The 57671-nt window shown below is 41.3% G+C and carries 54 protein-coding genes (2 of these 54 only partly in view); 27 read left to right on the forward strand and 27 right to left on the reverse strand.

Going from position 1 to position 57671, the window contains the following annotated elements:
- A protein-coding gene (locus KTO63_RS20560) for an FKBP-type peptidyl-prolyl cis-trans isomerase (RefSeq protein WP_217793834.1) crosses the window boundary here: on the reverse strand, nt 1-12 show its 5' portion. It extends 444 nt beyond the left edge of the window; 12 of the gene's 456 nt are visible here — the first part of the coding sequence; its start codon is at nt 10-12; the stop codon falls past the left edge of the window.
- 395 nt (nt 13-407) lie between these two features.
- On the opposite strand from KTO63_RS20560, the gene KTO63_RS20565 reads away from it, so the two are divergent.
- A complete protein-coding gene (locus tag KTO63_RS20565) occupies nt 408-1604 on the forward strand; it encodes an exo-beta-N-acetylmuramidase NamZ family protein (protein WP_217793835.1) in 1197 nt (398 codons plus the stop codon).
- Nucleotides 1605-1754: 150 nt separating this feature from the next.
- On the forward strand, nt 1755-2672 hold the full coding sequence (gene fmt / locus KTO63_RS20570; protein WP_232373261.1) for a methionyl-tRNA formyltransferase: 918 nt from the start codon (nt 1755-1757) through the stop codon (nt 2670-2672).
- Nucleotides 2673-2827: 155 nt separating this feature from the next.
- Here fmt and KTO63_RS20575 read toward each other — a convergent pair whose 3' ends face one another.
- A complete protein-coding gene (locus KTO63_RS20575; RefSeq protein ID WP_232373262.1) occupies nt 2828-3172 on the reverse strand; it encodes an SET domain-containing protein-lysine N-methyltransferase in 345 nt (114 codons plus the stop codon).
- 176 nt (nt 3173-3348) lie between these two features.
- On the opposite strand from KTO63_RS20575, the gene mgtE reads away from it, so the two are divergent.
- Nucleotides 3349-4740: a magnesium transporter gene (gene mgtE / locus KTO63_RS20580; RefSeq protein WP_217793837.1), complete on the forward strand. Its 1392-nt coding sequence runs from the start codon at nt 3349-3351 to the stop codon at nt 4738-4740.
- Nucleotides 4741-4980: 240 nt separating this feature from the next.
- On the opposite strand, the gene KTO63_RS20585 is transcribed toward mgtE, so the two are convergent.
- Nucleotides 4981-5226: a hypothetical protein gene (locus KTO63_RS20585; RefSeq protein WP_217793838.1), complete on the reverse strand. Its 246-nt coding sequence runs from the start codon at nt 5224-5226 to the stop codon at nt 4981-4983.
- 108 nt (nt 5227-5334) lie between these two features.
- Here KTO63_RS20585 and KTO63_RS20590 point away from each other — a divergent pair, with 108 nt between their 5' ends.
- Nucleotides 5335-5901 (forward strand): RNA polymerase sigma factor, encoded by a 567-nt coding sequence (locus KTO63_RS20590; protein ID WP_217793839.1) that lies wholly within the window; start codon nt 5335-5337, stop codon nt 5899-5901.
- A 2-nt stretch (nt 5902-5903) separates the two neighbouring features.
- A complete protein-coding gene (locus tag KTO63_RS20595) occupies nt 5904-6992 on the forward strand; it encodes a S1C family serine protease (RefSeq protein ID WP_217793840.1) in 1089 nt (362 codons plus the stop codon).
- A 166-nt stretch (nt 6993-7158) separates the two neighbouring features.
- On the opposite strand, the gene KTO63_RS20600 is transcribed toward KTO63_RS20595, so the two are convergent.
- Nucleotides 7159-8064 (reverse strand): nucleotidyltransferase family protein, encoded by a 906-nt coding sequence (locus KTO63_RS20600; protein WP_217793841.1) that lies wholly within the window; start codon nt 8062-8064, stop codon nt 7159-7161.
- A 45-nt stretch (nt 8065-8109) separates the two neighbouring features.
- Between KTO63_RS20600 and KTO63_RS20605 the strand changes: the two genes are divergently transcribed.
- Nucleotides 8110-9033, forward strand: a complete 924-nt coding sequence (locus tag KTO63_RS20605) for a 1-aminocyclopropane-1-carboxylate deaminase/D-cysteine desulfhydrase (protein WP_217793842.1) — start codon at nt 8110-8112, stop codon at nt 9031-9033.
- An 83-nt stretch (nt 9034-9116) separates the two neighbouring features.
- On the forward strand, nt 9117-9992 hold the full coding sequence (locus KTO63_RS20610; protein WP_217793843.1) for a hypothetical protein: 876 nt from the start codon (nt 9117-9119) through the stop codon (nt 9990-9992).
- 96 nt (nt 9993-10088) lie between these two features.
- Here KTO63_RS20610 and lipB read toward each other — a convergent pair whose 3' ends face one another.
- On the reverse strand, nt 10089-10793 hold the full coding sequence (gene lipB / locus KTO63_RS20615; RefSeq protein ID WP_217793844.1) for a lipoyl(octanoyl) transferase LipB: 705 nt from the start codon (nt 10791-10793) through the stop codon (nt 10089-10091).
- 198 nt (nt 10794-10991) lie between these two features.
- Between lipB and KTO63_RS20620 the strand changes: the two genes are divergently transcribed.
- Nucleotides 10992-12053, forward strand: coding sequence for an RluA family pseudouridine synthase (locus KTO63_RS20620; RefSeq protein WP_217793845.1), 1062 nt, complete (start codon nt 10992-10994; stop codon nt 12051-12053).
- Between the two features lie 110 nt (nt 12054-12163).
- Here the strand turns inward: KTO63_RS20620 and pyrF are convergent, their stop codons facing one another.
- From pyrF to KTO63_RS20645, 5 genes are all read right to left on the reverse strand, one after another.
- Nucleotides 12164-12979, reverse strand: a complete 816-nt coding sequence (gene pyrF / locus KTO63_RS20625; protein ID WP_217793846.1) for an orotidine-5'-phosphate decarboxylase — start codon at nt 12977-12979, stop codon at nt 12164-12166.
- A gap of 12 nt (nt 12980-12991) precedes the next feature.
- Nucleotides 12992-13777: an SDR family oxidoreductase gene (locus KTO63_RS20630; RefSeq protein ID WP_217793847.1), complete on the reverse strand. Its 786-nt coding sequence runs from the start codon at nt 13775-13777 to the stop codon at nt 12992-12994.
- A gap of 118 nt (nt 13778-13895) precedes the next feature.
- Nucleotides 13896-14729 (reverse strand): glycerophosphodiester phosphodiesterase, encoded by an 834-nt coding sequence (locus tag KTO63_RS20635; protein ID WP_232373263.1) that lies wholly within the window; start codon nt 14727-14729, stop codon nt 13896-13898.
- 180 nt (nt 14730-14909) lie between these two features.
- Entirely contained in the window at nt 14910-15551 is a 642-nt protein-coding gene (locus tag KTO63_RS20640; RefSeq protein ID WP_217793849.1) for an FMN-binding negative transcriptional regulator, read from the reverse strand.
- Nucleotides 15552-15744: 193 nt separating this feature from the next.
- Nucleotides 15745-16848 (reverse strand): Mrp/NBP35 family ATP-binding protein, encoded by a 1104-nt coding sequence (locus KTO63_RS20645; RefSeq protein ID WP_217793850.1) that lies wholly within the window; start codon nt 16846-16848, stop codon nt 15745-15747.
- A gap of 99 nt (nt 16849-16947) precedes the next feature.
- On the opposite strand from KTO63_RS20645, the gene KTO63_RS20650 reads away from it, so the two are divergent.
- Both KTO63_RS20650 and KTO63_RS20655 read left to right on the forward strand, forming a co-directional pair.
- Nucleotides 16948-17589, forward strand: a complete 642-nt coding sequence (locus tag KTO63_RS20650) for a carboxypeptidase-like regulatory domain-containing protein (RefSeq protein ID WP_217793851.1) — start codon at nt 16948-16950, stop codon at nt 17587-17589.
- A 187-nt stretch (nt 17590-17776) separates the two neighbouring features.
- Entirely contained in the window at nt 17777-18436 is a 660-nt protein-coding gene (locus KTO63_RS20655; RefSeq protein WP_217793852.1) for a YdcF family protein, read from the forward strand.
- Nucleotides 18437-18544: 108 nt separating this feature from the next.
- Here KTO63_RS20655 and KTO63_RS20660 read toward each other — a convergent pair whose 3' ends face one another.
- Nucleotides 18545-19780: an isocitrate dehydrogenase (NADP(+)) gene (locus KTO63_RS20660; protein ID WP_217793853.1), complete on the reverse strand. Its 1236-nt coding sequence runs from the start codon at nt 19778-19780 to the stop codon at nt 18545-18547.
- A 390-nt stretch (nt 19781-20170) separates the two neighbouring features.
- On the opposite strand from KTO63_RS20660, the gene KTO63_RS20665 reads away from it, so the two are divergent.
- Nucleotides 20171-20749, forward strand: a complete 579-nt coding sequence (locus KTO63_RS20665) for a Crp/Fnr family transcriptional regulator (protein WP_217793854.1) — start codon at nt 20171-20173, stop codon at nt 20747-20749.
- Between the two features lie 7 nt (nt 20750-20756).
- Entirely contained in the window at nt 20757-21362 is a 606-nt protein-coding gene (locus KTO63_RS20670; RefSeq protein WP_217793855.1) for a Crp/Fnr family transcriptional regulator, read from the forward strand.
- Between the two features lie 100 nt (nt 21363-21462).
- Here KTO63_RS20670 and KTO63_RS20675 read toward each other — a convergent pair whose 3' ends face one another.
- Both KTO63_RS20675 and KTO63_RS20680 read right to left on the reverse strand, forming a co-directional pair.
- Complete coding sequence (locus KTO63_RS20675; RefSeq protein WP_217793856.1) at nt 21463-23346, reverse strand: Nramp family divalent metal transporter; 1884 nt, start codon at nt 23344-23346, stop codon at nt 21463-21465.
- Nucleotides 23336-23998, reverse strand: coding sequence for a metal-dependent transcriptional regulator (locus KTO63_RS20680; protein WP_217793857.1), 663 nt, complete (start codon nt 23996-23998; stop codon nt 23336-23338). Before KTO63_RS20680 ends, KTO63_RS20675 begins: the two co-directional genes overlap by 11 nt.
- Before the next feature lie 319 nt (nt 23999-24317).
- Here KTO63_RS20680 and KTO63_RS20685 point away from each other — a divergent pair, with 319 nt between their 5' ends.
- Nucleotides 24318-25280 carry a hypothetical protein gene (locus KTO63_RS20685; protein ID WP_217793858.1) on the forward strand — a complete coding sequence of 321 codons (963 nt, stop codon included), beginning with the start codon at nt 24318-24320 and terminating at the stop codon, nt 25278-25280.
- A gap of 195 nt (nt 25281-25475) precedes the next feature.
- Nucleotides 25476-27131, forward strand: coding sequence for an alpha-glucan family phosphorylase (gene glgP, locus KTO63_RS20690; RefSeq protein WP_217793859.1), 1656 nt, complete (start codon nt 25476-25478; stop codon nt 27129-27131).
- Nucleotides 27132-27301: 170 nt separating this feature from the next.
- Here the strand turns inward: glgP and KTO63_RS20695 are convergent, their stop codons facing one another.
- Together KTO63_RS20695 and KTO63_RS20700 are read right to left on the reverse strand one after the other, a co-directional pair.
- The gene (locus KTO63_RS20695; RefSeq protein WP_217793860.1) at nt 27302-27736 is read right to left on the reverse strand and encodes an FKBP-type peptidyl-prolyl cis-trans isomerase; all 435 of its coding nucleotides are present in this window, start codon (nt 27734-27736) and stop codon (nt 27302-27304) included.
- A 137-nt stretch (nt 27737-27873) separates the two neighbouring features.
- Nucleotides 27874-28653 (reverse strand): FKBP-type peptidyl-prolyl cis-trans isomerase, encoded by a 780-nt coding sequence (locus KTO63_RS20700; protein ID WP_317195788.1) that lies wholly within the window; start codon nt 28651-28653, stop codon nt 27874-27876.
- A 257-nt stretch (nt 28654-28910) separates the two neighbouring features.
- Between KTO63_RS20700 and KTO63_RS20705 the strand changes: the two genes are divergently transcribed.
- Together KTO63_RS20705 and KTO63_RS20710 are read left to right on the forward strand one after the other, a co-directional pair.
- The gene (locus tag KTO63_RS20705; RefSeq protein WP_217793861.1) at nt 28911-29648 is read left to right on the forward strand and encodes a DUF4197 domain-containing protein; all 738 of its coding nucleotides are present in this window, start codon (nt 28911-28913) and stop codon (nt 29646-29648) included.
- Between the two features lie 182 nt (nt 29649-29830).
- Nucleotides 29831-30913: a sensor histidine kinase gene (locus KTO63_RS20710; protein WP_217793862.1), complete on the forward strand. Its 1083-nt coding sequence runs from the start codon at nt 29831-29833 to the stop codon at nt 30911-30913.
- A gap of 153 nt (nt 30914-31066) precedes the next feature.
- Here KTO63_RS20710 and KTO63_RS20715 read toward each other — a convergent pair whose 3' ends face one another.
- Together KTO63_RS20715 and KTO63_RS20720 are read right to left on the reverse strand one after the other, a co-directional pair.
- The gene (locus tag KTO63_RS20715) at nt 31067-32953 is read right to left on the reverse strand and encodes an ABC-F family ATP-binding cassette domain-containing protein (protein ID WP_217793863.1); all 1887 of its coding nucleotides are present in this window, start codon (nt 32951-32953) and stop codon (nt 31067-31069) included.
- Between the two features lie 148 nt (nt 32954-33101).
- The gene (locus tag KTO63_RS20720; RefSeq protein WP_217793864.1) at nt 33102-33572 is read right to left on the reverse strand and encodes an META domain-containing protein; all 471 of its coding nucleotides are present in this window, start codon (nt 33570-33572) and stop codon (nt 33102-33104) included.
- A 74-nt stretch (nt 33573-33646) separates the two neighbouring features.
- Here KTO63_RS20720 and KTO63_RS20725 point away from each other — a divergent pair, with 74 nt between their 5' ends.
- Complete coding sequence (locus KTO63_RS20725; RefSeq protein WP_217793865.1) at nt 33647-34180, forward strand: GNAT family N-acetyltransferase; 534 nt, start codon at nt 33647-33649, stop codon at nt 34178-34180.
- 54 nt (nt 34181-34234) lie between these two features.
- Here KTO63_RS20725 and KTO63_RS20730 read toward each other — a convergent pair whose 3' ends face one another.
- Nucleotides 34235-34882: a J domain-containing protein gene (locus tag KTO63_RS20730; protein WP_217793866.1), complete on the reverse strand. Its 648-nt coding sequence runs from the start codon at nt 34880-34882 to the stop codon at nt 34235-34237.
- Nucleotides 34883-34976: 94 nt separating this feature from the next.
- Here KTO63_RS20730 and KTO63_RS20735 point away from each other — a divergent pair, with 94 nt between their 5' ends.
- The 5 genes from KTO63_RS20735 to KTO63_RS20755 all read left to right on the forward strand — a co-directional run bounded on the left by KTO63_RS20735 (nt 34977) and on the right by KTO63_RS20755 (nt 39397).
- Nucleotides 34977-36101: a DUF4421 domain-containing protein gene (locus tag KTO63_RS20735; protein WP_217793867.1), complete on the forward strand. Its 1125-nt coding sequence runs from the start codon at nt 34977-34979 to the stop codon at nt 36099-36101.
- Between the two features lie 236 nt (nt 36102-36337).
- Nucleotides 36338-37516: an acyl-CoA dehydrogenase family protein gene (locus KTO63_RS20740; protein WP_217793868.1), complete on the forward strand. Its 1179-nt coding sequence runs from the start codon at nt 36338-36340 to the stop codon at nt 37514-37516.
- A 116-nt stretch (nt 37517-37632) separates the two neighbouring features.
- Entirely contained in the window at nt 37633-38154 is a 522-nt protein-coding gene (locus tag KTO63_RS20745; RefSeq protein ID WP_217793869.1) for a shikimate kinase, read from the forward strand.
- 11 nt (nt 38155-38165) lie between these two features.
- Nucleotides 38166-38555: a DUF423 domain-containing protein gene (locus tag KTO63_RS20750; RefSeq protein WP_217793870.1), complete on the forward strand. Its 390-nt coding sequence runs from the start codon at nt 38166-38168 to the stop codon at nt 38553-38555.
- 155 nt (nt 38556-38710) lie between these two features.
- Complete coding sequence (locus tag KTO63_RS20755; protein WP_232373264.1) at nt 38711-39397, forward strand: Dph6-related ATP pyrophosphatase; 687 nt, start codon at nt 38711-38713, stop codon at nt 39395-39397.
- Between the two features lie 107 nt (nt 39398-39504).
- Here the strand turns inward: KTO63_RS20755 and KTO63_RS20760 are convergent, their stop codons facing one another.
- The gene (locus KTO63_RS20760) at nt 39505-41409 is read right to left on the reverse strand and encodes a sensor histidine kinase (RefSeq protein ID WP_217793871.1); all 1905 of its coding nucleotides are present in this window, start codon (nt 41407-41409) and stop codon (nt 39505-39507) included.
- A gap of 368 nt (nt 41410-41777) precedes the next feature.
- Here KTO63_RS20760 and KTO63_RS20765 point away from each other — a divergent pair, with 368 nt between their 5' ends.
- Together KTO63_RS20765 and KTO63_RS20770 are read left to right on the forward strand one after the other, a co-directional pair.
- Entirely contained in the window at nt 41778-44471 is a 2694-nt protein-coding gene (locus KTO63_RS20765; protein WP_217793872.1) for an FtsK/SpoIIIE family DNA translocase, read from the forward strand.
- A 107-nt stretch (nt 44472-44578) separates the two neighbouring features.
- On the forward strand, nt 44579-45232 hold the full coding sequence (locus KTO63_RS20770; RefSeq protein WP_217793873.1) for a LolA family protein: 654 nt from the start codon (nt 44579-44581) through the stop codon (nt 45230-45232).
- A gap of 244 nt (nt 45233-45476) precedes the next feature.
- Here KTO63_RS20770 and prfH read toward each other — a convergent pair whose 3' ends face one another.
- From prfH to KTO63_RS20785, 3 genes are all read right to left on the reverse strand, one after another.
- Nucleotides 45477-46094, reverse strand: coding sequence for a peptide chain release factor H (gene prfH, locus KTO63_RS20775; RefSeq protein WP_217793874.1), 618 nt, complete (start codon nt 46092-46094; stop codon nt 45477-45479).
- An 89-nt stretch (nt 46095-46183) separates the two neighbouring features.
- Nucleotides 46184-47593 carry an RtcB family protein gene (locus KTO63_RS20780; RefSeq protein WP_217793875.1) on the reverse strand — a complete coding sequence of 470 codons (1410 nt, stop codon included), beginning with the start codon at nt 47591-47593 and terminating at the stop codon, nt 46184-46186.
- Between the two features lie 4 nt (nt 47594-47597).
- On the reverse strand, nt 47598-48341 hold the full coding sequence (locus KTO63_RS20785) for a hypothetical protein (protein WP_217793876.1): 744 nt from the start codon (nt 48339-48341) through the stop codon (nt 47598-47600).
- A gap of 660 nt (nt 48342-49001) precedes the next feature.
- Between KTO63_RS20785 and KTO63_RS20790 the strand changes: the two genes are divergently transcribed.
- Nucleotides 49002-50360 (forward strand): pyridoxal-phosphate dependent enzyme, encoded by a 1359-nt coding sequence (locus tag KTO63_RS20790; RefSeq protein WP_217793877.1) that lies wholly within the window; start codon nt 49002-49004, stop codon nt 50358-50360.
- 141 nt (nt 50361-50501) lie between these two features.
- On the opposite strand, the gene KTO63_RS20795 is transcribed toward KTO63_RS20790, so the two are convergent.
- Nucleotides 50502-52820, reverse strand: a complete 2319-nt coding sequence (locus KTO63_RS20795) for a PAS domain-containing sensor histidine kinase (RefSeq protein WP_217793878.1) — start codon at nt 52818-52820, stop codon at nt 50502-50504.
- Nucleotides 52821-52934: 114 nt separating this feature from the next.
- Nucleotides 52935-53795 carry a peptide chain release factor N(5)-glutamine methyltransferase gene (gene prmC / locus KTO63_RS20800; RefSeq protein ID WP_217793879.1) on the reverse strand — a complete coding sequence of 287 codons (861 nt, stop codon included), beginning with the start codon at nt 53793-53795 and terminating at the stop codon, nt 52935-52937.
- A gap of 182 nt (nt 53796-53977) precedes the next feature.
- Between prmC and ribD the strand changes: the two genes are divergently transcribed.
- Nucleotides 53978-55030, forward strand: a complete 1053-nt coding sequence (gene ribD, locus KTO63_RS20805; RefSeq protein ID WP_217793880.1) for a bifunctional diaminohydroxyphosphoribosylaminopyrimidine deaminase/5-amino-6-(5-phosphoribosylamino)uracil reductase RibD — start codon at nt 53978-53980, stop codon at nt 55028-55030.
- Between the two features lie 6 nt (nt 55031-55036).
- Nucleotides 55037-55642, forward strand: coding sequence for an IMPACT family protein (locus KTO63_RS20810; RefSeq protein ID WP_217793881.1), 606 nt, complete (start codon nt 55037-55039; stop codon nt 55640-55642).
- Nucleotides 55643-55771: 129 nt separating this feature from the next.
- On the opposite strand, the gene KTO63_RS20815 is transcribed toward KTO63_RS20810, so the two are convergent.
- The 3 genes from KTO63_RS20815 to KTO63_RS20825 all read right to left on the reverse strand — a co-directional run.
- The gene (locus tag KTO63_RS20815; RefSeq protein WP_217793882.1) at nt 55772-56284 is read right to left on the reverse strand and encodes a GNAT family N-acetyltransferase; all 513 of its coding nucleotides are present in this window, start codon (nt 56282-56284) and stop codon (nt 55772-55774) included.
- A 54-nt stretch (nt 56285-56338) separates the two neighbouring features.
- Entirely contained in the window at nt 56339-57091 is a 753-nt protein-coding gene (locus KTO63_RS20820; protein ID WP_217793883.1) for a YdcF family protein, read from the reverse strand.
- 133 nt (nt 57092-57224) lie between these two features.
- A protein-coding gene (locus tag KTO63_RS20825) for a glycoside hydrolase family 27 protein (protein ID WP_217793884.1) crosses the window boundary here: on the reverse strand, nt 57225-57671 show its 3' portion. 756 nt of this gene lie beyond the right edge of the window; only the last 447 of its 1203 coding nucleotides appear in the window; its start codon lies off the right edge, out of view; it ends in the stop codon at nt 57225-57227.

The following is a 57671-nucleotide window of genomic DNA, read 5'->3' on the forward strand; positions in this document are numbered from 1 at the left end:
CACTTGTTGCATAAATTATTTTTTAAAAAATTAACGTTATCAGCTTCTCATTTCTTCTCAACGTCATTGCAATGCGCCCGTAAATAAAAGGAAAGTTCCAGATTCATGAGCTGACACAGCGAAACAGTGAAGAACAAAAGGATGCGAAATACCGGCAAGGTAAGGCCTTTATGTCCAATTTGAAAATTTGAGGATTTGAAAATTTTCAAAATCTTTATGTGTATCATTTCTGAATTTATTGTTAACTCCCGGACATCTCCTGAGCTAATTCCCAAAATGAAAGTTTCAACGAAAGAATTTTCCCCGCCTGCATTCTAAATGACCAATCAAAAGAAATGAGTAGTCGGGCAGGAAATTTTCATATTTTCAAATTCTCAAATTGAAGACATCACCTTCTAACAAATACTATGAGAAAAACGTTTGCAAAAATTGCCCTCTTTTTATTTTTTCTAACATTAGCACTTTCCATCGTCGCGCAAAAAACGGCCATTACTACAGGTGCCGAAAGGCTACAGGAATATCTTCCGTTGCTGAAAGGCAAGTCTGTCGCGGTTTTCGCTAACCAAACGTCCATCGTTGGACATACCCACCTGATTGACACCTTGTTATCAAAAGGCGTGGTTATCAAGAAAATATTTGCTCCGGAACATGGTTTTCGCGGCAATGCAGATGCAGGAGAAAAAGTGCAAAATTCAGTTGACCCTCAAACCGGGATTCCTGTTATTTCATTGTACGGAAGCAAAACAAAACCCACTGCTGAGCAGCTGCAGGATGTGGACATAATTGTATTCGACATACAGGATGTTGGGGTAAGATTTTACACATTTATTTCCTCACTCCAGGACCTCATGGAAAGCGCCATCATGTTTGGCAAGCCTTTGATTGTATTGGACAGGCCAAATCCTAACGGCTTTTATGTTGACGGACCAGTGCTTGACAAAAAATTCAAATCATTTGTTGGCATGCAATCGGTTCCGATTGTATACGGAATGACCATTGGTGAATATGCAAAAATGCTGGTTGGAGAAAATTGGTTTGACGCCAGTGTTAATCAAAAGATTCCTTCTTTCAAGCTAACAGTTATCACTTGTAAAAACTATACCCATAAAAGTCATTACCAATTGCCTGTAAAGCCGTCACCAAACTTGCCAAACGCGCAATCTGTTTATCTCTATCCTTCTATTTGTTTTTTTGAAGGCACGCAAGTAAGCCTGGGACGCGGTACAGACAAGCCTTTCCAGATCTTCGGCAGCCCGGAGTTTCCAAATGATCTTTTCTCATTTACACCACAAAGCGTAGAAGGCGCAAAAAATCCGCCATTGCTTAATCAAAAATGTTATGGCTACGATCTCAGCAAAGTTGATGCGGTGAAAGAAATTGATGGCAAACTTCAACTGAAATGGTTGTTGAAAGCGTACTCATTGTACAAGGAAAAAGACAAGTTTTTTCTCAGCAATAACTTCTTCAACAAACTCGCCGGCAACGACGTGTTGATGCAACAAATCAAAGACGGCAAAACCGAAAAGCAAATCCGCGAGAGCTGGCAGGGAGACTTGAACAAGTTTAAGACCATAAGAAAGAAGTACTTGCTTTACAGCGAGTAATTGAAAATTGAAAATTGAAAATGGGAACGCAGAGTTGTTAGTATCTCCTATCAAAAAATCATATCAAATCATGACAATCTTGAAAATCTGCGTTCCCCCTCATTTTCAACTTTCAACTTTCAATTTTCAATTATAATTTACTTTTGCCTCATGCAGAAAAACATACGAATCGTTTTCATGGGCACTCCGGAATTTGCAGTTGCGTCTTTGGATGCGCTTGTAGGTGCAGGTTATAATATTGTGGGCGTTGTTACAGCGCCCGACAAGCCCGCCGGGCGCGGCATGAAGCTGACGGAGAGTGCTGTGAAAAAATATGCGGTTGAAAAGGGATTGCATATCCTTCAACCCGAAAAGCTGAAGAACCCCGAGTTCCTAGAACAACTGCGTTCGTTAAATGCGGATCTGCAAGTTGTTGTGGCGTTTCGTATGTTGCCCGAGATCGTTTGGAACATGCCACCAATGGGCACTATAAATGTGCATGGCTCTCTGTTGCCACAATATCGCGGTGCGGCGCCCATTAACTGGGCGGTGATCAATGGTGAAAAAGAAACCGGCGTTACCACGTTTAAGTTGCAGCACGAAATCGATACCGGTAATATTCTTCTGCAGGATCGCTTTCCTATTTCAGAAAATGACACGGCCGGTGAAGTGCATGATCGCATGAAAGAAGTTGGTGCAAATCTTTTGGTGAAAACAGTTGATGGCCTGGTAAACAACAGCCTGAAAGAAATTGAGCAAGACACAACAAGTGAACTTAAACACGCACCGAAAATATTTACAGAAACATGTAAAATCGATTGGTCGAATTCTACGGATGCAGTGCACAATCAAATTCGCGGCCTCTCTCCCTACCCCGCCGCGTTCACACAACTGGACGGCAAAACCTTAAAAATATATGCTGCCAAAAAAGAGCACAGCAAACACCCGGACACGCCCGGAACCATCAGCACCGACAAAAAAACATTCCTGAAATTCGCCACCGCAGACGGTTACATTTCTGTTCAAGAAATTCAATTGGAAGGAAAGAAGCGGATGGGCGTGGAAGATTTTTTGCGCGGCTACCGATAGCCCAATTTGAAAATTTGAAAATGTGCTAATTTGAAAATTCTTCTAGTGCTACTTCGAAAGCATTTAATAATTTCTCCGCTGTTCAAGGAGTAACTATTCTTAGTGAAAGTACCACCCAAAGAATTTTCAAATTTTCAAATTAGCACATTTTCAAATTATGTAGCTTCAAACCACAGGGGCTTTTCATCATTCCAATCTCCATTGTAATTAATAAAAAGCTCTTCCCCGGGTTCTATGTCGCGAACGGTTTTTATGTAAATGAGGTGCTCGTCGAAATCCATTTCGTATTCGCAATTGCTTACGAAACTGTGGTTATACATCGGCACATAGCCAAGGGCCATGCAGCATTGATTTCTTTCTGTGCCCCATTCAAAAATATAATCGTGCAGCAGGGTTTGATCAAGCAGTTTCCTGTCGTTTGCATCCATCACAATCACAGGTGCCACCTCGATAACAGTTTTCGCTTCCAGCCGCTCCGAAGTAAAAACACCCTTTCCCATATTTTCAGTTAGAGAGATAAATAAACAAGGCAGGATCATGATTGTAATTAAAATATTTTTTCTGCTGCAATTTGCAGAAATTTGCCCGTATTTTTCCGAAGAAATTGGCGAACCGGTAGAGACAAGGCAGTGCCTTGTCTTGTAGTTATTAACGAGAACGATAAACCAGCAGTAGCATGTCTTTAGAGTTAGAAACACAAAGCATCCGCGAACAGTTTGAACAAATTATTCAAACTGAAGATAAACTGCAGATCAAAGACTTCCTGAATAAGCAAAAAATTAGTGATGTAGCTGATCTGGTATATGAATATGAGGATTATGCGGAAAAAATTATTGGTGGCATGAGTGTGCACAGGGCAGCCAGCGTTTTTAAAATTCTGGACCTGGGTGTGCAAAAGACGATCATCAAAGAACTTCCCCCCTCCAAAACCGCCGAACTACTGAACGAGTTGCCCGCCGATGACCGCACGGATTTTTTGGAAGAGCTTCCCAAAAGTGCCATCCGCGACCTCATCAAACTGCTTGATCCGGAAGAAATCAAAATCACCCTTTCTTTATTGGGTTACCCTGAGGACAGCGTAGGGAGGCTGATGACGCCGGACTACGTCTACATTTACGAATATTTTACGGTAGAACAGGTTCTCGCAACCATCAGGAAGCATGGTAAAAACAGTGAGACGGTTGACGTCATCTATGTGATCAATGAAAAAGGCGAACTGATTGATGATATTAAGATCCGCGACATCATTCTTGCAACTCCCGACCAGCGGGTAAACGACATATTGGATGGCCGTATTGTTGCACTTAAAGCGACCGATGACCAGGAACACGCCAGCCAGGTGTTTAAAATGAACAACCGTGTGGCGCTTCCGGTGGTTGATGACAATAATGTATTGCTGGGCATCGTAACCATCGATGATATGCTTTGGGTAGCCAACGAAGAATACAGCGAGGACATTCAAAAAATCGGGGGTACCGAAGCCCTGGACGAACCCTATCTGGATATTCCCATTATAAAACTGGTGAAGAAAAGAGCCGGTTGGTTAATCATTCTTTTCCTCGGCGAAATGTTAACCGCAACCGCCATGCAGCATTTCCAGGACGAAATCAGCAAAGCGCTTGTTCTTTCGTTGTTTATTCCCCTTATCATGAGTAGCGGCGGCAACAGTGGCTCCCAAGCCTCTACTTTGATCATCCAGGCGATGGCTTTAGGAGAAATCCATATTGCCGACTGGTGGAGAGTAATGCGCAGGGAAATTATTTCGGGTCTTTTATTGGGCGTAGTGCTCGGAAGCATTGGTTATCTGCGTATTATAATATGGCAAAACCTTCACGTTTTCGACTACGGCATCCACTGGCATCTCGTTGCGGTGACCATTTTCTTTTCCTTAATAGGCATTGTGCTCTGGGGAAGTTTGATGGGGTCCATGCTGCCAATTGTTCTCAAAAGATGTAAACTCGACCCCGCAACGTCTTCGGCACCGTTCGTTGCCACCTTGGTAGACGTTACCGGTATTGTTATCTATTTCTCTGTAGCCTTTATGGTTTTAAAAGGAGTGCTTTTATAAGCTAAAGGCTTAATGCTGAATGCCTAACGCAAGGGCAATGGTGCGGGTAGACTAAACTGTCGCGCACAAGCGTTTAGCGTTAAGCTTTTATAAACCGAACGCCCAATGCAAAATGTTTTAAACATCCTGCATTGGGCGTTTCTTATAGTAATCACTATTTTAAGGCGCTTTCTATTGAGAAGGCCATCCTACCTAAGCAGAATGGCCTCTAACGATTGCTTGCCTTATAAAAAATAGATACTATTTTTTCAAAGAATCAACTTTAGCTTTAGCTGAATCAACTACAGCTTTAGCAGTAGAGTCGATAGTAGCTTTTGCGCTGTCAGCAACTGCAGTTACTGCAGAATCAGTAGCTTTTACTGTTGAATCAGCAGATTTAGTTTCTGTAGAAGCAGAGTTGTTACAAGCTGCGAATGCGCCGATAGCTAAAACTACGAATAACTTTTTCATGTGAGTTTCTTTGTTTTGTTTAATGAATGATTTCATGTTTATACTCAGATTTGAAAAAGGTAACCCCAACCTGAAAAATATTTTTTTATAATTTTTTGTGGGTGACTATTTGTTATTTTGGGTATTAAAAATTGAGTTAAGCGTGTGATTACAGATTCCAACGAAAAATTATTGCTTGAAGGACTGGCGAAAGACGACAAAACGGCCATTGAGACGATTTATAAACAGAATTATAATACTATTCAGGCTTTTATACTGAACAATAACGGTTCCGTGGATGATGCAAGGGACCTTTTTCAGGAAGCCATTATAGTATTGTATGAAAAGGCAAAAAGGGGCGATTTTGAACTTAGTTGCCAAATAAAAACCTATTTATATTCTGTTACAAGGCGACTTTGGCTAAAAAGACTGCAGTCTCAACAAAGATTCAGTGGTGAGATCAATCATCTGGCAGAAGTGGTTCCTGTGGAAGACGAACTGGACAGACACAATCAGAAGGCACAGGAATTTGAAATGATGGAAAAAGCGCTGAGTAGTATCGGCGAACCCTGCAAAAGTTTACTCGAAGCATATTATCTGCAAAAGAGAAATATGGAGGAAATAGCAGGAAACTTTGGATACACAAATGCAAACAATGCAAAAAATCAGAAGTATAAATGCCTGATGCGTTTGAAAAAGATATTTTTTGCACAATATAAAAACGAGGACTAATAATGGAAGAACTCCAATTATTGGAAGCTGTTGAAAGGTATCTCTCCGGAGAAATGACCCCGGAAGAAGTGACAAACTTTGAGCAACTCCGTAAAAATGACCCAAGCGTAGATCAAATGGTGGTGCAGCACACAATGTTCCTGCATCAGCTAACCAGTTTTGGTGAAAACAAATCACTGAAACACAATATTCAAAATATTCACCAGCAATTGTTGCAGGACGGTGACATTCAAGAAGTTCAACCAAAAGCAAAAGTGGTGAGCTTCCTGAAAAAATACCGCAAGGTATTGGCAGCCGCAGCTTCTATTGCAGGTATCATAGCTTTATCTATCAGCGGCCTGGTAGCTTACTTAACACCAAAAAGAACGGTTAACGAAATTGAGCAACTGAAAAGAGAATTGTACTCTGTAAAAGTTTCTCAAAAACAAACCCAGAACGAAATCAATAGCTTTAAAAACGGCTCTTTCAAACCACCCGCAACCGGGTTTGGTGGTACCGGATTTCTTATCGATGGCAGAGGTTACATTGTAACCAGCGCTCACGTCGTGGCAAAATCCGATTCTGTTTACGTGCTTAGCAAAGACAATTACTACAAAGCAGCAATTGTAATCGCTGACGAAAACACAGATATCGCGATCCTAAAGATCATTGATGGCCGTTTTCAGCCTTATAAAAACCTGCCTTACTCCATTCACAAAGGAAGTTCTGATCTCGGTGAATCTATTTTCACATTGGGTTTCCCAAGAACTGAAATGGTGTACAACCAGGGTTATTTAAGTGCAAAGACAGGTTATAAGGGCGACTCTTCTGCTTACCAGATTGCTATTTCTGCAAACCCAGGTAACTCCGGCGGACCAATTTTCAACGAAGCCGGTGAAGTGATAGGTGTACTGAGCGGCAAGCAAACAACGGCTGAAGGCGTTGTGTTCAGCAGCAAAGCAAAAAATATCATCAAAATATTGGAAGAAGCGAAAAAGGCTGATAGTACCAATAATATTAAATTGAATTACGCTTCCAGCTTAAAAAATATGGATCGTAAACAGCAGGTGAAGAAAATTGAGGATTGCATTTTTAATGTGTTGAGCTACTAAATTTTTTGTTTAGCAAGTCTCTTTAATCCCTAAGTATATAAGAAAAGCTCTCTTAATTGAGAGCTTTTTCATTTGGCTTCGACAGGCTCAGCCTGACACTCCGCTTACGCTGTCAAGCTGAGCTTGTCGAAGCTTTGTTGCACAAATGTGCCGTCCGACTATTAGATTAACTGTTCCACAAACTTGTTGGGTACTCTCCCGCTTTTACCAGTTTGTCAATGCTTGACTGAACGCCAGGGGCATCTTCTTTGTATGTTACTCCAAACCATTTTGATGAAGTAGTAATCACATCGATAACGCCGTAGCCATCTGTGATGAATCTATCCGCCATAGCCGGCATTAAATATTCAGATTTTGGATTGGAAATATTGTGATCGAGGAACTGTCCGAATTTGTTTTTGCACAGCTCAATGAAGTTAGGCGCAAAGCAAAAGAAATTCATTCCCACAATGGTATTTTCTGCCAGCTCTTCTTTCCCGGTTTCTTCTTCAAATACAATCTGGCCGTTGTCTCTGTAAATCTTTGTTCTTTCAGTGATACCCACCATTTCTTTCTTTTCGTTCGTTGCGATAACACCTCTGCTCACACTGCCATTTTCACTTAATGTGTTTGCCAATTCATATGCTATTACTGCATATTTTTTATCGGAAACATCTGTAGTTAAAAATTTGTAAGCTTTCTTATATGCATCCTGTCCATAAAAATCATCTGCATTGATAACAGCAAATGGCTCCTTCACTTTATCAAAAGCACAAAGGATGGCGTGTGCTGTTCCCCAGGGTTTTTTTCTGTCCTCAGGAATATTGTAACCTTCTGTTCCAGTGCTCAACTCCTGGTACACGTAGTCTGTTTCTATTTTGCCCTTTAGTTTAGGTTCGAATATTGCTTTGAAATCATCCGCAAAATCTTTCCTTATGATAAATACAACTTTTTTAAAACCGGCACGGATTGCATCGTAAATTGAATAATCCATTATAGTTTCGCCACTAGGTCCAAACGGCTGAATTTGCTTCATACTTCCATATCTAGATGCCATACCGGCTGCCAGGATCAATAAGGTTGGTTGCTGCATTACTGTTGTTTTTTGTTTCGGCCGCTAAGATAATATTAGTTTTAAATGAAAAAACACCCGAACGTGAGCGTGAACAATTTAATCAATTATAAAAACGCGGTCATCGAAAATATTTCAAACGCATTTGATAGCAAAAATGTGGCCAGTGTAGACATATTACGATTAGACCAAATACACAACGTTATCTCTGGCAACAAATGGTATAAATTAAAATACTATTTAGAAAATGCAAAGGATAAGCAACGCATCATAACCTTTGGCGGGGCCTATTCAAATCATATTGTCGCCACTGCTTTTGCCGCAAAAATGATGGGCATAGAAAGTATTGGAATTGTACGTGGTGAAGAACCTGCAACCTACTCGCCTACTTTACAAGACGCGGTGGACTATGGCATGCGCCTGATTTTTGTGCCTCGCGAAAGCTATAAAAACCGAAACGATATTTTAGATAAAATTAATATTGACAGAACCGAAAGCATTGTTATAGACGAGGGTGGGTTTGGCGAAACCGGAGTAAAAGGCGCTGCAGATATTTTGCAACATGTGCCCGATCTTGCTGTTTACACCCATATTCTATGTGCAGTCGGCACAGGTACAATGATGGCCGGAATTGTTCGTTCGGCTTTGCCGCAACAGCATGTAATTGGCGTTAGTGCAATTAAAGGCGCAGATGAACTATCCCCCGTAGTTTTTTCCTTTCAGCATATACCGCACGCTTCCTTCGAAATAAATTTCAACTATCATCATGGAGGCTATGCGAAAAAAACACCCGCACTGATCGATTTCATGAATAAATTTCATCATAAAACAGGTATTCCAACAGACTTCGTTTACTCTGGCAAACTTCTGTTTGCTGTAAATGAACTGATTAAAGAGAATTATTTTCCGCAAAACAGTTCTTTACTTGTCATTCACTGCGGAGGAATTCAGGGAAACAGATCATTACCTGTGGGAATGTTGAAATTTTAATCTGATCAAATCCATTTTTTAACCGACTGCTAAAACCATGTCCATTATATTTGCGTATTGTTTCAAAAATTACAGTTGATTTCATGCTGAGGGCCGTACTTTTTACCTTTTTTATTCTTTTTTCTTCTATTCTCATTTATGGGCAAGACACGCTGCCTTCTATTTCTGTAGTGAAAAAATCGAAGAGTAAAATTTTAATCAGCTGGATCAACCCCTACAAGAAAGACGCCGTGAAGCAATTAAGCATCCAGCGTTCCTACGATAGTAAAAAGCTATTCAAAACAATTATCACCATGCCTGATCCAACCACGCCGCAAAACGGTTTTTTGGATACACAGGCACCAAACGATAGCATGTACTATAGAATGTATGTGCAAATGGATAGTGGCAAGTACGAATTTAGCAAGGCAAAAAGGCCAGTACCAGATACAAGTGCAGCCACAACAAATGGCGATGACAAAAAATATGAAACCGCGATAACAACGAACCGCCCAACTCGTGAAACGCCCAATGCACGTGTAACACAGCCCGCTCCGCCGGAAAAAATCATCGTTATTAAAAAAGCTGATAGCGTGGTGGCATTCGTGCCTGAGCGTCAGTTTAAGCGCTATAAAGATTCCCTCAACTACAAAACGAGAGATACGATATATCTTGAAACGAACGACACTTTAATGATCAGGCCCTTTGTGCCGAAGGAAGTGTTCCGCGTGTCAAAATATGTTTTCACGGAAAAAGAGGGACGTGTAAAAATCTCACTGCCGGATGCAACGGATAAAAAGTACAGTGTTAAATTTTACGAAGAAGACAGCACATTCCTGTTTGAAATTAAAAAGGTAGCTGAACCCGTATTAATGCTCGATAAATCCAATTTCATTCATGCCGGATGGTTCCGTTTTGAACTGTATGAAGACGGACATCTGAAAGAGAAACAGAAGTTGTATATACCGAAGGATTTTTAGTGGGGTTGTTTGTTGTTAGTTAATAGTTGTTAGGCTTTATGTGAAGCTTATTACGCTATTAGGATGCCGCACAAAAGGTCTAACAACAAACAACTATCAACCAACAACTAAATTCACTCCAAACACTTTCTCAAAATTTTTCTTAACAAAAGCTTTCGCTTCTTCGAAATCCACTTCTTTTCCGAATTCTTTGGCGATGGATGTTACCTGTTTGTTTTGAATACCGCAGGGAATTATAAAATCAAAGTAAGATAGATCTGTATTTACATTTAATGCAAAGCCATGCATGGTGATCCAGCGGCTGCAACGCACGCCCATTGCGCATATTTTTCTTTCTTTGCCCTTCACACCCGGATCGAGCCAAACACCTGTTTCGCCAGCTGAACGGTCGCCCTGCAAACCATAATCAGCAAGTGTAAGAATGATCACTTCTTCCAGGTTGCGCAGGTATTTGCCAATATCTGTCGTGAATTTTTCGAGATCGAGAATGGGATAGCCCACTATTTGTTGAGGACCGTGAAAGGTGATGTCGCCACCACGGTTGGTTTTAAAGAATTCGATGCCTCTTTGTTCGCGTTGTTCATCGCTAATCAGCACATTTTCAATATGTCCGCTTTTACCCAAAGTATAAACCGGTGGATGCTCCACCAGAAACAAATGATGCTCAGTATCGGGAACGACATCGCCGCCGTGGTGGGCTTCTTGCTTAAGCTTTACATTCTTCTGTAAAACTTCTTCCTGGAGATCCCAGGCAGTCTGGTAGGGCATTTTTTCGAGATCCTTGAAAATTACATCCTGCATGGGGCAAAGTTAGGGAGTTGAGAGTTGAAAATTGAAAGTTGAGAGTGCGAATAAAGCTAAATGCTTAGCGCCGAACGCATAACGCATTTGGACGCAACGAGCTTTTGGCGTTGGGCATTAAGCGTTTGGCGTAGCAAGATTACCGCTCTTCTTGTTACTTGGCCCCTGCCTCCCTATTTTTGCACAAATTTCAACTACATGGCCGAATTTGAAGATCAGGATGAACAATTGTCAAATGAAGAGACAAGCGACGAGCTTTATGAGCGTTTTACCATAAAAGTGGATAAGGGCCAGGAACCGCTTCGTATTGATAAATTTTTGGTGGCCCGCATAGAAAATGCGACGCGCAACAAAGTGCAAAAATCGATCGACTCCGGGCTGGTAATGGTGAACAATAAACAAGTCAGCTCCAATTATAAAATAAAGCCCACTGACGAAATCATTGTCTACTCCAATAAGGAGGTACAGGGTGAAGAGATCGTTCCGGAAAATATTCCACTGAATATTTTTTATGAAGATGATGATATCATGATCATCAACAAGCCTGCAGGATTGGTGGTACATCCGGGTTCAGGCAATTATAATGGAACATTGATCAACGGTGTGGCATACTATCTGCAACAAAAAAATAAAGACATTACTGAAGAGACCTTGCCACGCTTTGGACTGGTTCACCGCATTGATAAAAACACCAGTGGTTTGATGGTGTTGGCAAAAACTGAAATAGCAGTAAGTTCTTTGGCGAAACAGTTTTTCGATCACACTGTAAAACGTCACTACATAGCGCTTGTTTGGGGAGATGTAGAGCAGGATGAAGGAACAGTCATTGCGCACGTTGGCCGTCACCAGCGGTTCCGCAAATTGTTTGATGCTTATCCTGAAGGAGATTACGGCAAAGACGCCATTACGCATTTTAAAGTGCTTGAGCGTTTTGGCTATGTAACGTTGGTACAATGTAGCCTGGAAACCGGGCGTACGCACCAGATCCGCGTGCATATGCAGCACCTCGGACATCCACTGTTTAACGACGATACCTATGGTGGTGACCGCATTGTGAAAGGAACTGTTTTTACCAAGTACAAACAATTTGTTGACAACTGTTTTGCGTTGTGCCCGCGACATGCTTTACACGCAAAGACACTTGGCTTTAAACACCCAACTTCAAAGGAAGAAGTTTTCTTCAATAGCGACCTTGCAGATGATATGCAGGCAGTGATTGAGAAGTGGAGAAAGTATGTGAGGAAAGAGCCGAATAACTGAATAACTGAATAACTGAAAATGCCGAACGCTGAACGAAAAATACCTATTTGGGTATCATGCGTTCAGCGTTCGGCACTTAGCGTTAAGCCAAATTCAGTTATTCAGTTTATTCAGTTATTCAGTCTCTCCAAATAGCCCGCCATTTCCTGCTGATATTCCTGCGCTACTTTTCTCGCTGCTTCAGCAAAGTCTTCTTTTCCTGAGGCGTAGATGACTGCACGGCTTGCATTCACCAGCAGTCCGCAATCTTTGTTCATTGCTTTTTCGGAAATATCTTTTAAGCTTCCACCTTGTGCGCCTACACCGGGAACAAGGTAGAAATGATCTGGAGTGATTTTTCTGATGTTTGTAAATTCATCTGCTTGTGTGGCGCCGATTACAAACATGAGGTTGTCGGGACTTCCCCATTTTGAAACTGTGCTCAATACTTTTTCATACAAATAAGCATCGCCTGTTTTTTGCAACTCAAAGTCTGAGGCGCCTTTATTCGAAGTCAGGCCAAGAACGATGGCCCATTTGCCCTTGTACTCAAGAAAGGGGGCCACACTGTCTTCACCCATGTAAGGTGCTACTGTGATGGAATCAAAAGGAAGTGCTTCAAAAAAAGCTTTCGCGTATTGTGTAGAAGTGTTTCCAATGTCACCTCGTTTTGCGTCAGCAATTGTAAAGATCTCCTCAGGAATATACTCTACTGTTTTTTGCATAGCCTCCCAGCCTTTCAATCCATGCGCTTCGTAGAAAGCCGTGTTGATCTTATAGCTAACGCAAAGATCTTTTGTGGCATCAATGATGGCTTTGTTGAACTCGAAAATAGCATCGGGATGCGATTGTAAATGAGCGGGAATCTTTGTAATATCTGTGTCTAAACCAACACACAAATACGATTTCTTTTTCTTGATTTGCTCAACCAGTTGCTGACGTGTCATGCCGCGAAGATATTAAATAGAACCCGTTCTGCCACCATCCACGCGGATGCTTGTGCCTGTTACATAGCTGGCTGCAGGTGTAGCCAGGAAAGCAGCCACGGCGGCAATTTCTGATGCCTCGCCAAAACGTTTCATCGGTATGTCTTTTTCCATCTCTTTTTCAACCGTTTCCGTATCGCTGTTTTTAGCTTTTACAACACCGTCGATCAGGCTGTCGAGCCTTGCAGTTTTAGTATAGCCAGGCAAAATATTATTTACGGTAATATTGAATTGTCCTAATTCGTTCGACATTGTTTTGGCCCATGAAGCCACAGCCGCACGGATTGTGTTGGAAACCCCCAAATTATTCAGCGGAATTTTTACAGATGTAGAAATAATATTGATGATTCTGCCATAGCCATCTTTCTTCATGCCGGGAACAACTGCTTTCGTCAATATCTGGTTGCAAACGATATGCTGGCTAAATCCTTTTACAAAATCATCTTCATGCGCATCAATGATGGCACCGGCTTTTGGGCCACCCGAATTATTGATCAGAATATGTACATTGGTTTTGGCAACAACTTCTTCAATTGCAGTTCTTACTTCTTCCGGTTTTGAAAAATCTGCCACGTGATAACTGTGATTTTGCTGTTCATCCGAATGCAATCGTGTAACAGCTTCCTTCAGGGCGGATTCATTTCTTGCGAATAAAATACATGTCGCGCCCAGCAGCGCCAACTCTTCCGCAATCGCCAAACCGATGCCCTGAGTGCTACCGCAAACAATGCCGGTTTTTCCTGTGAGTGATGTATTCACGGTGTTTCAATTTGAAAATTTGAAAATATGCTAATTTGAAAATGCTTTCTGTGCAAACTCAAAATTAGAAAGATGCATTCGCTGCATTTTCAAATTTTCAAATTAGCACATTTTCAAATTACTTAATCCTATCCGGGTAATCCGTAATAACGCCATCTACCCTCTTTGCAACCAATGAATCGTAGACTGCTTTATCGTTTACCGTCCAGGGAATTACTTTTATGTTTTTGCTGTGGCAATCTTCCACCAGCTTTCTCGTTACGAGCTTGTATGCAGGGCTGTAAATAGTAGGTTTGAAACCCGCCAATGCCAGTTGTTCTTCAAAGCCTCGCTTATCAAAATCTTCAATCAGCATCGAGGTTTTCATGTAAGGAAAATGCTCCTTCACATATTGAAGCGTTCGAAAATCAAATGACTGAATGATGACCCTGGAAGTGATTTTCTTTTGGATCAATACCTTCATCAGCGCATCCACAAATACCGCAGGTTCGGGATGATAGATATTGTCCGTTGCCTTATTGGTTTTTGTTTCTATGTTATAAAAAACGTTCTTCTTTTTGCTCTTTTTCAAATACGATTCCACACGATCTATAACATCCGCAAGCAGCGGTTTTACGGCAGGCATTTTCTTTTGTTCGGGAAATTTTGGATGTGGCTTCATTCCTACGTCGTAGCGCTTTACAGAATCATAGGTCATCGTGTAAATATTCAGGGAACGTTCTTCTGCTTGTGTTACAAAACTGCCGTCGGGTTTTGTCGTGATATCGTGATTGAAGAATGGCTCATGGGACAAAATGGGTTGCATGTCTTTTGTAAAAACAACATCCATTTCAAGCGTGTTTACTCCAAGATCGATAGCATGGAGCATTGCAGGAATAGTATTTTCGGGCATCAGTCCGCGCCCACCACGATGTCCTTCCAGGTCAAATGCGGGTAATGTATCAGTACTCATCTGACGATGTTTTCCTTTTTTTATTTGGAAAGAAGAGGTTGTCAAAACTAGAACAGCGCAGATACATGCGCACAAGGGTTTCAGCATGGGTGTTGTTTTAGATCAATACAAAGTCAAAATTAAAAAATCAAAAGGCAAAAGGCAGTCCGACAGTATTACCAGATTTTGACTTTTTAGTTTTTACTTTTCTTTATTGTACACGTCGCCATATCCGGCTTCCATTCTCTTTGCAATCGCATTAGCATCTCCATTGTCACTAACAGATAAATGATGCGTAATGTTTTTATAACTTTCCTCGTCTCTGTTTTGGCTCAACTTAAAAGTGTGGTCGAGCGATGTCACCTCAATTTCAAAAGCTACAATTGCTTTTGCTAATCTGCTCACGTACTCGTGTGGCAAATTTTCAAACGACGCTTCTGATGCGGGATTGTTTTCAAATTGATCAGTCGTTCTTTTTAAAATATCGATTAATCGTTCTTCAGACAGGAATGTAAGTTGTCCTTTCGCGTGTACGGCCATGTAATTCCACGTGGAGGCTTGCTGAGGATTTGTGTACCAGCTTGCGCTCACATATGTATGCGGGCCCGTGAAAATGGCCAGCACATTAGTGTTTGCCGCAAAAGCTTTTTGATGATCTGTATTGCGCATTACATGCCCTTCCAGGAACAATCGGCCATCTCTTTCCGAAATTAAGATTGGTACCTGCGTAGCGACCGGACATTGCTGCTCATCGCAACCTGTTAACATCACAAACGGATGCGCGTGCATAAACTGCAGTACTTTTTCGTGATCCTCGGTTTTGTAGTAGGGGAAACTGTACAAGTGAATTGAAAATTGAAAGTTGAAAATTGAAAATGAGAGACTAAAATACGAATTATTGAATCATTGAATAATTGAAATTAGTGTCATCAATCTTCAATTATTCAATAATTCAGTTATTCAATTATTAAATAAAAATGGGATTGCCTCACATTTGAAGCAACCCCATTTTCAATTTTCAACTTTCAATTTTCAATTAACCTTCCACTATTTCAATCACTTTCGTCGCCTCCAGGTTTGCGTTGCGCATGGCAATGCTTCTTGCAGCGGCACCGGCAAATTCTTCGAAAGCTTTTTTAGAGATCTCGTCGTTACTTGCCATGATCGGTTCGCCATTGTCGCCGCCTTCGCGAATGCTTTGTACCAGTGGAATTTGTCCAATTAGAGGAATGTCGTATTCTTCAGCCAATCTCTTGCCACCTTCTTTTCCGAAGATGTAGTATTTGTTATTTGGCAGTTCAGCCGGAGTAAAGTAGCTCATGTTTTCCACCAACCCGATGATCGGCACTTTAATTTGCGCCTGACCAAACATAGCGATACCTTTTTTAGCATCTGCCAGTGCAACATCTTGCGGAGTGGTCACAACAATAACGCCTGTAACGGGAACTGTTTGCATAAGCGTCAAATGAATGTCGCCTGTTCCCGGAGGCATGTCGATAATCAGGTAATCAAGTTCGTCCCAGTAAACGTCTGTTACAAACTGACGGATGGCGCTGCTGGCCATTGGACCGCGCCAAACCACCGCATTCTTTTCATCTACGAGTAAGCCGATACTCATCAGTTTGATGCCGTATTTTTCAAGTGGAACGATCACGCCTTTTTCGTTGCCATCCACCTGCATCATCATTGGGCGTTCGCCTCGTACGCCAAACATGATAGGCACGCTTGGTCCATAAATATCCGCATCCATCAAACCAACCTGTGCACCGCCTTGCGCGAGTGCAATTGCAAGGTTTGCAGAAACGGTACTTTTTCCAACACCACCTTTACCACTTACCACAGCAATGATGTTTTTTACCTTTGGCAAAACGGCCTGGGTATCCTGGCGGTTACTGCTTGTGTTAGAGGTGAAATTTACTTTTACTGTAGCCTCCTTATTTACAAGAATCTGCACTGCGTTTACACAGGCATTTCTTATCAGATCCTTCATCGGACATGCCGGTGTAGTAAGGACCACAGTAAAAGAAACGTCGTTGTTATTGATCTCTATATCTTTAACCATATTGAGCGTCACAATATCCTTTCCTAAGTCTGGTTCCTGCACATTGCTCAATGCTTTTAGTATTTGCTCCTGCGTCATGATTTATTTGTTAAAAAAAGAATAATTGGTGCAAAATTAACCAATACTAAGCGTAATAAGTTGCTGTTTATAATAATTGAAGTTGTTATATTTGATGCGATGAAGAAATTTTTACTACTTCTTTTTATTGGGATGATTGCTATACGCCAGCAAGCTTCTGCCCAATTCGAGACAATAAAAGACTCAGTGGTACAATTGTACGGTGTTATTATGACCGCAGACAGCCTGAGACCCATACCCGCCGTGAGTGTAATGGTTAAAGGACGTGTTCAGGGTACGATGAGTAGTGAAGATGGTGTGTTCTCCATCGTGGTTTTAAAGGGTGATGAAATTGAGTTTACAAGTATCGGGTTCAAACCTGTAACGGTGAAAATCAGAAGAGATCTGGTAGGCAACCAGCACAGTGTAATCCAGCTGATGGTGACCGACACAACGTATTTACCGGCAACAATCATTCGACCGCGCCCTACGAGGGAGCAATTTGAGCGGGACTTTGTAAATACCGATGTAAAAGCCGATGCGCTGGAAATTGCCCGGCAGAATACGGACGAACAAAAAAGAGAGGCCCTCGCGAGAACCATGCCGCGTGACGGAGGCGAAAACGCCAATTACAGTTTAAAACAAGACGCTACCAAACGATATTATTCGGGACAGGTCCCTCCAATGAATATCTTCAATCCAATGGCTTGGGGAGAATTTATCAAGGCCTGGAAACGGGGAGATTTTCGGAACAAAAACTAGCAAAATATTTAGAACCGGCTCAATTGCCGGTTTTTTTACGCATGTACGCTACAGCTTTCAGTGGTTTAATGTTTGCTGTATTACTTAATATATTTTGTAACACGCTGCAAAGCAACGAAGAGTGAACTTTATTTGTTTTAATTCGTTATGGAGGGATGTAGACTTGAACCATTAATATCGATCCCGTATGACAAAACTGACAATCCTGATTTCAGCAGCGGCATTGCTGAGCATTACTACCCTCAGTTCCTGCTTTTACACCAGCAGAGAATCCCACAAGTTATTTGCAAAAGCAAAAACGGAGCAGTTTGATGTAATCATTGTACCGGGAATTCCTTTTGAACAAGATGGCTGGAGCCACACCATGAAAGGGCGCGTATACTGGTCAAAATATCTGTATGACCGGGGCATTACCAAAAACATTATTTATTCCGGAGCGGCTGTTTATACGCCGTACTATGAGTCTGAAATCATGGCTCTATACGCTCATGCATTAGGTATTCCGAAAGAACATATTTTCACGGAAACTACTGCTGAGCACACTACCGAAAACATTTATTACTCATATCAGCTTGCTAAAAAAATGGGGTTCCAAAAAGTAGCCATTGCTTCTGACCCGTATCAAACAAAAATGATCTCCAAGTTTGCGAGGAGAAAAGTAAGCAGGGACATCGTGTTGATACCTTTTGTATTCGACACGCTAAAAGCTATGGAGCCATACATGATCACTCCGGCAATCGATTCAGCAAAAGCCTACAAGCCGGACTTCATAAGTATTACCAAAAGAGAAAGTTTCTGGAAACGTTTCAGGGGAACGCTGGGGGCGAATATTGAGGAAGGGAGATAATTTGAGAATTTGAAAATATGCTAATTTGAAAATGTTTGGCGCAGCATTCGATTTTGGATGTCACACCTAACATTTTCAAATTTTCAAATTAGCACATTTTCAAATTAATTAAAGAGCAAGTTTCGCTTTCAAGTTTTCGTCGATTGCGTTCAGGAACTCTTCAGTATATAAGAAATCTTTTCCGTGTTCTACTTTGTTGCCGCTTACGCAAACAGCAAGGTCTTTTGTCATTTTGCCGCTTTCAACTGTTTCGATACAAACTGCTTCCAAAGCGTTTGCGAAATCGATCAGTTCCTGATTGTTATCCAGTTTTCCGCGGAATGCCAAACCTCTTGTCCATGCGAAAATAGAAGCGATTGGGTTGGTAGAAGTAGGTTTGCCTTTTTGGTGCTCGCGGTAGTGACGTGTAACAGTACCGTGCGCTGCTTCTGCTTCCATTGTTTTACCATCAGGAGTGATCAGCACAGAAGTCATCAAACCAAGTGAACCGAAACCTTGTGCTACTGTATCACTTTGAACGTCGCCGTCGTAGTTTTTACAAGCCCAAACAAAGTTACCGTTCCATTTAAGAGCGCTCGCAACCATGTCATCGATGAGGCGGTGTTCGTAAACGATGCCCGCTGCATCGAACTGCGCCTTGAATTCTTTTTGATAGATATCTTCAAAGATGTCTTTGAAACGACCGTCGTATTTTTTAAGAATTGTATTTTTTGTAGAAAGGTACAACGGCCATTTTTTGCTAAGTGCCATGTTAAAGCAGCTGCGTGCAAAGCCTATGATAGACTCTTCAGTGTTGTACATTGTCATTGCAACGCCATCACCTTTAAAGTTGAACACTTCAAAAGTCTGAGGTTCTCCGCCATCTTCCGGCGTGAAAGTCATGGTAAGCTTACCTTTACCCTTAATAACTGTATCGGTTGCACGATATTGGTCACCAAAAGCGTGACGGCCAACGATGATAGGCGCTGTCCAGTTTGTAACCAGTCTTGGAATATTGTTAATTACGATTGGCTCACGAAATACAGTACCATCCAAAATGTTACGGATCGTACCGTTGGGGCTTTTCCACATTTGTTTCAGCTTAAACTCTTCTACACGAGCCTCATCCGGAGTGATGGTAGCACATTTGATACCTACACCGTATTGTTTGATAGCGTTTGCAGCATCGATGGTAACCTGGTCGTTTGTAGCATCGCGGTGCTCAACACCAAGGTCATAATATTTAATGTCTATTTCAAGGTAAGGTAGAATTAATTTATCCTTAATAAACTTCCAGATGATTCGCGTCATCTCGTCTCCGTCGAGTTCCACAACGGGATTTGCAACTTTTATTTTTTTCGCCATTAGATTAGTTTTAAGTATCCAAAAAAAGTAGGCAAACCTACAAGAATTGAACGAATTACACAAAAGCTAGATAATATTTTGATGTCATTTAATTTGGAGGCAGTAGCGTTTTCAACGCTAATTTGAAAATTTGAGGATTTGAAAATTTGAAAATGACCCGGGTGCGTCCTTCTTACTTTGTTGTTCCTCGTTGACAATTGGAGACTAAATGTTGAAAAATGAAAAGTTACGCAGAAAGAATTTTCAAATTTTCAAATCCTCAAATTTGCAAATTCGGTATGAAACCCTGCTAATTAATGTTATGTATACATTAATTTTTATGTTTTTAAAAAATTGAATATTCTTCGTACTTTACAACGTTATTAACCTCCTTACAACCAAGCTTCGGATATGCAACAGCATAGGCTATTCCAATACCTCAACCAATTCATCACACTTTCAGGTGAAGAGCTTTCGCTTATAATCGAAAAGCTCGAGGTTAGACGTTTCAATGCAGGCGAAATGATATTAAACGCAGGCGAAAAAGAAACGCATTTAAGCTTTGTAGAAAAAGGAATTGCTATAAAATATTTCATGCGCGGCAACGAGGAGGTTGTAAGACAATTGGCAAAAGAAAACGATACGATTGCTTCTGCTGTGTCCTTTATCGCTTCTGCGCCTTCACAATATTGTATCGAAGCTCTTGAGCCCTGTATGTTCCTGTCTATCAGCAAAGATGTTTTCGAGACCCTTTATCGTCACAGCCCTCGTTTTGAAAAACTGGGCAGATTACTGTTCACGGATTGGTTGTTGCAAACAGAGATCTGGGAGTATGAGCGCATCAGCTTAACTCCACGTCAACGTTTTACAAAATTCATCAACGAAAATCCTGAACTTTTAAAAAGAGTCCCTCAAAAGCTGATCGCTTCTTTTTTAGACATTAAACCGGAAACATTCAGCCGATATAAATATTCATCAAACAGTAACTGAAACGAACTTGCTTCCAAATAATAACCATACCCAGTTCAAAACCCAGCTCTTCCATTACCTCCGGCGCATTGATAACATCAGTCCCGAACAACTGGAAATCATTCAATCATACCTTGAAGTAAGGACCTTTGATAAAAAACAAATCGTATTAAACAAGGGCGAGGTGGACAACTACTTCAATATTGTTATCAAGGGGCTTGTGAGAAAATATTTCAGTGTCGGTAAAAAAGAAATCACGCTACAACTTGCAACAGAAGGACATTTCATTCACTCCGAAATTTCTTTTATACAAAGAACGCCTTCTGATATGATCGTGGAAACACTTGAACCAACCATGCTCGTTTCCATTTCACATGAGAGCATGAATACGCTGCTTGACACGCATCCACAATTTGAGCATCTTGCACGTCTGCTCATTAGTGATATGTACGTGAAAAAAAACAAGCGTTACTATTCACAATCACTACTAAGCACGCGGGAACGCTTTCTGGAATACCTCCAAAACCACCCGGACATGCTGCAACGTGTTCCGCAAAAATATTTAGCTTCTTACCTGAACATTAAACCTGAAACGTTTAGCAGGTTGAAGCATTTGCTGAAAACGAAGAAGTAATTAATAATTAATAATGAATAATTAATAGGGCAACATACATCTAAAAAATGTTACACTCAATCCGTTTAATAATTAATTATTAATTCCTTCAAACTCGCACCTAAACATTAATCAACAACACCGGTATCTTCAACTCATGCCGCACATTATTAATCGTTTCGCCGTATAGCCAGTCTTTAAAGCCCGTGTGGCCGTGGGCGCCCATTACCAAAAGATCGGCTGACTGTTCTTTAACAATGCGAACTATCTCCTTGGTTCGCCTTTCGAAGCCCAGTTGGGCAATGGCATTGAATCCATTTTCTTTTATTTGCGCTACATACAGATCAAGTTGTTCCTGGTCGGTTAAGCTTTCATAATCAGCACTGCCCTCTCCCAGCATTTGTGCCGACACACTTTCTACTACGTGTATTAATATGAATGTTGTATTCGGATTACCTTGTGCAATGGCAAATGACAAGATTTTCGAATCATGTGCGCCAAAGTCCAGTGCCACTGCTATTCTTTTAAATGCCGGCACATCAATTTTTTTGAAGCCCGTGTTTTGTGCGTGAATGGTAATTGGTTTTTCCATGCGGCGACGAATAAATGGAAACAATAAAACCGTTGCCAGCAACGAGACCAATACTACAAGACCCGCGATTACAAAGAAATTGGAAACATTGTTGTGACTGCTTTGCAAATATTCTATGGATTGCTCGAACACCATTTTAAGATTCAATGCGAGTAAAACAAACGTAACAAGCCACGCCAAAATTTTCACATAAAGCGGAATTACGAATACGCCCATTTTCTCTTTGTCACTCACAAAATGTATCAACGGGATAATGGCAAAGCCTAACTGAATACTCAATATTACCTGGCTGAAAACCAGCAGATCATCGAGTTCATTTTCACCATAGATTAAAATAACGATCACAGCAGGAATGATGGCCAAAAGTCTTGTGATAACACGTCTCAGCCATGGATTGATGCGCAGTCGCAAATAACCTTCCATCACAATCTGCCCCGCGAGTGTACCAGTAACCGTAGAGCTTTGTCCCGCGGCAATCAACGCGACTGCAAACAAAATCGGTGCAAGAGAAGTACCCAACATTGGTTCCAGCATTTTGTGTGCTTCTTTGATTTCAGCCACATCCGTTCTGCCTGTCTTAAAAAATACAGCTGCTGCCAAAATCAGTATCGCAGCATTTACAAAAAATGCAAGATTGAGTGCTATCGCGCTGTCAAAAATATTGAATCGTATAGCCCTTCGTATACTCGGCTCGTCTCTTGTAATTTTCCTTGTTTGCACCAGGGCTGAATGTAAATAAAGATTGTGCGGCATTACGGTTGCACCAATGATACCAATTGATATGTACAACGCCTCACTATTGGGTATCGTGGGAACAAAGCCTCTTGCGATCTCATGAAAGTTTGGCTGTGCGAAAATTATTTCTATTAAAAAAGAAATCCCAATGATAGCGATCAGCATCACAATGAAAGCCTCCATTTTGCGCATACCCAACCGTTGTAAAATCAACAGCAGAAAAGTATCCAACACTGTAATCAATACGCCCCACAAAATAGGAATACCGGTGAGCAAATGCAGGCCAATCGCCATTCCCAGTACTTCTGCAAGATCTGTAGCAGCAATGGCAATTTCTGCCAGTACATACAAAATAAGATTGATACTTTTTGGATATGCTTCTCTGTTAGCCTGAGCGAGGTCACGGCGACGAACGATGCCCAGTCTGGCGGCAAGACTTTGCAGCAATAGCGCCATCAGGTTACTCATGAGCAATACCCAAATGAGTTTGTATCCGAATTTGCTGCCACCCTGCAAATCCGTTGCCCAGTTGCCCGGGTCCATATAGCCAACGCTTACCAAATATGCCGGACCAATAAAAGCTGCCAGTCTTTTCCAACGCTTTTTAGGTTGTGTTGTATCTATCGATTCATGTACATCAAGTAGTGAAGCGTAATGATTGTCGCTGTTATTCCTCATCGTTGACTAATAAGTTTTTGGCTAAAAATTGGCTGATAATGAATGGAGCCGCATTGCGCATTTTTATTTCCAGAGAGTTATCAAAACTGAATTTCTTTTTCACCTCCAGCTTCGAACCAATTTTGATATTAGTGCGCTGCAAAAGCTCCATCAATTCTGGTGTTTGATTGCCAATGCCTGTAATCTCCATAGGTTTATTTAATTGAATGCTGTCCAATGATATTTGCTGCAAAACGGGCATTTTGCCGTTGGCATCCGGAATAGGATCGCCGTGCGGATCTTTTCTTGGGTTGCCGAGAAAATCATCGAGTCTGTCTATTAATTTTTTGCTGCTGATGTGCTCAAGCTCTTCTGCAATTTCATGCACTTCTTCCCAGCCGAATTGCAGTTTCTCCACCAGGAAATATTCCCACAAACGGTGCTTTCTTATGATAAGCAATGCGATCTTTTTTCCTTCGGCAGTTAAACGCACGCCTTTGTAGCGCTCATACTGCAAAATCTTTTGCTCCTTCAGCTTTTTAAGCATGTCTGTTACCGAGGCTGGTTTGGTTTGCAAGGCATTTGCCAATGCATTTGTAGAAACATTCTCACTTGATCGTTGCAAGTGAAAAATGGCCTTTATATAGTTCTCTTTACTGGAGGAATATTTCATTTTTTACAATACTCTAAAAATAAATTTAGGTAAATCTAAATTTTTTAGGCCACATGACCAAACGCTTTACAAATTTGAAAATTTGAGGATTTGAAAATTTGAAAATGCCTTGGGTGCATGCGTTGGGGCATTTTATTTGTTTCCTGATATTTCTAGAATTAATCTAAAATTGAAAAGTTGCGCAGAAAGAATTTTCAAATTCTCATATTTTCAAATTTTCAAATAAGGCACAGTTTTGAAATCATCAACCCAAAAGCCTGTTTCTTAATGCATACATAACAACAAAATGGTTACTTTAGCCCCCAGAACAAGCCCGAATATGAAGAATTCACTGTACGTTGTACTTATCTGCCTCATTGGTCTTTTCGCCAATTGTAAATCGAAAAAGACCAAAATGGTGGAGGGAGAAAAGGTGGAAATAGCTGATTTTCTTGGTCTTTATGAAGAGGCAAAACTGCCCTTAACCATTGCCGACAGTGTGTTTCAGCAAAAAAATGCGGACACAATCCCTTTCAGCATCTTCGTGCAATTTGTACCGGATTCTGTCATTGCTCCTCTCTTTCACAAATCGAAGCCTTTATTTATACCACTTTCGAAAGTGACGGTAAAAAGTGGTGAAACCTACTTATTCAGTAAAGCCATTGCCGCTGCAAAAAAAGTGGTATATGTGACTGTTTTCGATGAAAAGAAAAAATTCGCTGCCGCTAAACCAGTGATCATTGCAGATAATGACAAGGCAACTTCCGCCTATGTCACAATGGACACAAAATCCACGCTTACAACTTATAGCCAGCAAAGCCAACCTGACAAAGAAGCATTGTACAAAAGAGATGTTTTCATTTATAATGGATCAGGGGGATTTACGTTGATCTTAACGGAGTCCAATGGCGCACAAAAAAAAGTGGAGGAAATTTTTAACCCGATCGATACACTGCCCGCCAAGCATAAACTTGCCGGCGATTACATTCAGAATAAAAAGAATTTTATTTCTTTCCGCGACGGACGTAATGCTTCACGCATGTTGTTCTTTGTGCATTTCGAAAAAGACGATGGCACATGCAAAGGCGAACTAAAAGGCGAAGCAAAAGTTGTTTCTGATAAACTTATACGCTTTAGCGAAACAGGTAGCCCTTGTGTGATAGACTTTACTTTTTCCGGTAAAAATGTTACAATGAAGGAAGTTGGCGGCTGTGGGTCGTACAGGGATATAAAATGTTTCTTTGAAGGCTCTTTTACGAAAAAACTAGTTCCAGTGAAGAAACCAACGAAAGCTAAGAAGTGATCGTGAATGGTCAAGCGTGAAGCGTGAATTGGTTTATAATCAAATATTCACGAGAAAATTCAAACTTCACGAATGCGCGATTGACGATTCACCATTGACGATTGACTTTTGACCATGACTATAATCAGTAGCCTTTGGCCCAGTTTTAGGATATCTTGCCATAATGTATGAATCGAAAAACAAAAATTAATTCAAATGGATTTTAGAAATTACAAGGTTCCTTACAGCGGAGATGCAAAGTATTCGAAGAAAGTGGCGTATTTCAGTATGGAATTTGCCATTCATCAACCGTTAAAAATTTATAGTGGTGGATTGGGATTTTTGTCAGGTTCGCACATGCGCAGCGCATACGAATTGCAGCAAAACCTTATTGGCATTGGCATTCTTTGGAAATATGGTTACTATGACCAAGGCCGCAATATGGACCAAACGCTGCAGGTGGGCTGGATGGCAAAGGATTACAGCTTCCTGGAGGACACCGGAATTAAATTTCAGATCACAGTGCATGATGCGCCGGTTTGGGTAAAAGCATTTTACCTGAAGCCTGAAACATTCAAGTCTGCCCCCATCTTTTTATTAAGTACAGATATTCCTGAGAACGACTACGTTTCACAAACCATTACCCATAGATTATACGATGCGAATGTTGCTACCAAAGTCGCGCAGTTCATATTATTGGGCGTTGGTGGTGCAAAATTGATCGATGAGCTGAATTTCAACCCGGATGTTTATCACCTGAACGAAGCGCATGGCATCAGCTCAGCATTTTATCTCTACAAAAAATTCGGAAACAATATCGATGAAGTTCGCAAGAAACTTGTGTTCACCACACACACACCAGAAGAAGCGGGCAATGAAAAACACGATATTTTCCTTTGTCAAAAAATGAGTTACTTCGGTGATTTGAGTTTGGATGAAGTGCGTGCTTTAACCGGATTGCAGGATAACGCTTTTGATCATTCGCTTGTAGCCCTTCGTTTTGCAAGGCTTGCCAACGGTGTTTCGAAATTGCACGGTGAAGTGGCCAGGGCCATGTGGAAAAAGTATCCCGGCGTTTGCCCGATCATTTCCATCACCAATTCTCAAAACGGGAAATACTGGGCCGACAAACATTTGTATGAGGCCAAAAATAATAATGACAACAATAAATTTGACGAGAGAAAAACTTATCTCAAGAAAAGAACCTTTGATATTGTTGCCGATCAAACCGGAAAACTTTTTGATCCGAATATATTTACAATCGTTTGGTCACGCAGATTTGCGGGTTATAAAAGAGCCGATCTTATTACAAGGAAACTGGAATGGTTCAATGAACTAACCAGCAACACACAATATCCGGTACAAATCATCTGGGCGGGAAAACCATACCCAATGGATTATCCGGCGATCAATGACTTCAACCATCTTGTAAATCTTAGCAGAGGTTATAAGAACGTTGCGGTGCTGATAGGTTATGAATTGTTCCTGTCAAAAAGATTGAAGCAAGGTGCAGACTTGTGGCTCAACAATCCACGCGTACCCCGCGAAGCATCGGGCACAAGCGGAATGACCGCAGCGATGAACGGCGCTGTAAACTTTAGCACCAACGACGGCTGGATCCCTGAATTTGCAAAAGATGGCAACAATTCATTTGTGGTACCACCTGCAGATCTCAATACATCCATCTACGAGCAGGATGAACACGACCTTGTAGCGCTTTATGATATTTTGAAAAATAAAATTCTCCCTGCTTACTACAACAACCGCGAGGCCTGGAAGCAAATCGTGTATAACGGAATGAACGACGTCATGAATGGATTTGAGTCGAACAGAATGGCGAATGAGTATTATGAGCTACTTTATAATAAGTGAAAATTGAAAGTTGAAAGTTGAAAATGGAGTGATAAGAGTTTGCATAAAAAAAGAAGCCTTCAAACGATTTGAAGGCTTCTTTTTTTATGCGGAATTTGATCTTTTGTTGAAATGCTGAAAGCGTCCTTTATCATTTTCAACTTTCAATTTTCAATTTTCAATTGATTCCCCTACATCACCTCGATCAACTCCACATCAAAAATCAATGTAGAGCCCGGCCCGATCTGTGCGCTCACTTGTGCATCACCGTAAGCAAGATCAGAAGGGATGAAGAGCTTCCATTTGCTGCCTGCCGGCATCAATTGCAACGCCTCTACCCAACCTTTGATAACACCGTTTACAGGGAAATCAATTGGTCTGCCACGTTGTACAGAACTGTCGAAGATTGTTCCATCGATCAACGTGCCGTGGTAGTGACATTTCACTTTATTTCTAAGACCCGGCTTAGGGCCTGTGCCTTCTACTATTACCTGGTATTGCAAACCACTTGGCAATTCTACAACACCTTCTTTCTTTTTGTTTTCTGCAAGGAAAGCAGCACCGGCGCTTTTGTTCGCCTCTAATCTTTCTGCTTTCAATTTTTGTAAATGATCTGAGATACCCATGGGAAAAAATTAATAATTAATAATTAAAAATTAAGAATTGTTGACAGTTGATAGTTGTTGGTTGTTAGCTTTTGGAGAGGGACACTCGTCATTGAAGTCTAACAACTAAAAACTAACAACAAACAACTCAAAACTCATTACTGTTTAGGCATTGTCGAATCCGCAGCAGGAGCTGGTTCTTCTTTTTCAATAGACAATAATTCCACATCAAAGATCAATGTTGAACCCGGGCCGATTTTTGCACCAGCTTCTCTGTCGCCATAGGCAAGCTCTGAAGGAATGAAGAGTTTCCATTTGCTTCCTACAGGCATTAATTGCAATGCTTCTACCCAGCCTTTGATTACACCACCTACAGGGAAATCAACCGGTTGACCGCGCTCTACTGAACTATCGAATACCGTTCCATCAATCAACGTGCCATGATAATGACATTTTACTTTATCATTGATGCCTGGCTTAGGACCTGTGCCCGGTGTAATAATTTGATATTGCAAACCGCTTGGCAATGTAACCACACCCGGTTTTTTGCTATTGGCAGCAAGAAAAGCAGCACCCGCTACTTTATTTGCTTCTGCTTTTTTAGATCTTAATTTTTGCATGTACATACCTACCGCTGCATTCATCTGATCTTCAGTTAAAGCAGGTTTGCCGGCCAGCGCATCCACCATGCCTTTTTGCACACAAGTTGTATTGATATTGTCGATGCCTTGTTGTTTGTAGAATTGTGCCACGTTCAAACCAATGGCATAACTAACAGAATCAAGCGCGTTTTTCATTACCCCTGTGCTTTTTCCTGCTGCTGGTTTTGCCGCTGTTGCTTTTGCTGCTGGCTTTGCAGTCGTTTTTGCTTTTTGCTGCTGTGCCATTGCACCGCCGACAAGAGAAGTAGAAACTAATACTAAGAAGACTTTTTTCATCTGTATATTTTATATTTTATTTTGGCCAGATGGAATTCGCATCGAATGTCATTGTGTACAAAATAGCCGGCGCGCTCATTTCATCTGTATATTAATGTTGAAGGGCAAAAATATTGTAAAATAATAATACCGGACGCAGGTTTTACGTTTTCAAAACGTCATATATTGACAAGCCGTTTTTAGACTAAACTTTTCGGTTTAAATACAGTCTATAAATGGCTTACGGTTTAATAATTATTTAAAAAACAAATTCCGACATGAAAAAACTTGTCCTGTTAACCGCCCTATCTTTTAGTTACAGCCTCAATTTTGCTCAAACCGGTGGACTGAACGGCTTATTAAAAAAAGCGAGTTCGACAGTTTCTGGCACCAATAGTACTTCCGGTTCTTCTCTTTCTACCGATCAAATCGTGCAGGGATTGAAAGAAGCGTTGAATGTAGGCGCACAAAACAGCACTTCGAAGCTTTCGGCCGCTGACGGCTTTTTTAAAGATGCCGCGGTGAAGATTTTAATGCCGGATGAAGCAAAAAAGGTGGAATCTACTCTACGCTCCATGGGAATGGGGAAATTGGTGGACGATGCCATTTTGAGCGTGAACCGTGCAGCGGAAGATGCTTCAAAAACAGCTGCTCCTATTTTCCTGAACGCAGTTAAGAGCATGAGCGTAAAAGATGCGCTGGGCATTTTGCAAGGCACAGATACAGCAGCAACATCTTACTTGCGCAAAACAACGAATACAGACCTTACCGCATCTTTCAAGCCTGTTATTGAACAATCTTTACAAAAAACAAATGCTACCAAATACTGGAGCGAAGTTTTCTCTGCTTACAATAAAGTATCTTTTAAAAAGGTAGATCCAGATTTAACTAACTATGTAACTACCAAAGCTTTAAATGGTATTTTTTATTATGTGGGAGAAGAAGAGAAGAAAATCCGCACCAATCCTACGGCTCAGGTTACTGACATCCTCAAGCAGGTTTTCGGAAAAAAGTAAGCGCTTATACATATCATTTATAGTAATATCATGCAGCACAACTTGTGCTGCATTTTTTTTGAAAGGTTGGCACGCTTTTATGGGGTTTAATAGTGACCCGATACAAATATTATAGTTTTTTTGTGTTTAGGTAGTTCTTATCTTTGATTAAATCCTTTACCAAAAGAGAGTCCAGAATACTTATGAATTTAAACCAGCCATTAAAAGACCAATCATCCTCCCTTTTATCTGTTATTAAAACAGATGGAGAATTCGAGGATATGGTTAATAAGGCGCCGGTTGGTGTTTGCAAGATGGCCTTTGACGGCACACTTTTGTACGTAAATGAAAAACTTGCCCGGTTCCTTGATCTTTCTCCGGCCGACGCGATAGGCAGAAACTACCTTGATTTTTATAAGAGCGAAACAAATACCGGTTATCACTACTGGCAGGAACTAATGCGTTCGGGCGATCTTCCTTTTTATCATGGCTGGGTGGACCTTACCTCAAAAAATAATGAGATCATTCCCTGCCATCTTAATATGCAACATATAAAGGATGACGAAGGAAATGCACAATATTTTCTCTGCATTTTCGACCGTTTTGCAGAAGAGCAGGTCATACAGCAGCATTTGTATGAAGAAAGGATCTCTTATCAACAAAGTATCGCAACTACCATATTAAAAGCCCAGGAAAAAGAAAGAGCTTTTCTTGCAGAAGAATTGCACGATAATATCAATCAGCTTCTTGCTACTACCAAACTATATATCGATTCGGCTAGATCTGCAAAACCAGAGCAATTAAATGAACTACTCGAAAGAAGCTCAATACATGTTGTGCAGGTGATCAATGAATTGAGAAACCTGTCTAAAAGGCTCACACCTCCTTCTGTTGAAAATACAAGCCTCGTAAATAACATTGTCAACCTCTTCCAGGACACTGAAAAGCTATCCGGCATCGCGGTGGAGATTATTCACACAGGCTTTGATGAAAGCAATATAGGTAAGGAGAAAAAACTGATGATCTATAGAATTTTGCAGGAGCAATTCAACAATATTTTAAAACATGCGGAGTGCTCAAAAATATCTGTAAACATCAGGAACAAAGGGCCTATGATCGAATTGATCGTGGAAGATAATGGTAAGGGGTTTAATACGACTACGTCCTATCAGAATGGCCTTGGCTTAAAAAATATTCGCAACCGCGTAGATCTTTATAATGGCCGTTGTAGCGTATACTCCGCGCCTGGCAAAGGTTGCAGAGTGCATATTGAGTTTGAAGGGTGAGATGCGGAGCTCTAATTAATAATTAATAATTAGTAATTAATACGGCAACAACCTTAACAAAAATGCTGTTGCAAACCTATTCGAAAATTAAGAGGGCGATATTCAACAACGAATGCCGCCCTCTTAATTATTAATTATTAATTATTAATTCCTTTACCCTGCCAGTTCACTCAGTTCCAGCCAGCGGAATTCTTTTTCTTCAATCAACTGGGAAACAACACCTATTCTTTCAGAAAGTTTTTGCAATTCTTCAAAAGGAATGGAAGGGTCGCCCAATTTTTCTGTTATTGTGTGTTTTTCTTTTTCCAGCGCCGCAATCTCTTTTTCTAGCATTTCAAATTCACGCTTTTCGTTAAAGCTTAACTTCTTTTTTGCCGGTGCCGCCTGGGTTTTGGCCGCCTCAGGAACAGCAGCAACAACAGTCGTTTTGACTTCTTCGTCTTTTTCCTTATCCTTCTCCCAAATTCTGTACTGCGTGTAGTTGCCTGGAAAATCTCTTATTTCACCGCCGCCTTCAAATACAAATAAGTGGTCCACCAAACGATCCATGAAGTAACGGTCGTGACTCACAATTACTATACAACCGCCAAACTCACTTAAAAAGTTTTCGAGCACACCCAATGTTTGCAGATCCAAATCATTTGTAGGCTCATCCAATATGAGGAAGTTCGGATTGCGGAACAGGATGGACAACAAATGCAATCTTCTTTTTTCTCCACCGCTCAGTTTGGAGATGTAAGTGTATTGTTGCTCAGGTGGAAATAAAAACAAATTCAAAAACTGCGATGCAGTTAATGATCCGCCGGAAGCCAATGGAAAGCTTTCTGCAATATTTTTTACATACTCTATCACCCGCATGTCTTCCTTCACTATTAGGCCTTGCTGTGAGTAGTTACCAAACACAACAGTATCACCAATGTTCACCTTACCGCTATCGGGTTGTTCTATACCCTGAAGAATGTTGAGAAAGGTTGACTTACCCACCCCATTTTTTCCAACAATTCCTATGCGGTCACCTTTTTTAAATGTATAGTCAAAACCTTTCAGTATCGTTTTTTCGCCGTAAGCTTTGTTCAATTTTTTCAGTTCGGCAATCTTCCCTCCCAGCCTGCTCATTTTCATTTGCAGTTGCAACTGGCTGTCTTCCATTTTTTGTTTTGCCTTTGCTTCTACTTCATAAAAATTATCCTGGCGGCTTTTAGATTTTGTTGTGCGAGCCTTTGGTTGCTTGCGCATCCATTCCAATTCTTTCCTGTAAAGGTTTTTCGCCTTGTCTATGCTTGCAGAATCGCTTTCGATGCGAGCCGCTTTTTTCTCAAGAAAATTTTCGTAATCGCCTTTGTATACGTAGAGGCTGCTGGTATCCAGCTCCCAAATTTCTTCGCACACTGCATCCAGAAAGTAACGATCGTGCGTAACCATTAACAGCGTTACTTTTTCCTGGTTCAGGTAATGTTCCAGCCATTCCACCATCGCCACATCAAGGTGGTTGGTGGGCTCATCCATTATCAACAGAACATGCTTGTGCTCAAAGCCAATATCGATAAGGGTTTTAGCCAACGCAACTCTTTTGCGCTGACCACCCGACAAGGTATTAACCTTTTGATTGAGGTGATGAATATTAAGCTTGCCGAAGATCTGCTTTACTTTAGAATCGAAATCCCATGCACCCAAGTCATCCATTTTTATAATGGCTTCGCTCAATGCATTTACATCATCCTGCTCGCTGGCAGTTTCGTAAGCTGCGATCGCCTGGATAATTGGGTGATTGTGGTGAAATATATTTTCACGAACAGTCGCCTCTTCCACAAAAACAGGCTCCTGATCGAAAAGCGCAACTGTAATGTCCTTGTTGATCCAAACCGTTCCTTCATCCGCAGTTTCCCTTTCTGAAAGTATTTTCAACAGGGTAGATTTTCCTGTTCCGTTTTTAGCTACCAACGCTATTTTGTCGCCTTCTTCTATATGAAAAGAAATATCCTGAAACAATGGTTTTACGCCGTAAGATTTGCTCAAACCTTCTACTGATACATAATGCATGGCGCAAAGGTAGGGAAAGGACTGAATAACTGAATGACTGATTAACTGAGAATGAGAATCATTGAATTATTGAATGATTGAATAATTGAAGTCTTTAGCGCTTGCTGCATTTTAACTTCAGTCATTCAGTTATTCAGTTACTCAGTTATTATTTCGCCCCTGCTTCAAATTCAGCCAACACGCTTTCGCCACTTTTCAATCGCAATGTTTTTCCAGAGATTGTGTAGGAATCAGACTTGTCAATTGCTTTTGCAAAAGCGTCCTCAAGCTCCATTAGCGGAGATGGGCACATCATTTTTGTCATAGCAGCGGGACCAATTTTAATGGTATTGCCTGTGGCTACAAAACTGCCCATCATTCGGTTACAACCCGCCGTACCGCTAAATTTTGAACTGGCGGAATCGAATCGGATAAATGCCTCCTTTTGCAGGCTGGCAATGTCCTGGTTAAACCCGTCAACTTTAAGCAACTTCCAGTAGGTATTATTTAAAGGCTGATTGTGTTCCATGACTGTGGTAGTGGCTTTTTTAGAGTTGCAGGCAATCACAAGCGTTAATAGCGCAATAAATAACAATGCAATTAGCGCCAATATTAATTCAAATGACCATAACTTTTTCATAATAAATCATTTAAAGATTCAAACAAAAGAATGATGCCTTTGTAAATAGATTTACATAAAAACTTGTTGGTTGCATGGAGTTAATCAGAATTCTTTCTACAAGTGATGAACACTGGCCCGATGTGGTTGATCTTTATACCACATCGTTTCCGGAAAGGGAAAGGAGGAATGTCAATACTTTAGAAATAGTCTTGACAGATAGACGCTTTCACGCTGTAAAGTTCGTTATTAATAATGGATTTGCCGCCTTAATGTTTTATTGGCAACTGAAAAATCTTGTGTTTCTTGAACACTTTGCAGTAACGGAAAATAACAGGGGGAAAAGCTATGGAAAACAAATAATGGAATGGCTGCTAATGCTTCCTGCAATCTACTTTGTACTGGAAGTTGAGCACCCTTTTGATGATAGTTCGCAAAGGCGAATTGCTTTTTATGAACGCCTTGGGTTTTCCACCAATCACTATGAATATTTTCAACCACCTTATCGTGAGACTGATGATCCGTTGCCTTTGCTGTTAATGTCGAAACCGGCAATTGAGAGCGTAGAAACTTTTCAGGCACTTACCAAAGAATTGCATGAGGTCGTTTATGATCGTTTTATGATGTAACCCCAACTGTGGTGCAGCATTGATGTGATGCAGGGCGAATGCGATTCGCCCCTACTACTGGCTCAACATATAAATGGTTACGCAAATAAACAATGTGACTACAATTAAAACCGGTATCTGATATCGCTCCCAAAGTGCTTCCTGCTTTTTCTTTTTCATAAAAGCCGCGATGCTTTCTGAAGTCTGGGCGCTTGTCGATTGAATTTTCGAGAGGATGCCGGTAATGTCTTTTGCCAGGAAGAGTGGCAGTGGTTGTATACTGTTGAGTATCGCCGCAACTATTTTGTCATTCGTTGATATTTCCCCAAAGCGTTCGAGCATATGAATGGACGAAGGGGATAACAACTTCATAATATGATCATGCAAACCAATCTTGTCCATCCTGAAAAAATCAAGTGAACGAACATGGATCTCCAGTTGTTGACAATCTTCTAAAAAGTGAACCGGGGTGAGCGCGGCGTTGCCTTCAAATTTTTGAGCAGAAGCAACATTGTAAAAACGTTTTTGTGTATATACCCTGCGTTCATGGGGCTTGCTTAAAACATTGTACGCTTCCTGCAATTCTTTAAAAAACGCCTCGGCGTATTTATCCCCCGCATTTTTGTCCGGGTGAAAACGCATTGCCAGCACGCGGTATGCTTTTTTAATATCTGCTGGCGACGCATTGACAGGAATATTGAGTGTATTGTAATAATCTTTCACAAACCAACGGCATTTGGTTCGGTGAAATTAGGTTTTAAAAGATCAAAAAAAGTCCGGAGAAGAGAAATAATTGAAGAAATAAAATGATATTTAAATGATGAAACACAACGTAAAGCATGTAATACTTAGCCTATTGCTCACAGCCTTTGCTTTATATTGTGCTGCGCAGGAAGTACCCCGTGAAATACCAAAGCTTAAATATTTACGCGCCACTTACGACTCCTCTTATTATCACTCGTTTATCCAGGACATCGTGGCCCGATTTTATTTTTCCCAAAAATTCACAAGCCCTACTATCAAAGGTATCTATCGGTCCGACAAGTTGCGGTATGTACCCAACACTACTTTAAACATGGGAATTGGTGCCACTTACAAACCGATAACGATCAACCTTGGTTATGGTTTCAGTTTTTTAAACCAGGATAAAGAAAAAGGAAAAACAAAATATCTTGATCTGCAATCGCACCTGTACGTTCGCAAATGGGCGTTTGACCTTCTCGGACAGTTTTACACGGGATATTACCTTCTGCAAAAGGATAACAAAACGCATGAGCAGGAACCATATTATATCCGTCCGGATATGCATGTTACGGTTATTGGTTTGGCTGCCTACAAAATATTTAACTATAAAAAGTTTTCTTACCGGGCTGCGATGGTACAGAACGAGTACCAGCAGAAATCTGCGGGAACACTTCTTGTTGGCGGGGAGGCTTATTATGGTTCGCATACGGCGGACAGCGCCTTTGTTCCGATGTTGATGTCTGAAAAATTCAATCAAAAAAACATTAACCAGATGCGTTTCTTTGAATTTGGTCCCGGTGTGGGCTATGCGTACACCCTGGTAGTTGCCAAACATATTTTTGCGACAGCATCACTTACGTTTAATCCCAAAATTTCCCTTGCAACCGAAAGTTCCATGTATGAAGACAATGCCAACCTGCACGTAAGCATTGTGCCTGGTTTTTTTGCCCGTGGGGCAATTGGTTACAATTCCGACTTCTGGAACGTCAATCTTTCATTTGTGGGCAATAGGCTCATAACAAAAGGTTCCTCGTCTTCTGACCACTACATATACAACACGGGAAACCTGCGCTTAACGCTTGCCCACCGAATCATTCCAGGCCCTAAATTGAGAAAGAAGCTGAATCAGTTTGATCACCATTTCACGAAAAACATTCCGATACCGGTAGATGCGATGCAGCCGCAGAGACCTGAATAATTGAAAATTGAAAGTTGAAAATTGAAAATGAGAAAGAATGCAGATTATCATGATTTTGATGATTTACTACGATCTTCTTTCAAATAACATATCAAATCTTGACAATCATAAAAATCTGCGTTCTATTTTCTTCATCATTTTCAATTTTCAACTTTCAATTTTCAATTGGTAAAAACTAACAACCGTTAACCACCAACATTTTTCACTACATTAGCATATAACAAAATGCTGATGCCATGGCCAATGATCTGTTTCAATCTCCCGATTATTTTTTATTGGACGACCTGTTTACTGAAGAGCATAAACTTATTCGCGCCAGTGTGAGAGAGTATGTGAAAAAAAGCATTTCACCGATTATAGAAGAGTGTGCACAAAAAGCAGAATTCCCACAACAGATTGTAAAGGAAATGGGCGAGCTGGGATGTTTTGGCCCCACTGTGCCAACAGAATATGGGGGTGGTGGCCTTGATTATATCAGCTATGGCTTGATGATGCAGGAACTGGAACGCGGTGATAGCGGCGTAAGAAGTACTGCCTCTGTACAGGGTTCATTGGTGATGTTTCCCATTTATGAATATGGCAGCGAAGAGCAACGTAAAAAATATTTACCGAAACTGGCGAGTGGCGAATGGCTCGGCTGCTTTGGTTTAACAGAACCTGATCATGGCAGCGATCCCAGCAGCATGATCACCAACATTAAGGACAAAGGCGAACATGTATTGCTGAATGGAAGTAAGATGTGGATTAGCAATGCGCCTTTTGCGCAAGTAGCAGTGGTTTGGGCGAAAGATGAAAACGGCGACATCCGTGGGGTGATTGTAGAACGAGGCATGGAAGGTTTTTCTACACCCACTACCCATGGCAAATGGAGCCTGCGCGCCTCGGCAACAGGTGAGCTTGTTTTTGATAATGTGAAAGTTCCAAAGGAAAATATTTTACCCAACGTCAAAGGATTGAAAGGGCCGTTGAGTTGCTTAACGAAGGCCCGCTACGGTATTGCGTGGGGAGCTTTGGGTGCAGCAATGGATTGCTATGACACAGCACTACGTTATAGTAAAGAGCGTACGCAATTTGATAAACCAATCGGTGCTTTTCAATTGCAGCAAAAGAAACTTGCGGAGATGATCACGGAAATCACCAAGGCACAATTGCTTAACTGGCGGCTTGGCACACTCATGAATGAAAGACGTGCTACTCCCGCCCAGGTGAGCATGGCCAAAAGAAATTCCTGCGAAGTAGCACAACAGGCGGCAAGGGATGCTCGCCAAATGCTTGGAGGAATGGGCATTACCGGCGAATACTCCATCATGCGCCACATGATGAACATTGAAAGTGTGATCACCTACGAAGGCACGCACGACATTCATTTGCTTATCACGGGCATGGATGTAACAGGGTTTAATGCGTTTAAATAATGGAGAATTGAGAGTGGAGAGTTGAGAGTTAGAACACCACTCGCGTTTCACTCTCAACTCTCCACTCTCAACTCTCAACTCATTTGACTAAATTTGCTACTCCAAACAAACTAATCATGCGCATCTTTCTTATCGGTTTTATGGGTTCGGGGAAAACGCATTGGGGGAAATTATTGTCGCAAAAAACAGGTGCACCATTTTTCGACCTTGATAAAGTAATAGTGGATGATGAAGGCAAATCCATTGCCCAGATATTCCAGGAAAAGGGCGAGGAATACTTTCGCTACAAAGAGAAGGAGGTGATGGAGCAGATTGTGGATGAACACGAAAACATTATTCTCTCCTGTGGTGGTGGCACACCGTGTTTTTTCAACAATATTGATTTCATGAAAGATAGCGGTACCGTTGTCTGGCTGAATACATGCATCGATACTTTGGTGGAAAGATTACTAAAGGAAAAAAATCACCGCCCACTCATCAAGAATATTGACGACAAGAACCTGAAGGCTTTTATTCTTAAAAAACTACAGGATAGAAGATTGTACTATGAACAAGCGAGCATCATTGTTGCAGAAGAATCGCTTACAATCGATTCCCTATCGAGCCTTATACAGGAAAAGATACCCAAACAACCATAATTCAATATAACGTGAATAAGAAAATATTACTCACTGCCGCCATCCTTGGCGCTTTATCCGTTGCCCTTGGCGCATTTGGCGCACATGGCCTGAAACAATTGGTTCCACCAGAATCCGTTGCAACATTTGAAACTGGCGTACGCTATCAATTTTATCACACTTTCGCGTTGCTCTTCGTAGGCATTTTATTTGAAAAATTTGCCAGCAAACAGCTCGGGCTTGCTGCCAGTTTTTTTATAACCGGCATCATTTTATTCAGTGGCTCATTGTATTTGCTCACCGCATTAAAAGCCACGAATACTGTGGGTTTGAGTGGCATTGGGATTGTTACGCCGATTGGAGGAGTGTTTTTGATTCTCGGTTGGGTTATGCTTTTTTTCGCCTTGCGAAAAACGAATTAATAATTAATAATTAAAAATTAATAGGTGCAGCAATGCGATAGGAATCACTCTGGTTGCAGTAAAAGGAAGCTAATATTCAATTTCATCGTTACACCTATTAATTATTCTTTATTATTTATTAATTGAAATCTCTGGTCCGACAACGTTCGGTTAGATTGCACCACCTATTAATTCTTAATTATTATTTATTAATTACAATGCTCGGCGTTTCCTGGTCCGGCGGCAAAGACAGTTGCTTCGCACTTATGCAAATGGTGCAGCAAGGTTACTCGCCAAAGGTTTTGATCAATATGATGAATGAGAATGGAAAGATTTCCAGGTCCCATGCATTGCCGCATACACTGCTGCAACAGCAAGCGGATGGAATGAATTTACCGTTGCTTACAAAGCCTTCCAGTTGGGAAGAATATGAAATGCATTTTGTAAATACGTTACTCGAAGCCAAAGAAAAGTATCAGATAAAAGGAATGGTTTTCGGCGATATTGATTTGCAACCACACCGTGACTGGGAGGAAAAAGTCTGCGCAAAAGCAGGACTGGATGCATTTTTACCACTTTGGCAAAAAGATCGCAAAGAGCTTGTTTTACAAATGCTGCAACAAGGCATTGAAACAATGATCGTTTCCTGCAACAATACTTTAGGGGAAACTTTCTTAGGAAAAATTATTACACCACAATTGGTAACTGAACTCGAAGCAGCTGGTGTTGACCCCTGCGGTGAAAATGGCGAGTTCCATACATTAGTAATGAACTGCCCGCTTTACAGCAAACCTTTGGAACTACCGGCGTTCTCGACGGTGCAGCATGGGGATTACTGGTTTGTGCAATGGAGGGAGCAATAACTGAATAACTGATTAACTGATTAACTGAATAACTGAGTGGGCTGATTTTAATTTTTGCACTACAACTTTCAACCATTCAGTTATTCAGTTAATCAGTTATTCAGTTGTCATATCGCCAGCGACAGCACCGTTACCGTTCCTCCATCCTCAAAAATTTCGAAGTAGCCATCAATGCTTTCCATTCTTTTCCGCATGTTCAAAATGCCATTTCCAAACTGACGCATATCTTCTTTTTTCAAACCAATGCCATTATCCTTAAGCGTAAGTATAAGCACTTCGTTTACGTCCATTGTAATGATTACCTGCGTGGCGCCGGCATGCTTTACAGTGTTGTTCAATGTTTCCTTAACACAAAGGAAAATGTTGCGCCTTTTTTCACCGCTCAATTCTATGGCAGGTATTGTAGGCGGATATTTGAAATAGCAATCAATACTGGTGTTTTCTAAAAACTCCAATGCATACGATCGTATATAGGCAGCGAGATTATCGATACTATCATTTGAACTTTTCATCGTCCAGATGATGGTGTTCATTTTATTGATCAGATCGTTTGCAGAGCTTGAAATTCTTTCTACTTCCGGCAATGCTTCTCCCTTCATTTTCGCTTTTACCAATTCGCTCAAAAGTCTTATGGCCGTTACACCAGAACCCAGCTCGTCATGCATATCTGCAGATATACGATTGCGTTCCTGCTGCTGCGCCTCGATAATGGCAATTTGTTTTTCCAACTGGTTCCGTTCGTGTGCAAGCAGCAAACGTTCCTTTTCGGTTGCCGCGGCGATAATGTCCTGCCTGTTTTTAAATGCAAGCGCTATCAGGAAGAAGATCAATTCGCACACAACACCCATTTCATAATAAAATAGGGAATCGTTCAGCAAAGGGTCCACCCGGCTGCCAAAACGGTTATCAGAACTAATGAGATACAATGAAAAAAGAACGGAGATCAACAGCAAAAAGTGGCCCATTGCTATGAGGCTGAGCAGCTGTTGTTTTTTTATGATCGCAAAAACAATGAAGCAGGCCGCAGTGATGGACCAACTATATTTTATAATCATCTCCACCTGGTTAAAAACAATAAAGCTATCAGTGAAAAAATAGAGATAACTGAAAACAAGAATGCCTGCAACCGTAAATACCTGGTCGGCCAGTAATATCTTTTCTATTACCGGGTACTTCTCTTTGGATTCAGTAAATTTTCTAAGAAAGAAAAGGAAAAAATAAAAGCTGGTACTTTGAATGACAAAATCAAAATAGCTCTCAAAAAAATAGTTGAAGGCTGACGGCCATCGATATAAATAAGCCTTAAAGAAAAACAGGATGGAAAGGAACAACGCATGTCCGCAATACAGAATAAACTCCTTGTTGGAATTTAAGAAGTAAACGGCCAATGAATAGAAGATCATCATCAGCAATACACCGGCCGTTATGTAAGTAATAACCTGGTTGAGTTTATTGGTGTTGCGCAACGAAGTAAGTAAAATGGGAACAAAGTAGGGCTGAATGATCCGTGGCTCCAGCGCATTTACCGTAGCTCTGATAAACTTCATTTTCACAATGATCGTAGCCTTTTCGTTGGCCTGCATGGTAAAATCAACCACGCCCTGGTATTGATTTTTCAACGGACTGCCACTGGCAATTGTTTGGATGGCAGTGTCACCGTCGATTTGCTTGTACAGATCAATCTCATCCATAAAAAAACCCGGCACAAAATAATAATGTCCAGCCGAATCCATAGTGTTCGCCACATGAAATTTGAAATAGAAATCTTTCTTTACATCTCTTGGTGGAATTTTCATCCTGTAGAGAGAGGGGATCGTGTCCTGAAACTTAAACTGAAATACTTCGCCGGGGGTATAGTCAATCTCATCGCCCATATAAAACTTGGTTTCCTTCCAAATTCTATGTGCCGCCCGTATTGAAGGTCCGTTAATAGTTGAATCGCTCGTTTGCGCAACCGACGCGAAAGAGAATAAAATGAAAAATGACAAAAACAGCAGGCGTATTTGTTCCATCAAGTAAAAGGTGTAAGGTTAGTTTCCGGGGCAAACCTGCATCAGGGATCAAGTAAAATTCACCAATTGCCGCAACCATTAGCAAGGTAAGTCATAACCGCGGCAGGGAAAGTACAATTTCTTTTCGTGGTTTTACTATTTGCAACTCGAATTTGTAGTGAAATGCCTGTTATTTGGTAACATTTTCGTAATTTTTGACAACAATCAATAGTATAACACATTTGAAGAATGGATTATTTTACAGAAAAACGGGTAATTAATTTCGATAATTTGAACGGGCGTTGTGCATAAATTTCGTCGATCATATGCGTCTCTAAATTTATAAACAGACCTATTCACAAGATTTTCTTATACTTATCTTTGCCATCATGGCCAACAAGTTGAAATCGAAAAAAAAGGAAGTACCCAGCCCTGACAAACTAGAACCCGAAAAAGAGGTGCAGGTTGAGGTAAAAGAATTGGTGAAAGATGAACGAACCCACAAAATTGCCGGGTCCGTATTATTATTACTCGCAGTTTTCCTTTTTGTAGCCCTTACATCTTATCTATTTACGTGGGAAGAAGACCAGGATAAAGTCTTTAAAAATGGCGTCCACGTCCTTTTTGCCGACGATATAAAAGTATCCAACCTCTTAGGCAGGCTTGGTGCCTACGTTTCCCATTTCTTTTTTTATGGTGGATTTGGCTTGGCATCTTATCTAATTTGTTGTTTATTTTTTGTGTTCGGAGCCAACTTTTTGTTTGGAAGAAAACTATTTTCCCCGGCACGTAATATTAAATACATCATTACTGGCCTAATTTATTTCAGCATCGCCCTTGGTTTTGTGAGTCGCAATGCAGAGATTCGATGGGGCGGCGCAGTTGGTAAAATGATGAGTGAATGGCTGGTAAAATTTATTGGAAACCTGGGAACAACGTTGATTTTACTTGTAGGCGGACTAGCTTATTTCATTTGGCGCTTCAATCCCGTATTCACCGTGCCGAAAATGCCGAAAATGCCGGAAAGAAAACCGAAACCGCAAAAGGTTACAGAACCTGTCGCTGTTCCGGAAGTGGCAACCATTGGTGATATTGATGTGGAAGAAGATGAGGATGCGGAAGATGCCAAATTATATGTGGAAGAACATTTTGTAGAAAGTAAAGGCAACAATCTTAAGGGCGAGCATGGCACCATTGTAATTCCTCCTGCGGAAATGGATGAAGCTTCAAAGCATCAGCTGGAACTGGTAGAAAGAGCGGAAGAAGCCGGCCCGGTTTTAGAAATTAATGATCTCTATAAAAACAAAAGGTTTGTCGAAGATGAGGAAGAAGATACTGATGAGTTTGCTGAGGAAGAATTAGAAATGGATGAAGAAGATGGCGAAGATGTTGAAATGGAGTATGAAGAAGAGGAAGAGGAAATAGAAACGCCACCGGTCATCATTAAAAAAGAAACTCCAAAACCACCGTTAGTCAACACTGTTCCTGACACAAGCGGTCTTGAGCTGGAAATAAAATCTGTTGTGCCGGAAGAAGATGAAATAGACATTCCAACGCTGCCGAAAAAAACAGAGGACCTTCCACCCTACGATCCTGTTCTTGATTTGCGGGATTATAAATATCCATCGCTTGATTTGCTGGAAACGCACGGTAGCGAAAAGATCATTCAGGACCCTAATGAGCTGGAAACAAACAAAAACCAGATCATTAATACGCTTAAGAACTACGACATCACTATCCAGAAAATTAGCGCGACCGTAGGTCCTACTGTGACGCTATACGAGATTGTACCGGCAGCAGGTATCCGTATTTCGCGCATTAAAAACCTGGAGGATGATATCGCGCTGAGCCTTGCCGCGCTTGGTATCCGTATCATTGCGCCGATTCCGGGTAAAGGAACCATCGGTATAGAAGTGCCAAATGTGAAGAAGACAGTGGTGAGCATGAAAACACTTTTGTCTTCCGACAAATTCCAGAACAACGCCTTCTCCCTGCCTATTGCGATTGGTAAAAAAATCGACAACGAAAACTTTATCGTCGACCTTGCCTCTATGCCGCACTTGCTGATGGCCGGTGCCACGGGTCAGGGTAAATCTGTAGGTTTGAACGCTATTCTTGTTTCCCTTTTGTACAAGAAACATCCATCGCAATTGAAGTTTGTATTGGTGGATCCTAAAAAAGTGGAGCTTAGTATTTACCGTTCTATTGAAAGACATTTCCTCGCCAAACTTCCTAACGAAGAAGAGGCGATCATTACTGATACCAAAAAAGTAATCAATACACTTAACGCATTGTGTATTGAAATGGATAACCGCTACGATCTTCTGAAAGAAGCGGGCACAAGGAACATTAAAGAGTACAACGAAAAATTCACCAAACGCAAGCTGAATCCGCAAAAGGGCCACCAGTACCTGCCATTCATTGTGTTGGTAATTGATGAGTTCGCCGACCTGATCATGACGGCCGGTAAAGAGGTGGAAATGCCAATTGCGCGTTTGGCGCAGCTTGCCCGTGCCGTGGGTATTCACCTGATCGTTGCTACGCAAAGACCTTCTGTGAATATTATCACCGGTACCATTAAGGCCAACTTCCCGGCTCGTATCGCATTTAAAGTTTCTTCTAAAATTGACTCCCGTACCATTCTCGACGCCGGTGGCGCAGAGCAGTTAATTGGTAAAGGTGATATGCTTATTAGCTACAATGGTGAGCTAACCCGCTTGCAGTGTGCCTTTGTAGACACACCTGAGGTAGAGAACATTAACGAGTTTATCGGCGACCAGCGCGGCTATCCCGAGGCATTCCTTTTGCCGGAGTACGTGGATGAGAAAGATATGGACGCAAAGGATTTTGACCTTGGCGACAGGGACAAATTGTTTGACGAAGCTGCCATGCTTATTGTTCAAAACCAGGTGGGCTCAACTTCTCTTATCCAGCGCCGGATGAAATTAGGGTATAACCGCGCTGGCAGACTGATGGATCAGTTGGAAGCCGCGGGCGTTGTAGGACCTAACCAGGGCAGCAAAGCAAGAGAGGTTTTGATTAAAACAGAAGCAGACTTAAGGGAACTTTTGGGTACGATTTAAGGTTAAATTTTTGTTGAATATTTTCCTCATTAAACCTCTGAAGGCTTTTGCAGGTCTCAGTATCGCGTTTAATAATATATTTGCACAAATTTTTTAAAAACTCTCAAATGAAGAAATATTTAATGGCACTTGCCTTAGGTATTGGAATTTCAGCAGTAAGTATCGCACAATCCAATGATCCTGCAGCTAAAACGATTTTAGATGGTGTTAGCGCTAAATTTAAGACCTATAAAGCAGTTCAGGCAAATTTCACTTTGTCCATAGAAGATGCAAAAGGAAAAACACAGGGCACTAAAAAAGGCACTTTATACTACAAAGGTTCTAAATATAGAGTAAGCATTCCGGGCGGCCAGGAAATTTTCAGCGATGGTAAAACAAACTGGACCTACGATAAATCAGCAAACGAAGTAACTATTTCAAAAGTTGACGCTTCCGGTAATGCTCTTACTCCTCAAAAATTGTTCACCAACTTTTATGATAAAGATTTTCTTTACAAACTGAATGGTGAGAAAAAAGTAGGCGCAAAAACGCTGCAGGAAATCGAGTTGACTCCAACTGATAAAAGCAAACCTTTCTTTAAAATATTGCTGACTGTAGACAAAGCAGCTAAAACCATTGTAAGCACAAAAGTGATGCAAAAAGATGGCAACAAATTCACTTATGCTGTAAGCAATTTGAATGGAAATGCCGCTATCGCCGATTCTCAGTTCGTTTTCGATAAAAGCAAATATCCGGGAGTAGAGGAAGTTGATCTTCGATAACCGATACAACACATAATTTTAAAAGAGCCGCATGCGGCTCTTTTTTTTAACCACAGAGGTAAGGAGGAGGTGACCCTCTAAACAGATTGTCAGACTCCAATACGGAGGATGTTAAATCTCTTTTCATATTCTCCTTCGCTCTGTGAAAAAAACTCCTTCCTTACATGATAAAAAGAAACACGAAGCGTTTACCCTTAGTGAGACTTAGTGTTCCTTAGTGCCTTAGTGGTGAATAAGCATCTTCCTACAATTCACCCGTCAAAACCCTCACCGCATCTCCCCTCTTCAAGCTGGTGTGCTGGTTCCATTGCGCAGCTATGTTATTCATTTGTTCTTCCATTTGCCACGCTTTTATTTTTAGTTGCAAACGCTCTATCGCAAGCTTTTTATTCTGGTGCTGCGATCTTGTATCGCTGGCCATTACACTAATGCCGGATGCAATATGCGTTGCCCGAACTGCTGTTTCTGTTTTGTTTACATTTTGTCCGCCGGGGCCGGAAGCGCGGCAGGTTTTGAATTCCACTTCTTTTTCATCAAAGGCAATCTCCTTCGACGGCGAAAATGATTGCACGCTTACAAACCAGTTCTTGCGCTTGTGAAATTTTCTGTACGGACTCTTTCCTATCCATTGAATGGTTCCTTCCCATTCGTTTACAAAAGCTTTCAAATTTTCACCCTGCAACTGCAATAAAGTTGATTGTAAGGTGCCATTTATCTGACCGCTCGTTTTATCGATTACTGTTGCAGACAATGATCTTACTGCAGCTTCTTTTAGAAAGAGTTGTTGCACCTTGGCAACAACCCTTTCGCATTCCGCAGGACCACGTCCGGATGATATTTGTATGTAAATTAAATTGTCCATTGTTGTTTGTTTTTTTGTAGAGACAAGGCATTGCCTTGTCTGCTGAAAAGACAAGGCAATGCCTTGTCTCTACGGTGTTGCACCCTGTTCTATTCCTTGTTCATGCGAACAATTGCGGGCATGAATTTTCCATGTATGTCAACCAATTCTGTTTGTGCACTCATAATTGTATCGATGTCTTTGTACGCCCCCGGCGCTTCTTCAACACTTCCACCAATCAATGAAACGCCGTGATCTGCCAGCATTTTCCTCAACGCTGAATTTGTAAAAGACTCTTTTGCTTTTTTCCTCGACATTGCACGACCCGCACCATGTGAAGCAGAATTGAGCACCGCATCAACACCTTTTCCACTCACCAGATAACCTGCATTGATCATACTGCCGGGGATGATGCCGGCTTCACCTTTGTGTGCGGGCGTTGCACCCTTGCGATGCACGATTGCTTCGCGACCATCCTGCAATGTTTCCTTCCATGCGAAGTTGTGATGATTCTCCACCTTAGCCAGAGTCTGCAGCCCCAAGGCCTTTGCAAGATTTGCGTGAATGCAATCATGACTTGCTTTTGCGTACTCACCAGCCAATGTCATGCTCATCCAGTATTCCTGGCCCGCTTCTGAATTCATATCCAACCATGCAAGATTTTTAGCTTCAGAAGGAAGTTTGCATACATCCATTGCAAGCTGTGTGTAGTACATCGCAACAGCGGCACCCAGCCCTCTTGAACCGGAGTGCGACAACAGCGCCAAATAATTTCCCCCAGGGAGGTTCAGCATATTGTTTTCATACAGTTCAATGGAACCGAACTCCACAAAGTGATTGCCACTACCGGATGTTCCCAGTTGTCTTGCGGCCTTTCCATGCAGGGTTCGCAATAGTTCTGTTTGCTGGAAAATACCACTATCGAGCACCTCATGTTCATTTCGATAATCCAGGCTTCCTTCCATTCCAAAATGTGTATGATCTCTCAATGCTTCCTTTATTTGATACGCATATCGCTTCACATACTTTTCGTTTTCGCTAAAAATGCTGAGCGACATTCTACACCCAATGTCAACGCCAACTGCATATGGAATTACCGCGTTGTTTGTCGCCAATACACCACCTATCGGCAAACCATAGCCGCCGTGCGCATCCGGCATTAAAGCACCTTGTAAAGCAACTGGCAATGCAAGCGCTGTTGCCATTTGCTGCTTTGCATTGGTATCAATATGTTTGCCGCCATAGACTTTAAGCGATGCCACGTCGTTCTGATGTTTAAGCGCATACACTTGAAAAGTTTCGTCGGTGCTATCAGGGCAAAAATGTTCCGCCAGTTTGCTCCATGTTTCGTTTGTCAACCACGTTTGCGGTTGCGCTTGAATATTCTTCAATACATTGACCACATCTTCTTTTGTTTCATGTTTGCAATGCTTTGAAATAATATTGATGGCAAGGCTGCGAGCCACATCTGTAGTGTATCCCAGCTTGCTTAATTCTTTTAATTGTATTACAGTTTTCATTTTTTTACTCGTTGTACCAGTGCTGATCGAGGATGTTTGTTAGTGTTTGATTCCTCAATGCATTAAAGTCTCTTTGTTTTAAATCATATATTTTATAACCCCACCAGTGCACAGAACCGTTGCGAAGCTTTGTAATACGATCTTCTAAATGTTTTTTCCTCAGATAGTTTTCGAGTTGAACAATGTTGCTTCTTAGAGAAGAATCATGCTTTTGAACTTTAGTAATCATATTGGGTTCAACTTTCAATACGAAGCACCAGGGCTCAGAGAACACATACTTCATTCGAAATATTTTCCTTTGTTGAGAGTAATAAATCAACTTAGTAAACAACATAAGTTCAGCCTGAGATAGTCTCACCCTGTCTAATTCGTAATCGTAAAACTCCCTTAACTTTTGTTCTCTCGGTTTGTGCACCTTTTTGCCCCGAACTCTTTTTTTCTTTGTAAAATTTTTACTTGAGCTGTGCTGTACAGTATTGATCTTTTGTAAAAGATTGCGATAGAATGACGACTTTTTTCCGGTAGCAATATCTTCGCGTAAAACGAAGGTTCTTTTCCATCCACGCTGATAGGGATGTTTTAATTCTTCCCAACCTAAAGCACGTTCTTCGCGCCAAAGCTGCTTTCTCTTTTTATCAAGCGATAGCAACTGTTTATCTCTATCTTTTACAACAGCCCGTCTTTTTTGTCTATACGTTTTCAGGCCGTACTGCAATAGCAATACAGACTCTGACGATTTTGCATTCATAGTTTGACAATTGTCAACATGAAGAACATTGCGCCAACATAGTGTAAGGAAAAGCCAAACACATAGCATTGTTGTTGCCATGCTCAGAAATTATTTTCGATTGATTGTGTTGGCGAAAGGATTTTATGATCCGGTGTATTCTATCGAAACTTGCTAATCAGCAAAAGGATCCCCGTTTCGATTCAAACCGAAAAATGCCAACGATGATATGTAGTTATTGTTCAAGCATATTTAAAACCCTCCACTTGGTGTAGAGACAAGGCAATGCCTTGTACTAGTAAAAAATTACGATCGCAAAAATAGAAAGATTTTTGAAATTGCAAAATCTCTCAGAAAAAACAACTTACACGCTGTTTCATCAAGAGTCTTTTTTAACCACAGAGTGAAGAAGATTTTTTTCACAGAGAAACGGAGAAATTGCTTCAAACTAAATGGGACTCGCGATTGATGAGGAAAAGAAGGAACGGTATACAAATCTCCTCCCCTCTGTGAAAAAAATCTCTGCTATCTCTGTGGTTAAAACATCAAGGTTAATTCTTCATTAAAAAATCTTAATGCAGCTTAGTGCCCTTAGTGGCTTAGTGGTAAAAAAGATGCGAAGCAGCTCCCTTTGCTCTCTCAACAACTCAAAACAACTAACTTTACCAAAACGATTTTACCATGTGGCTAAATAATATTCTCGAAACGATTGGCAATACTCCGCTGATAAAACTAAACAAGATCACGAAAGATATTCCTGCGACTGTGCTGGCTAAAGTTGACTACTTCAATCCGGGCAACTCTATTAAAGACCGTATGGCTATAAAAATGATAGAAGTGGCGGAAAAAGAAGGCAAATTAAAACCAGGAGGCACCATCATTGAGTGCACAAGTGGCAACACCGGTATGGGACTTGCTTTGGCAGCCTGCGTAAAAGGTTACAAATGTATCTTCACAACAACCGATAAACAGTCGAAAGAGAAAATGGACATCCTGAAGGCCGTTGGTGCAGAGGTGATTGTTTGTCCTACAAACGTTGAGCCCGAAGATCCACGCAGCTATTATTCCATCGCAAGAAGACTGGCAAAAGAAATTCCTAATTCTTTCCATTGCAATCAATATGATAACCTGGCTAACAGGTTGGCACATTATGAAAGTACAGGTCCTGAAATATGGGAACAAACAGAAGGAAAGATCACGCATCTTGTTTGTACTGCAGGAACAGGCGGAACTGTTACCGGTACAGCAATGTACTTGAAAGAAAAAAATCCTGCCATTCAAGTGTGGGCAATTGACGTATATGGTTCGCTACTTACAAAATTCTTCAACACCGGCGAGGTGGACATGAATGAAGTTCACCCTTATGTGTCGGAAGGATTTGGTGAAGATTTTGTTCCTGATAACTATGACATGAGTGTGATTGATCGCTTTGAACAAGTGACAGATAAAGATGGCGCGGTTATGGCAAGACGCATTGCAAAAGAAGAAGGCCTGTTCTGCGGATATAGTGCGGGCAGCTGCTTGCAGGGTTTGATGCAGCTGAAGGACAATTTAAAAAAGGATGATCTGGTGGTGTGTATTTTCCATGACCATGGCAGTCGTTATGTAGGCAAAATTTACAACGACCAGTGGATGATGGAGCGCGGTTTTCTTGATGTAAAATCTTTCAAAGACATTGTCAACGGTAGAAAAAATTCACAGAAGCTCGTTTCTATTCAGCCGACTAATACCGTTGCAGAAGCTGTTGAAATGATGAAAAAATACGACATTGAGCACATCCCTGTTTTTGATAACGGCAACGTTGCAGGATCAATTAGCGAAAACGGTTTGTTCCAAAAAGTATTCTCTAATCCCGATATCAAGAATGCGAAAATTCAGGAAGTAATTGAACATGCATTTCCGATCGTAGATTTTAACACACCGGTAGAGAAACTTGGTACATTGATCAATAAAGAAAACGGTGCAGTACTTAGCAAAGACGAAGCGGGCAACTACCACATCGTAACGAAGTATGATGTGATCAATGCACTGGGGAAGTAAAGAGCACACGGATGACACGGATTAGACTGATTTTTTTTGAATAACTGAATAACTGAATAACTGAGTGGTTCAATTTCAATTTTGCATTACAAAGCTCAACCACTCAGTTATTCAGTCATTCAGTTATTCAGTCATTGCTCCCTATTCCGGCAGCACTATCGTGAACTTCGCTCCTACTCCGCGTTTGCCTTCGGCTTTAATTACGCCGTTGTGGTTTTCAACGATCTTTTTACAAACCGCTAAACCGATGCCGGTGCCTGTGTATTTTTTCTTGTCATTTAAGCGCTGAAAAATCATGAAAATTTGCTCGGCATATGACTGATCAAAACCAATTCCGTTGTCTTTAAAAATTAGCTCAACGTAATTGCGATTGCTGCTTTGCAATAGTGGATATGACTTCAACTCTTCGCGCGGAAGAACCCTCGCTGAAATTTCGATAACGGGATTTTCGTCTGAAAACTTCAATGCGTTCCCTATTAAGTTAAAGAACAACTGATTCATCTGAATAGGAATTGCCTTGATGCGAGGCATTAAATTTTTAATGATGGTCGCATTCTTTTGATCGACCACCACCTCGAAATCATTTACCACATTCTCCAGCACCTTATTGAGATCAACTGTTTCAAACTTCTCATCCATTTTGTTGATGCGTGAAAAATTGAGAAGATCTTCGATCAGGACAGACATTCTTTCTGCGGATGAAATAACTTTTTGAATGTAAAGTTTTCCATCAAAGCCAGGCTCGTCAATCTTTTGCAAAACAAGATCAGAGAAGGTTTGAATTTTACGTAAAGGCTCCTGCAAGTCATGACTGGATACATATGCAAACTGCTCCAGTTGTGCATTTGATTTTTCCAGCAGATCATTGGCTTCCTGCAGATCTCTTGTGCGTTCTGCCACAATTCTCTCAAGGTCCTCATGAGCGAGCTTGGTTGCCTGTATATCCATGCACGAGCCGATGTATCCTTCAAAAAGCCCTTCTGGCGTATATCGCGGCACGCCTGAATTTGCCACCCATCTGTAAACGCCATCATGCCTTTTCATTTTGAATTCGATGGTAAAGGGTGCGCGTTCGTTGAAATGAGAAGTGTATTCCTCCAATACTCTTTCACGCTCCAGCAGATGGATGTCTTCCTGCCAGCCATCACCCAACTCTTCGTCAAGGGACCGACCGGTAAATGACAACCATTGTTTATTTAGAAATGTAAATTTTCCGTTTGTATCTGCCACCCAGATTTTTACCGGGGCCGTGTTTGCCATTATGCGGAAACGTTCTTCACTTTCCCGCAAAAATTCCACCATGAGTTTACTTTCGGTAATATCCATCACCGTTCCTAAAAGACGTACGGGCGTTTTGTCGTTATCGTATAACATTTCGCCGCTTGCTTTTATCCAGTGAATGCTGCCATCCTGGTGTTTGATGCGCACCTCATAGCTAAGTCTGCCCGTTTCTTCCGCAACGCGGTGCGCCTCCTGTACAATCGCTATGTCTTCCGGAAGAACCTGATCAAACAGATGAACACGTGTTACACTTTCATTTTTGTTGTAACCAAAAATCTCCTTAAGCCTTGGTGAAATGTCGCCGTAATAATTTTCCAGCAGATTAAGATCGAAGGTGCCAAGATTAGTAGCTCTTATAGCAAGGCGCAAACGTTTTTCATTTTCTTCAGTTTTTAGCCTCGCTTCTACTTGTTCCGTGACATTGTTCAACGTCATCATTATCCCTTGAACGGTTACACCATCCTTCTCGAAAAGCGGGGCGTATGTAAAATCGAAATAGAATTTAGCAATGTGGGTTTTAAAATCTACGTATGAGGCGCCTTCGGTCTCGCTATATGTGACACCGGTATCATACACATTCAACAGAAGTTGGGGGAAGCGCTGGTGTTCCAACCTGGGAAATATTTCCAGCAAAGTCTTGCCAAGCACTTCGCTTTCTTCCTTTTGCCAGATCTTCAGCATAGCGGGATTTATCAGCTCCACTCTTAACTCCCTTCCTCTCAAAATGCCCATCGCAATAGTAGATTGCATTACGAGGCTTCGGAATTGTTTTTCACTTTCCTGCAAAGCATGCGATTCCTTCACCTGTTTGGTAACCTCCGTTGCCACCACCACTATTCTGTCCACAATACCTTTGCTGTTACGAAGCGGCTGATAAACAAAGTTGAAATAGACCTTTTCTCTGATTCCTTTTCTGACCAGGTCGACTTCAAATTCATTTCCATGATAAGCAATGCAGGTTGTCGTAACACCGTCCAGCAAAGTTCTTATGTTTTGGTTGACCAATTCGGGAAGGCCCTCAAACAAAGACTTATTAATAAGTTGATCTGCTTTTTTATCTACCACTTCAAGGTACAGATCGTTTGCATGCTCAACAATATAATCTGGTCCGCGCAAAATAGCTATGGCAATAGGCGATTGCCCGACCAGTTGTTCTACCGATAATTTTTCTTCAATCATTTACTTCAAAACCACATTTTGTAAGAGGAATATGTAATAGTAACAGTGAGTTCCAGGTATTGTAATTTAGGTGAAAAATAAACAACAAGCGCTTTCTGGAATTGCTTTTTTTTATCATTTTCTGATCGCTTTCACCATCCTGTCTTTGCCCTGCAGATCTTGCCTTACTACCACTGTTTCGAATAGCTCATTCGTAAACAGAGCCGCCACTTCATTTGCCAGCGCCATATGTGTTTCCATGTACACTGCTCCTTTTGTTTTCAAATATTGGGCTGAAAAATCTGCAATCGCTTTATAAAAAATCAAAGGATTTTCATTTTCAACAAATAATGCCAAATGCGGTTCAAATTCAACAACATGTTTTTCCATTTCCACTATTTCTTCATTTGGAATATAAGGTGGATTACTTACGACCACATCAAACATTCCAAGTTGCTGCCAGTTTGCGGTGTTTAAAAAATCCAGTTGGTGAAACTGAACATCAGCATTCAATGTCGCGGCATTTTGCCTGGCAACATGTAATGCCGCCTCGCTTATATCGCAACTTTTTACTTTGGCCCAGGCAAGATTTTTTTTGATGGCAACTGGAATACAACCGCTTCCCGAACCGATATCCAAAATGGAAAATTCTTCCCGCTGTTTGTTTTGAAAATCATTCACCACCCACTCCACCAACTCTTCTGTTTCCGGCCTCGGAATAAGCACGGATTCGTTTACATAAAATTTCATTCCATAGAACCAGGCTTCACCCAATGTGTATTGAATGGGGCGATGCTTTAAAAGATCATCGCTTACCTGCTCCAGTTTTGCCATTTGTGTTGCGGTAAGACCGACGTGCTTGTTTACCACACGGTCAATTTTCTTCCAGCCGGTAATGTTTTCCATTACCCAATCGGCAATATTTGCGGCTTCGCGTGCGTCATACACGCCGGAAAGGAGCGAAAGCAGTTGTTGCTGATGGTCGTTAAGCGTCATGGTTCAAAGATAAGGCAATGCCTAACGTAAAAGGCTTAACGCTTAACGCTTAATGCCAAACGCCTTTAGGTGCGCCAGTCCTGCGTTCCGTGTCAGGCGTTAAGCGCTGGGCGTTGGGCATTCTGCGTTAAGCGTTAGGCATTAGGCGTTAAGCATTAACCCTTATCTTTGCCCATCTACAAATGACCTCCCACGAAACATATATGCATCGCTGCATTGAACTGGCAAAAAATGGCGCCGGGCATGTAGCTCCCAACCCTATGGTGGGTTCTGTGCTCGTGCATGATGGCCGTATCATTGGAGAAGGTTTTCACCAGGCGTATGGCCAGGCACATGCAGAAGTAAATTGTATTAATGCCGTGAAAGATGCAGACAAACATCTGATTCCCCAAAGCACGATTTATGTTTCGCTGGAGCCCTGTGCGCACTTTGGCAAAACGCCACCTTGTGCAGACAGGATCATTCATGAGCGCATTCCCAAAGTAGTTGTAGGTTGCCGCGATCCTTTTAAACAGGTGGATGGAAAAGGGATAGAAAAATTAATGAGCGCAGGCATCGAAGTAACTATAGGTATTTTGGAAAATGAATGCAAGGAACTGAACAAACGCTTTTTTACTTTTCACACGAAACATCGTCCGTACATTATTTTAAAGTGGGCGCAGAGCAACAATGGAAAAATCGGAGGTGCTGATTTTAAGCGAATCAATATCAGCAATGATTTTTCCAACCGGCTGGTGCACAAATGGAGAAGCGAAGAATCGGCGATCATGGTCGGCACCAACACCGCATTTCACGACAACCCTTCTCTAACAACACGTTTGTGGAAAGGCGCGGATCCAGTGAGGATATTTCTTGACATGGAACTTAGCGTGCCGTCAACACACCATATTTTAGACAATTCTGTTCGAACAATTATTTTCAATAAACACAAACATTCGCAAGCGGAAAACATTGAGTATTATCAGATCACAGAAGATGTAAGCATTGTTCACCAGATTGCTGATGCTTTGTATCAACTGCAAATTCAAAGCGTGTTGATCGAAGGTGGGACGCGACTCCTGCAATCTTTTATTGACGAAGGATATTGGGACGAAGCAAGAATAATTACCAATGAAAAACTAATGATTGATGAGGGCATTCATGCACCATCATTAACAAACGCCCTAAAAACCGATGAAATCAGGTTGCTTACTGACAGAGTCGATTTCTTTACTAATAACAGCAGACCTTTTTAACCAAACATGAGCGACCAGGAATTTTATTACACTATCGACAAAACAGCCGTTGCAGAATATAAAGACAAAGGAAGCAAGTTTATTGCCTATGCTTTTCCTATTAAAGATGCAGACGAGTTTAAGGCAAGATTGGCAGACCTGAAAAAAGAACATCCTAAAGCTTCTCATCATTGCTTTGCCTACCGCCTTGGACTTGATGGCAATAGTTTTCGCGTAAGCGATGATGGCGAACCTTCCGGAACAGCGGGCAAACCGATTCTCGGCCAGATCGATAGTAAGCAACTAGTGAACACTTTGGTTGTGGTGGTGCGCTATTTTGGAGGAACGTTGCTGGGTGTGCCCGGTTTGATCAACGCATACAAAACCGCTACCTCATTGGTTTTGCAGGTCCTACCCATTTCCCAAAGACCTGTCGAAGTATCTTACAAAGTTGATTTCGACTATACCTGCATGAACGATGTAATGATGATCGTTAAGCAAACAGGCTGCACGATCATTAAACAGGAAATTCAACTATTCAGTCATTTGATTATAGGCATTCCTAAAACGCGATTGCAGGAAGTGGTGTACAAGCTGGAGGAACTGCGGAATGTTGAGGTGAAGAAAATTTGAGAATTTGAAAATGTGCTAATTTGAAAATGCGCTAGGTCGAGCATTTTTCATTAAAGAATATCTCACATCAAACCTGTCAGTAATAAGGGACGAATGCTGCACTGAATGAATTTTCAAATTTTCAAATCTTCAAATTTTCAAATTGGGAAGCTCTGCTTCCATGAAAATCACACCCGGCAGCGGATTGTGGTAATAAGGATCGATCGTGTTGAACCCGTGCCGTTTGTATAAGTTGATCGCGGCTTGCATTCTGCTTAATGTGTCGAGCCACATGTGCGTGTAGCCGAGTTGTTTGGCCTCTTTTAGAAGTTCTTCTACCAGGACATTTCCAATACCGTGTTTCCTAAATGCCGGTTTAACATACATGCGTTTCATTTCGCAATACGCATTTCTGTTGGCCGCAGCTGATAAATGATAGTGCGGCAAAATGGCCTGCAGCGCAATACATCCGGCAACTTCTCCATTTACAAAAGCTAGTAATATCAAGCCTTTGGGCGGACCGTATTTTAGTAACGGCTCTTCCAATTCTGACTGAACTGACTGAAACGACAGATCTTCTCCCAACTCAAGAAGATATTCTTTTGTGAGTTGAAGGAAAAGATCAAGTCCATTATGATCTGTTATTTTTTCAATGCTTATCATGCGTCTCGATTTTGAATGATCGATTGTCGGTCTGGGCGAATGCGATTCGCCCTGCTACAATTTGCCCGTGATTTTGTATATCCAATATCCGACAAACTCTCTTATAAAAATGCGCCATTGCACAAGATTATCTATACTTGGAACAACATAGTCACCAAAAGAAAAACGGCTTTTAACTGTTTGATATGCGCATGGATAAATATCTATATCAAGCCCGGCTTTTTTAAATACGCCCGCTGCCCTTGGCATGTGGGAAGCAGATGTAACCAATACATACGGCGGTTGCAGATGCAATGAATCAAGCATCCGTTTTGAAAACATGGCATTTTCAAATGTATTGCGCGACCGTGATTCTGCAAACACATCTGCTTCTTTAACACCATTTTGTTCGAACATGTATTTCGCGAAATCCGCTTCCTTGGGATTCTCCTGGTTAATGGACCCATCGCCGCCGGAGACAATAATCTTGTTTATAATTCCTAAATGGTACAGTGTAGAAGTGGCCACGAACCTGTCTGAGGTTGCCGAGAGATAGCCTTTTCCTTTGGCATCAAAAACAGTAAAGCCGCCAAGTAGAATACCTGTGCTGTATTTCTTTGTGAGCGTTACAGGAGAGGGCTGCCACGCATTGATGACGAGACTGTAAATGACGTCATTGGTAAAAAAGATGAACAGAACGATTGCAAAAATGGTGGCTCTCTTTTTCCACTTGCCTTTTTTAAGAAATGCAGCTAATATGACAACTAATATCAGCCATGCCGTTGGGTCTATGAATACTGTAAGGAGTTTTGAGAGAATGAAGAACATGCAAGGTTGATTATGGAACAAAAATAACTGAATAACTGATTAACTGAATAACTGAGTGCTTCATTCCAAAGTCAACTATGACTTTCAACCACTCAGTTATTCAGTTACTCGGTTATTCAGTCATTCGGTTATTCTATCTGCTCAACTTCAGCACCACCACGTCATGCGGCTGTATCGTAGCTTTGAAAGGCTTATCCGTAGTTCCTGATGCTTTCTTTTGCCAAAGGTCGCGGAGATTATATTTAGTCTTTGAAAAGTCGATAGATGTTTTCGACAACGTGTCGTTAACAGTATTTTCTTTCCAGTTATAAATGAAATTCTTTGCGGTGCCTGATCTGTTTAAGAAGCAAACGGCAAGTTCGTTGTTTTGCAAAGGCTTGATCCATATTTCAACGCTATCTTTTACATCTGCACTATAGCCCTGAATACCCAATGCATCCTGGTCTACACCGATCATTTCTTTATTGGTAAGAATATCTTTTGTTGCTGCGGACATGCTCCGAATATCATTGCCAGCCATCAAAGTCGCAGCCATCATGCACCAGATGGAAAAGTGAGTTCTGTCTTCTGCCTCAGTCAT

Source organism: Pinibacter aurantiacus (assembly GCF_019130065.1).
Lineage (GTDB): Bacteria > Bacteroidota > Bacteroidia > Chitinophagales > Chitinophagaceae > Pinibacter > Pinibacter aurantiacus.

What these genes read in the sequence shown, in the direction of transcription:
- KTO63_RS20760 (WP_217793871.1), bottom strand. Translation starts at nt 41,409, where the DNA reads ATGGAACAAATACGCCTGCTGTTTTTGTCATTTTTCATTTTATTCTCT.
- KTO63_RS20700 (WP_317195788.1), bottom strand. Translation starts at nt 28,653, where the DNA reads ATGAAAAAAGTCTTCTTAGTATTAGTTTCTACTTCTCTTGTCGGCGGT.
- KTO63_RS20610 (WP_217793843.1), top strand. Translation starts at nt 9,117, where the DNA reads ATGCTGAGGGCCGTACTTTTTACCTTTTTTATTCTTTTTTCTTCTATT.
- KTO63_RS20790 (WP_217793877.1), top strand. Translation starts at nt 49,002, where the DNA reads ATGTGGCTAAATAATATTCTCGAAACGATTGGCAATACTCCGCTGATA.
- pyrF (WP_217793846.1), bottom strand. Translation starts at nt 12,979, where the DNA reads ATGACACGTCAGCAACTGGTTGAGCAAATCAAGAAAAAGAAATCGTAT.
- KTO63_RS20635 (WP_232373263.1), bottom strand. Translation starts at nt 14,729, where the DNA reads ATGAGTACTGATACATTACCCGCATTTGACCTGGAAGGACATCGTGGT.
- ribD (WP_217793880.1), top strand. Translation starts at nt 53,978, where the DNA reads ATGACCTCCCACGAAACATATATGCATCGCTGCATTGAACTGGCAAAA.
- KTO63_RS20605 (WP_217793842.1), top strand. Translation starts at nt 8,110, where the DNA reads ATGAAAAAACACCCGAACGTGAGCGTGAACAATTTAATCAATTATAAA.
- KTO63_RS20685 (WP_217793858.1), top strand. Translation starts at nt 24,318, where the DNA reads ATGAAGAATTCACTGTACGTTGTACTTATCTGCCTCATTGGTCTTTTC.
- mgtE (WP_217793837.1), top strand. Translation starts at nt 3,349, where the DNA reads ATGTCTTTAGAGTTAGAAACACAAAGCATCCGCGAACAGTTTGAACAA.
- KTO63_RS20680 (WP_217793857.1), bottom strand. Translation starts at nt 23,998, where the DNA reads ATGAAATATTCCTCCAGTAAAGAGAACTATATAAAGGCCATTTTTCAC.
- KTO63_RS20720 (WP_217793864.1), bottom strand. Translation starts at nt 33,572, where the DNA reads ATGAAAAAGTTATGGTCATTTGAATTAATATTGGCGCTAATTGCATTG.
- KTO63_RS20710 (WP_217793862.1), top strand. Translation starts at nt 29,831, where the DNA reads ATGAATTTAAACCAGCCATTAAAAGACCAATCATCCTCCCTTTTATCT.
- KTO63_RS20795 (WP_217793878.1), bottom strand. Translation starts at nt 52,820, where the DNA reads ATGATTGAAGAAAAATTATCGGTAGAACAACTGGTCGGGCAATCGCCT.
- KTO63_RS20650 (WP_217793851.1), top strand. Translation starts at nt 16,948, where the DNA reads ATGAAGAAATTTTTACTACTTCTTTTTATTGGGATGATTGCTATACGC.
- fmt (WP_232373261.1), top strand. Translation starts at nt 1,755, where the DNA reads ATGCAGAAAAACATACGAATCGTTTTCATGGGCACTCCGGAATTTGCA.
- KTO63_RS20660 (WP_217793853.1), bottom strand. Translation starts at nt 19,780, where the DNA reads ATGGCGAAAAAAATAAAAGTTGCAAATCCCGTTGTGGAACTCGACGGA.
- KTO63_RS20735 (WP_217793867.1), top strand. Translation starts at nt 34,977, where the DNA reads ATGATGAAACACAACGTAAAGCATGTAATACTTAGCCTATTGCTCACA.
- KTO63_RS20765 (WP_217793872.1), top strand. Translation starts at nt 41,778, where the DNA reads ATGGCCAACAAGTTGAAATCGAAAAAAAAGGAAGTACCCAGCCCTGAC.
- KTO63_RS20770 (WP_217793873.1), top strand. Translation starts at nt 44,579, where the DNA reads ATGAAGAAATATTTAATGGCACTTGCCTTAGGTATTGGAATTTCAGCA.
- KTO63_RS20585 (WP_217793838.1), bottom strand. Translation starts at nt 5,226, where the DNA reads ATGAAATCATTCATTAAACAAAACAAAGAAACTCACATGAAAAAGTTA.
- glgP (WP_217793859.1), top strand. Translation starts at nt 25,476, where the DNA reads ATGGATTTTAGAAATTACAAGGTTCCTTACAGCGGAGATGCAAAGTAT.
- KTO63_RS20820 (WP_217793883.1), bottom strand. Translation starts at nt 57,091, where the DNA reads ATGTTCTTCATTCTCTCAAAACTCCTTACAGTATTCATAGACCCAACG.
- KTO63_RS20645 (WP_217793850.1), bottom strand. Translation starts at nt 16,848, where the DNA reads ATGACGCAGGAGCAAATACTAAAAGCATTGAGCAATGTGCAGGAACCA.
- KTO63_RS20695 (WP_217793860.1), bottom strand. Translation starts at nt 27,736, where the DNA reads ATGGGTATCTCAGATCATTTACAAAAATTGAAAGCAGAAAGATTAGAG.
- KTO63_RS20600 (WP_217793841.1), bottom strand. Translation starts at nt 8,064, where the DNA reads ATGCAGCAACCAACCTTATTGATCCTGGCAGCCGGTATGGCATCTAGA.
- KTO63_RS20740 (WP_217793868.1), top strand. Translation starts at nt 36,338, where the DNA reads ATGGCCAATGATCTGTTTCAATCTCCCGATTATTTTTTATTGGACGAC.
- KTO63_RS20665 (WP_217793854.1), top strand. Translation starts at nt 20,171, where the DNA reads ATGCAACAGCATAGGCTATTCCAATACCTCAACCAATTCATCACACTT.
- KTO63_RS20655 (WP_217793852.1), top strand. Translation starts at nt 17,777, where the DNA reads ATGACAAAACTGACAATCCTGATTTCAGCAGCGGCATTGCTGAGCATT.
- KTO63_RS20715 (WP_217793863.1), bottom strand. Translation starts at nt 32,953, where the DNA reads ATGCATTATGTATCAGTAGAAGGTTTGAGCAAATCTTACGGCGTAAAA.
- KTO63_RS20725 (WP_217793865.1), top strand. Translation starts at nt 33,647, where the DNA reads ATGGAGTTAATCAGAATTCTTTCTACAAGTGATGAACACTGGCCCGAT.
- KTO63_RS20595 (WP_217793840.1), top strand. Translation starts at nt 5,904, where the DNA reads ATGGAAGAACTCCAATTATTGGAAGCTGTTGAAAGGTATCTCTCCGGA.
- lipB (WP_217793844.1), bottom strand. Translation starts at nt 10,793, where the DNA reads ATGCAGGATGTAATTTTCAAGGATCTCGAAAAAATGCCCTACCAGACT.
- KTO63_RS20815 (WP_217793882.1), bottom strand. Translation starts at nt 56,284, where the DNA reads ATGATAAGCATTGAAAAAATAACAGATCATAATGGACTTGATCTTTTC.
- prfH (WP_217793874.1), bottom strand. Translation starts at nt 46,094, where the DNA reads ATGGACAATTTAATTTACATACAAATATCATCCGGACGTGGTCCTGCG.
- KTO63_RS20675 (WP_217793856.1), bottom strand. Translation starts at nt 23,346, where the DNA reads ATGAGGAATAACAGCGACAATCATTACGCTTCACTACTTGATGTACAT.
- KTO63_RS20620 (WP_217793845.1), top strand. Translation starts at nt 10,992, where the DNA reads ATGGCCGAATTTGAAGATCAGGATGAACAATTGTCAAATGAAGAGACA.
- KTO63_RS20780 (WP_217793875.1), bottom strand. Translation starts at nt 47,593, where the DNA reads ATGAAAACTGTAATACAATTAAAAGAATTAAGCAAGCTGGGATACACT.
- KTO63_RS20575 (WP_232373262.1), bottom strand. Translation starts at nt 3,172, where the DNA reads ATGGGAAAGGGTGTTTTTACTTCGGAGCGGCTGGAAGCGAAAACTGTT.
- KTO63_RS20785 (WP_217793876.1), bottom strand. Translation starts at nt 48,341, where the DNA reads ATGAATGCAAAATCGTCAGAGTCTGTATTGCTATTGCAGTACGGCCTG.
- KTO63_RS20565 (WP_217793835.1), top strand. Translation starts at nt 408, where the DNA reads ATGAGAAAAACGTTTGCAAAAATTGCCCTCTTTTTATTTTTTCTAACA.
- KTO63_RS20745 (WP_217793869.1), top strand. Translation starts at nt 37,633, where the DNA reads ATGCGCATCTTTCTTATCGGTTTTATGGGTTCGGGGAAAACGCATTGG.
- prmC (WP_217793879.1), bottom strand. Translation starts at nt 53,795, where the DNA reads ATGACGCTTAACGACCATCAGCAACAACTGCTTTCGCTCCTTTCCGGC.
- KTO63_RS20705 (WP_217793861.1), top strand. Translation starts at nt 28,911, where the DNA reads ATGAAAAAACTTGTCCTGTTAACCGCCCTATCTTTTAGTTACAGCCTC.
- KTO63_RS20810 (WP_217793881.1), top strand. Translation starts at nt 55,037, where the DNA reads ATGAGCGACCAGGAATTTTATTACACTATCGACAAAACAGCCGTTGCA.